Origin of the sequence: Enterococcus sp. AZ048, assembly GCF_051715125.1 — a bacterium.
Taxonomy (GTDB): Bacteria; Bacillota; Bacilli; order Lactobacillales; family Enterococcaceae; genus Enterococcus_A; species Enterococcus_A gilvus.
This window is the reverse complement of the sequence record NZ_JBIOTD010000001.1, coordinates 2,565,172-2,622,842: the sequence shown is the minus strand read 5'-3', so window position 1 is coordinate 2,622,842 and position 57,671 is coordinate 2,565,172. Positions and strand designations below refer to the sequence as shown.

At 44.0% G+C, this 57,671-nt stretch carries 59 protein-coding genes (2 of these 59 only partly in view); 50 read left to right on the top strand and 9 right to left on the bottom strand.

Translation table 11 applies throughout. The features are described from left to right. The 4 genes in view from IGI66_RS12865 to IGI66_RS12850 are tightly spaced (at most 28 nt apart) and all read left to right on the top strand, a layout consistent with a single transcriptional unit that may run on beyond the window. On the top strand, positions 1-110 hold the final stretch of the coding sequence (locus IGI66_RS12865; protein WP_010779517.1) for a mannose/fructose/sorbose PTS transporter subunit IIB. The gene continues 379 nt to the left of window position 1, outside the view; only the last 110 of its 489 coding nucleotides appear in the window; its start codon lies off the left edge, out of view; the stop codon is at positions 108-110. A 28-nt stretch (positions 111-138) separates the two neighbouring features. Then, entirely contained in the window at positions 139-951 is an 813-nt protein-coding gene (locus IGI66_RS12860) for a PTS mannose/fructose/sorbose transporter subunit IIC (RefSeq protein WP_086306367.1), read from the top strand. A gap of 27 nt (positions 952-978) precedes the next feature. Next, positions 979-1,827, top strand: coding sequence for a PTS system mannose/fructose/sorbose family transporter subunit IID (locus IGI66_RS12855; protein WP_438849296.1), 849 nt, complete (start codon positions 979-981; stop codon positions 1,825-1,827). Positions 1,828-1,854: 27 nt separating this feature from the next. Continuing rightward, entirely contained in the window at positions 1,855-3,081 is a 1,227-nt protein-coding gene (locus IGI66_RS12850; protein ID WP_010779520.1) for a zinc-binding dehydrogenase, read from the top strand. A 37-nt stretch (positions 3,082-3,118) separates the two neighbouring features. Here the strand turns inward: IGI66_RS12850 and IGI66_RS12845 are convergent, their stop codons facing one another. Beyond that, complete coding sequence (locus IGI66_RS12845; RefSeq protein ID WP_438849177.1) at positions 3,119-3,886, bottom strand: alpha/beta hydrolase; 768 nt, start codon at positions 3,884-3,886, stop codon at positions 3,119-3,121. Between the two features lie 100 nt (positions 3,887-3,986). Continuing rightward, positions 3,987-4,358 carry a hypothetical protein gene (locus IGI66_RS12840; RefSeq protein WP_438849176.1) on the bottom strand — a complete coding sequence of 124 codons (372 nt, stop codon included), beginning with the start codon at positions 4,356-4,358 and terminating at the stop codon, positions 3,987-3,989. 152 nt (positions 4,359-4,510) lie between these two features. Here IGI66_RS12840 and IGI66_RS12835 point away from each other — a divergent pair, with 152 nt between their 5' ends. From IGI66_RS12835 to IGI66_RS12775, 13 genes are all read left to right on the top strand, one after another. Further along, positions 4,511-5,572: a LacI family DNA-binding transcriptional regulator gene (locus IGI66_RS12835; RefSeq protein WP_254908417.1), complete on the top strand. Its 1,062-nt coding sequence runs from the start codon at positions 4,511-4,513 to the stop codon at positions 5,570-5,572. A 139-nt stretch (positions 5,573-5,711) separates the two neighbouring features. Further along, positions 5,712-7,013 (top strand): pyrimidine-nucleoside phosphorylase, encoded by a 1,302-nt coding sequence (locus IGI66_RS12830; RefSeq protein ID WP_438849175.1) that lies wholly within the window; start codon positions 5,712-5,714, stop codon positions 7,011-7,013. A gap of 65 nt (positions 7,014-7,078) precedes the next feature. Continuing rightward, positions 7,079-7,741 (top strand): deoxyribose-phosphate aldolase, encoded by a 663-nt coding sequence (gene deoC / locus IGI66_RS12825; RefSeq protein ID WP_438849174.1) that lies wholly within the window; start codon positions 7,079-7,081, stop codon positions 7,739-7,741. An 18-nt stretch (positions 7,742-7,759) separates the two neighbouring features. Beyond that, positions 7,760-8,152 carry a cytidine deaminase gene (locus IGI66_RS12820; RefSeq protein ID WP_010779526.1) on the top strand — a complete coding sequence of 131 codons (393 nt, stop codon included), beginning with the start codon at positions 7,760-7,762 and terminating at the stop codon, positions 8,150-8,152. A 60-nt stretch (positions 8,153-8,212) separates the two neighbouring features. Beyond that, positions 8,213-9,313, top strand: a complete 1,101-nt coding sequence (locus IGI66_RS12815) for a BMP family lipoprotein (RefSeq protein WP_086306373.1) — start codon at positions 8,213-8,215, stop codon at positions 9,311-9,313. Between the two features lie 199 nt (positions 9,314-9,512). Then, positions 9,513-11,048: an ABC transporter ATP-binding protein gene (locus tag IGI66_RS12810; RefSeq protein WP_390888199.1), complete on the top strand. Its 1,536-nt coding sequence runs from the start codon at positions 9,513-9,515 to the stop codon at positions 11,046-11,048. Continuing rightward, complete coding sequence (locus IGI66_RS12805; RefSeq protein ID WP_010779529.1) at positions 11,041-12,171, top strand: ABC transporter permease; 1,131 nt, start codon at positions 11,041-11,043, stop codon at positions 12,169-12,171. The genes IGI66_RS12810 and IGI66_RS12805 overlap by 8 nt, the downstream gene beginning before the upstream one ends. Continuing rightward, complete coding sequence (locus tag IGI66_RS12800; RefSeq protein WP_086306375.1) at positions 12,171-13,124, top strand: ABC transporter permease; 954 nt, start codon at positions 12,171-12,173, stop codon at positions 13,122-13,124. Before IGI66_RS12805 ends, IGI66_RS12800 begins: the two co-directional genes overlap by 1 nt. A gap of 359 nt (positions 13,125-13,483) precedes the next feature. Beyond that, on the top strand, positions 13,484-14,656 hold the full coding sequence (gene deoB / locus IGI66_RS12795; protein WP_288227146.1) for a phosphopentomutase: 1,173 nt from the start codon (positions 13,484-13,486) through the stop codon (positions 14,654-14,656). Between the two features lie 25 nt (positions 14,657-14,681). Next, positions 14,682-15,500, top strand: a complete 819-nt coding sequence (locus IGI66_RS12790) for a purine-nucleoside phosphorylase (protein WP_438849173.1) — start codon at positions 14,682-14,684, stop codon at positions 15,498-15,500. 44 nt (positions 15,501-15,544) lie between these two features. Then, complete coding sequence (deoD, locus tag IGI66_RS12785; RefSeq protein WP_086306377.1) at positions 15,545-16,252, top strand: purine-nucleoside phosphorylase; 708 nt, start codon at positions 15,545-15,547, stop codon at positions 16,250-16,252. 157 nt (positions 16,253-16,409) lie between these two features. Next, the gene (locus tag IGI66_RS12780; protein WP_438849172.1) at positions 16,410-17,144 is read left to right on the top strand and encodes an alpha/beta fold hydrolase; all 735 of its coding nucleotides are present in this window, start codon (positions 16,410-16,412) and stop codon (positions 17,142-17,144) included. A gap of 136 nt (positions 17,145-17,280) precedes the next feature. After that, complete coding sequence (locus IGI66_RS12775) at positions 17,281-18,468, top strand: iron-containing alcohol dehydrogenase (RefSeq protein WP_438849171.1); 1,188 nt, start codon at positions 17,281-17,283, stop codon at positions 18,466-18,468. A gap of 23 nt (positions 18,469-18,491) precedes the next feature. On the opposite strand, the gene IGI66_RS12770 is transcribed toward IGI66_RS12775, so the two are convergent. Beyond that, positions 18,492-19,511, bottom strand: a complete 1,020-nt coding sequence (locus IGI66_RS12770) for an acyltransferase family protein (RefSeq protein ID WP_010779536.1) — start codon at positions 19,509-19,511, stop codon at positions 18,492-18,494. Positions 19,512-19,593: 82 nt separating this feature from the next. On the opposite strand from IGI66_RS12770, the gene IGI66_RS12765 reads away from it, so the two are divergent. From IGI66_RS12765 to IGI66_RS12735, 7 genes are all read left to right on the top strand, one after another. Beyond that, complete coding sequence (locus tag IGI66_RS12765; protein ID WP_010779537.1) at positions 19,594-20,466, top strand: alpha/beta hydrolase fold domain-containing protein; 873 nt, start codon at positions 19,594-19,596, stop codon at positions 20,464-20,466. Between the two features lie 31 nt (positions 20,467-20,497). Beyond that, a complete protein-coding gene (locus IGI66_RS12760; protein WP_010779538.1) occupies positions 20,498-21,112 on the top strand; it encodes a TVP38/TMEM64 family protein in 615 nt (204 codons plus the stop codon). Positions 21,113-21,178: 66 nt separating this feature from the next. Continuing rightward, a complete protein-coding gene (locus IGI66_RS12755) occupies positions 21,179-22,132 on the top strand; it encodes a Gfo/Idh/MocA family protein (RefSeq protein WP_438849170.1) in 954 nt (317 codons plus the stop codon). Between the two features lie 372 nt (positions 22,133-22,504). Further along, positions 22,505-24,016, top strand: a complete 1,512-nt coding sequence (gene gltX / locus IGI66_RS12750; RefSeq protein WP_438849169.1) for a glutamate--tRNA ligase — start codon at positions 22,505-22,507, stop codon at positions 24,014-24,016. A 210-nt stretch (positions 24,017-24,226) separates the two neighbouring features. Then, positions 24,227-25,060: a helix-turn-helix domain-containing protein gene (locus IGI66_RS12745; protein WP_438849168.1), complete on the top strand. Its 834-nt coding sequence runs from the start codon at positions 24,227-24,229 to the stop codon at positions 25,058-25,060. A gap of 40 nt (positions 25,061-25,100) precedes the next feature. After that, positions 25,101-25,559, top strand: a complete 459-nt coding sequence (locus tag IGI66_RS12740; RefSeq protein WP_431380824.1) for a VOC family protein — start codon at positions 25,101-25,103, stop codon at positions 25,557-25,559. A 92-nt stretch (positions 25,560-25,651) separates the two neighbouring features. Then, complete coding sequence (locus IGI66_RS12735; RefSeq protein ID WP_438849167.1) at positions 25,652-25,909, top strand: hypothetical protein; 258 nt, start codon at positions 25,652-25,654, stop codon at positions 25,907-25,909. Between the two features lie 46 nt (positions 25,910-25,955). Here IGI66_RS12735 and IGI66_RS12730 read toward each other — a convergent pair whose 3' ends face one another. Both IGI66_RS12730 and IGI66_RS12725 read right to left on the bottom strand, forming a co-directional pair. Continuing rightward, on the bottom strand, positions 25,956-26,687 hold the full coding sequence (locus IGI66_RS12730; protein ID WP_010779544.1) for an MIP/aquaporin family protein: 732 nt from the start codon (positions 26,685-26,687) through the stop codon (positions 25,956-25,958). 211 nt (positions 26,688-26,898) lie between these two features. Next, positions 26,899-27,909 (bottom strand): alcohol dehydrogenase catalytic domain-containing protein, encoded by a 1,011-nt coding sequence (locus IGI66_RS12725; protein WP_010779545.1) that lies wholly within the window; start codon positions 27,907-27,909, stop codon positions 26,899-26,901. 325 nt (positions 27,910-28,234) lie between these two features. Between IGI66_RS12725 and IGI66_RS12720 the strand changes: the two genes are divergently transcribed. From IGI66_RS12720 to IGI66_RS12690, 7 genes are all read left to right on the top strand, one after another. After that, positions 28,235-28,876 (top strand): DUF1054 domain-containing protein, encoded by a 642-nt coding sequence (locus tag IGI66_RS12720; protein WP_438849166.1) that lies wholly within the window; start codon positions 28,235-28,237, stop codon positions 28,874-28,876. 289 nt (positions 28,877-29,165) lie between these two features. Beyond that, positions 29,166-30,635, top strand: a complete 1,470-nt coding sequence (locus IGI66_RS12715; protein WP_114525064.1) for a BglG family transcription antiterminator — start codon at positions 29,166-29,168, stop codon at positions 30,633-30,635. A gap of 1 nt (position 30,636) precedes the next feature. Then, the gene (locus tag IGI66_RS12710; RefSeq protein WP_010779548.1) at positions 30,637-31,131 is read left to right on the top strand and encodes a PTS sugar transporter subunit IIA; all 495 of its coding nucleotides are present in this window, start codon (positions 30,637-30,639) and stop codon (positions 31,129-31,131) included. Positions 31,132-31,152: 21 nt separating this feature from the next. Further along, positions 31,153-31,467, top strand: coding sequence for a PTS fructose transporter subunit IIB (locus IGI66_RS12705; RefSeq protein WP_010779549.1), 315 nt, complete (start codon positions 31,153-31,155; stop codon positions 31,465-31,467). 482 nt (positions 31,468-31,949) lie between these two features. Then, positions 31,950-33,035 (top strand): PTS fructose transporter subunit IIC, encoded by a 1,086-nt coding sequence (locus IGI66_RS12700; RefSeq protein WP_010779550.1) that lies wholly within the window; start codon positions 31,950-31,952, stop codon positions 33,033-33,035. 232 nt (positions 33,036-33,267) lie between these two features. Beyond that, positions 33,268-34,119 carry a class II fructose-bisphosphate aldolase gene (locus IGI66_RS12695; protein WP_438849165.1) on the top strand — a complete coding sequence of 284 codons (852 nt, stop codon included), beginning with the start codon at positions 33,268-33,270 and terminating at the stop codon, positions 34,117-34,119. Positions 34,120-34,142: 23 nt separating this feature from the next. Beyond that, entirely contained in the window at positions 34,143-35,042 is a 900-nt protein-coding gene (locus IGI66_RS12690) for a ketose-bisphosphate aldolase (RefSeq protein WP_086306388.1), read from the top strand. Positions 35,043-35,088: 46 nt separating this feature from the next. Here the strand turns inward: IGI66_RS12690 and IGI66_RS12685 are convergent, their stop codons facing one another. Beyond that, entirely contained in the window at positions 35,089-36,246 is a 1,158-nt protein-coding gene (locus IGI66_RS12685) for a macrolide family glycosyltransferase (protein WP_438849164.1), read from the bottom strand. A 104-nt stretch (positions 36,247-36,350) separates the two neighbouring features. Then, positions 36,351-36,893 (bottom strand): biotin transporter BioY, encoded by a 543-nt coding sequence (locus IGI66_RS12680; RefSeq protein ID WP_086306390.1) that lies wholly within the window; start codon positions 36,891-36,893, stop codon positions 36,351-36,353. A gap of 255 nt (positions 36,894-37,148) precedes the next feature. Here IGI66_RS12680 and IGI66_RS12675 point away from each other — a divergent pair, with 255 nt between their 5' ends. From IGI66_RS12675 to IGI66_RS12635, 9 genes are all read left to right on the top strand, one after another. After that, the gene (locus IGI66_RS12675) at positions 37,149-37,967 is read left to right on the top strand and encodes an efflux RND transporter periplasmic adaptor subunit (protein ID WP_010779555.1); all 819 of its coding nucleotides are present in this window, start codon (positions 37,149-37,151) and stop codon (positions 37,965-37,967) included. Then, on the top strand, positions 37,964-38,650 hold the full coding sequence (locus tag IGI66_RS12670; protein WP_114525059.1) for an ABC transporter ATP-binding protein: 687 nt from the start codon (positions 37,964-37,966) through the stop codon (positions 38,648-38,650). The genes IGI66_RS12675 and IGI66_RS12670 overlap by 4 nt, the downstream gene beginning before the upstream one ends. Then, entirely contained in the window at positions 38,640-39,854 is a 1,215-nt protein-coding gene (locus IGI66_RS12665; RefSeq protein WP_086306392.1) for an ABC transporter permease, read from the top strand. Before IGI66_RS12670 ends, IGI66_RS12665 begins: the two co-directional genes overlap by 11 nt. 546 nt (positions 39,855-40,400) lie before the next feature. Further along, entirely contained in the window at positions 40,401-41,573 is a 1,173-nt protein-coding gene (locus tag IGI66_RS12660) for a hypothetical protein (protein WP_438849163.1), read from the top strand. A 309-nt stretch (positions 41,574-41,882) separates the two neighbouring features. Then, positions 41,883-42,815: a sulfurtransferase gene (locus IGI66_RS12655; RefSeq protein WP_438849162.1), complete on the top strand. Its 933-nt coding sequence runs from the start codon at positions 41,883-41,885 to the stop codon at positions 42,813-42,815. After that, complete coding sequence (locus IGI66_RS12650; RefSeq protein WP_010779560.1) at positions 42,815-43,519, top strand: TVP38/TMEM64 family protein; 705 nt, start codon at positions 42,815-42,817, stop codon at positions 43,517-43,519. Before IGI66_RS12655 ends, IGI66_RS12650 begins: the two co-directional genes overlap by 1 nt. 148 nt (positions 43,520-43,667) lie before the next feature. Beyond that, positions 43,668-43,877 (top strand): helix-turn-helix transcriptional regulator, encoded by a 210-nt coding sequence (locus tag IGI66_RS12645; protein ID WP_086306394.1) that lies wholly within the window; start codon positions 43,668-43,670, stop codon positions 43,875-43,877. Positions 43,878-43,880: 3 nt separating this feature from the next. Beyond that, on the top strand, positions 43,881-44,264 hold the full coding sequence (locus tag IGI66_RS12640) for a hypothetical protein (RefSeq protein WP_431380833.1): 384 nt from the start codon (positions 43,881-43,883) through the stop codon (positions 44,262-44,264). Between the two features lie 420 nt (positions 44,265-44,684). After that, positions 44,685-45,314 carry a LemA family protein gene (locus IGI66_RS12635; protein ID WP_438849161.1) on the top strand — a complete coding sequence of 210 codons (630 nt, stop codon included), beginning with the start codon at positions 44,685-44,687 and terminating at the stop codon, positions 45,312-45,314. Positions 45,315-45,449: 135 nt separating this feature from the next. Here the strand turns inward: IGI66_RS12635 and rpsD are convergent, their stop codons facing one another. Next, complete coding sequence (rpsD, locus tag IGI66_RS12630; protein WP_010779564.1) at positions 45,450-46,061, bottom strand: 30S ribosomal protein S4; 612 nt, start codon at positions 46,059-46,061, stop codon at positions 45,450-45,452. Positions 46,062-46,542: 481 nt separating this feature from the next. Between rpsD and IGI66_RS12625 the strand changes: the two genes are divergently transcribed. The 10 genes from IGI66_RS12625 to IGI66_RS12580 all read left to right on the top strand — a co-directional run bounded on the left by IGI66_RS12625 (position 46,543) and on the right by IGI66_RS12580 (position 57,417). Further along, positions 46,543-47,322, top strand: coding sequence for a Cof-type HAD-IIB family hydrolase (locus tag IGI66_RS12625; protein WP_010779565.1), 780 nt, complete (start codon positions 46,543-46,545; stop codon positions 47,320-47,322). Positions 47,323-47,656: 334 nt separating this feature from the next. Then, entirely contained in the window at positions 47,657-48,772 is a 1,116-nt protein-coding gene (locus IGI66_RS12620; RefSeq protein ID WP_438849160.1) for a DUF4352 domain-containing protein, read from the top strand. Then, entirely contained in the window at positions 48,765-49,841 is a 1,077-nt protein-coding gene (locus IGI66_RS12615; RefSeq protein WP_438849159.1) for a hypothetical protein, read from the top strand. Before IGI66_RS12620 ends, IGI66_RS12615 begins: the two co-directional genes overlap by 8 nt. Before the next feature lie 238 nt (positions 49,842-50,079). Continuing rightward, positions 50,080-50,874 carry a TIGR00282 family metallophosphoesterase gene (locus tag IGI66_RS12610; RefSeq protein ID WP_010779568.1) on the top strand — a complete coding sequence of 265 codons (795 nt, stop codon included), beginning with the start codon at positions 50,080-50,082 and terminating at the stop codon, positions 50,872-50,874. 15 nt (positions 50,875-50,889) lie between these two features. Beyond that, complete coding sequence (locus IGI66_RS12605; RefSeq protein ID WP_010779569.1) at positions 50,890-51,276, top strand: YlbF family regulator; 387 nt, start codon at positions 50,890-50,892, stop codon at positions 51,274-51,276. Next, a complete protein-coding gene (mutS, locus tag IGI66_RS12600) occupies positions 51,276-53,831 on the top strand; it encodes a DNA mismatch repair protein MutS (protein ID WP_438849158.1) in 2,556 nt (851 codons plus the stop codon). Before IGI66_RS12605 ends, mutS begins: the two co-directional genes overlap by 1 nt. 13 nt (positions 53,832-53,844) lie before the next feature. Next, on the top strand, positions 53,845-55,845 hold the full coding sequence (gene mutL, locus IGI66_RS12595; protein WP_438849157.1) for a DNA mismatch repair endonuclease MutL: 2,001 nt from the start codon (positions 53,845-53,847) through the stop codon (positions 55,843-55,845). Positions 55,846-55,864: 19 nt separating this feature from the next. Next, the gene (locus IGI66_RS12590) at positions 55,865-56,422 is read left to right on the top strand and encodes a Maf family protein (RefSeq protein ID WP_288226721.1); all 558 of its coding nucleotides are present in this window, start codon (positions 55,865-55,867) and stop codon (positions 56,420-56,422) included. A 79-nt stretch (positions 56,423-56,501) separates the two neighbouring features. Further along, positions 56,502-56,930 (top strand): peptide-methionine (R)-S-oxide reductase MsrB, encoded by a 429-nt coding sequence (msrB, locus tag IGI66_RS12585; RefSeq protein WP_086306400.1) that lies wholly within the window; start codon positions 56,502-56,504, stop codon positions 56,928-56,930. 196 nt (positions 56,931-57,126) lie between these two features. Continuing rightward, entirely contained in the window at positions 57,127-57,417 is a 291-nt protein-coding gene (locus tag IGI66_RS12580; protein WP_010779574.1) for a hypothetical protein, read from the top strand. A 58-nt stretch (positions 57,418-57,475) separates the two neighbouring features. Here IGI66_RS12580 and IGI66_RS12575 read toward each other — a convergent pair whose 3' ends face one another. Next, positions 57,476-57,671 carry the end of an ATP-dependent sacrificial sulfur transferase LarE gene (locus tag IGI66_RS12575; RefSeq protein ID WP_438849156.1) on the bottom strand. 629 nt of this gene lie beyond the right edge of the window, so the window shows 196 of its 825 coding nt (coding positions 630-825); its start codon lies beyond the right edge, outside the window; the stop codon is at positions 57,476-57,478.

The following is a 57,671-nucleotide window of genomic DNA, read 5'->3' as shown; positions in this document are numbered from 1 at the left end:
CAGATGCGTTTCGCAAGCTGGAGGCATCAGGTGTGGAGCTGGATTTACGGGTCGTGGCGACCGATCCAAAAGGTAATTTTGAAGAAAAACTGAAGGAAGCCGGATTTTAACTAGCGATAGTAAGAGGAGGACACAAAAATGGAATTATCAGCGTTACAGATTGTACTTATTTTTCTTTTTTCATGTGTGTGTGGGATGGGCAGTGTATTAGATGAATTTCAAACCCATCGGCCATTGATCGCCTGTACAATGGTGGGGTTGATCTTAGGCGATGTGACTACAGGGATCATCTTAGGCGGAACCTTGGAATTGATCGCATTAGGCTGGATGAATATCGGCGCGGCGCAATCACCAGATTCGGCGTTGGCAAGTGTGATCTCTACGATCTTGGTTGTGGTGGGCCAGCAGGACATTCAATCGGGGATCGCGATCGCATTACCTGTTGCGGCAGCCGGGCAAGTGCTGACGGTCATCGCACGGACGATCACGGTAGCCTTCCAGCATGCAGCGGATCGTGAAGCGGAAAAAGCGAATTTTAATAAAATCATCTTCCTGCATTTTAGTGCCTTATTCATCCAAGCTTTGCGGGTAGCGATCCCAGCCACGATCGTAGCAGCATTCGTTAGTGCGGAGATGGTCACGAATATGTTGAACATGATTCCAGATGTGATTACAGGCGGATTAGCGGTAGCCGGCGGATTTATCGTAGTAGTCGGATATGCGATGGTACTGAATATGATGAGCGTGGCGTACTTGATGCCATTCTTCTATCTAGGCTTTGTGATGGGCGGTTACTTAGAATTCAGTTTATTGGCCTTCGGGATCATTGGTTTGATCACAGCGTTAGTCTATGTGCAGCTAAATCCCAACTTTAAGAAAAATGAGGGTCAAGGCAATCAGATGGCGGCGGTCGTTGCTGGCGAATTGGCCGATGATGAATTAGAAGATTAAGGGGGCAAGAAAATGGAAAACACGTCAATGGTAGAAACAAAGAAAGATATTTATGCACAGTCGCAGTTAACGAGGAAAGATTTGATGACCACCTTTGTTTTTTCAAACTTTCAGCAAGCCTCCTTCAACTTTGAACGAATTCACGCCTTGGCTTTTTGTGTGGATATGATCCCAACGATTCGTCGCATGTACAAGACAAAAGAAGAACAGTCGGAAGCTTTGAAACGACATTTAACCTTCTTCAATACGACTCCGGCAGTGTGCGGACCGGTCATCGGTGTGACGATGGCGATGGAGGAAGCGCGGGCAAGCGGAGCGGACATTGATGATGGAACGATCAATAGTTTGAAGGTTGGATTGATGGGACCGCTGGCAGGTGTAGGCGATCCGTTGGTTTGGGGAACATTGCGACCGATCACGGCGGCGTTGGGTGCATCCTTGGCATTGTCGGGAAATGCGATGGGACCGATTTTGTTCTTCGTGGCCTTCAATGCGATCCGTTTATCGATGAAATGGTTCGGTCTTACGTATGGCTTCAGCAAAGGAATGGATATCGTCAAAGACCTCTCCGGCAACTTGCTGCAAAAATTAACTGAGGGAGCGACGATTTTAGGATTGTTCATCATGGGTGTTTTAGTCACAAAATGGACAACGATCAACATTCCATTGGTGGTATCCAGAACACCTGGTTCAGATGGCGAAACAGTTATTACAACGGTTCAGAATGTCTTGGATGATTTGGTGCCGGGATTGCCTGCATTAGGTTTGACGTTATTGATGATGTATTTATTGAAGAAAAAAGTCAGTCCGATCGTCTTGATCTTCGTGTTGTTTGCGGTCGGTATTCTTGGTTATTGGTTAGGAATTTTAGCTTAAGCAGTCGTAATTTTAGGGGGAATAGCAGTGAAAACAAAAGCAGTGCGTTTATACGGTAAGAAAGATTTGCGCTTGGAGGAATTTGAATTACCTGAAATCAAAGAAAATGAAATTTTAGCATCTGTCATCACCGACAGTATTTGTATGTCAACATGGAAATTAGCGAACCAGGGTGCCGACCATAAAAAGGCGCCAAATAATCTTGCCGAAGAGCCAATTATTGTCGGTCATGAGTTTTGTGGCGAGCTGTTGGAAGTAGGCGGAAAATGGGCGCACAAATATAAAAAGGGTGAGCGCTATGTATTACAGGCAAATCTTCAATTACCGGATCGTCCAGATTGTCCCGGCTATTCGTATCCTTATACAGGCGGCGATGCCACCTATATCGTGATCTCAGAAGATGTGATGAATCAGGATTGTTTGATTCCATACAAGGGAGATACGTATTTTGAAGGATCGCTGATCGAGCCTTTGTCGTGTGTGATTGGTGCCTTCGAAGCGAATTATCATTTAAAAGAAGGCTCTTATGAACATAAGATGGGGATCAAAGAAGGCGGCAATCTATTGATCATGGGCGGAACGGGTCCAATGGGGTTGTTGGCGATTGATTACGCATTGCACGGGCCGCTCAATCCGAAGAAGTTGGTCATTACAGATCGCGATCCCGAAAAATTGGCACGGGCTTCGAAGCTTTATCCGAGTCAAAAGGGCATTGAGGTTTCTTATGTGAATGTCGGCGATGTTGACGATCAGGTCAGTCTTTTGAAGGAAACGGTCGGCGGCGGATTTGATGATATTTTTGTCATGGTTCCAGTCGGTCCAGTCGTTAGTGACGCGGCTGCAATGCTGAATCCTGATGGGTGTCTGAATTTCTTTGCAGGGCCGCAGGACAAAGAATTTTCAGCGAATGTAAACTTTTATGACGTTCATTATTCATTTACACACTTTGTTGGGACCTCTGGCGGCAATACAGAAGATATGCGCAAAGCGGTGAAGCTGATCGAAAACAAGCAGGTCCACGTGGCAAATGTGGTGACACATATTTTAGGCTTAGATGCGGTGGGTGAAACCACGCTGAACCAGCCAGCAATTGGCGGCGGGAAAAAACTTGTTTACACCCATAAGCAATCAGAGTTGAAAAAAGTGTCAGACATCGATGAGCAATCAGATCTAGGAAAAATCTTAGCAGAGACAGACGGTATATGGAGTCAAAAAGCCGAAAATTATGTCTTAGAAAACTATCCAGAAATATAAAAACGACCGCAGAGAAATTAGTCTCTGCGGCGTTTTTTTATAGATTGTCTTTCAAAAATTGAATCGTTGATGAATAAGCGATATCCGCGTAGCCCTCGCCGTGTACGGTGCCAGTGATAAGTTTTACTTCACTTGGGACCCCATTTTCAGCCAATTGACTTTGTAATTTATATACGCCAGTCAGGGGCACTAATTCATGCAGGGAGTTAGCGAGGAAGAGTGGGCCGCTTTTATCCGAAACACGAGACAACGGATCTGCTTGTTTTAAAAGCGCTTCACCTTGGTTCACGTAATTTAAAACGAACCATTTATAAAAAGCATCGTTGGCACCGTCTTGGTCGATTTTTCCGCTGGCTTGTTTATCAAAGTCAGGCTTTTGGTTCATTGCGGCAACAACTTCGGGGTGTTGCTGCACCCAATCATAAAGATCGATGATGCCAGACCAAGAAGCCGCTGGAATCCCTCTTTGTAACGCCAATTCGATCGATAAGTTCCCGCCGGCTGAAGAGCCGAGTGCAGTGATTTTTCCTTTTACTGGATAATCGCTGGCAGCTAGACAGTCATAGACAGCTAGTAAATCATCCATTGCAGCCGGAAAGATATGGTCTGGCGCTAAACGATAATTGGGTGCGACAACGAGAAATCCGTCTGAGACTAAGCGTTCCGCCAGCGCCGCTTCCTTTGATTTGTCCCCACGGAACCAGCCGCCTCCATGAATCAGAATAATCGCCGCTTCGATTGTTTCAGGCTCGTAAATGTCTAACGTTAATTGATTTTTATTATCATATACATAATCTTTGATCATAGTGTCTCGCTTCTTTTTTCTTTTTCTTTTTTTTCTCGCAGAATAATAAATTTGATTTTGAGGGATTGATTTGATTAAGTTTTTAAATCGACTGCGTGTCCTAGACTAAATCATTCTCTTCTGTCGGCTGGGGCTGTAATTTTGCTAACGCAGCTAACACCGTTAAGAAGTTATCGTGAGCTTCTTCGTAAGTCCCCATTTGATAGCCAAACTCTTGGTTAAAGCCTTCTAATCCGTCTTTCGCAAACGCATATTCATAGCGATAAACGGCATCATACGCTTTTGTAAACTGCTGCAGCAGCTCAGTTTGAGCATCTAATTGCAGTGCTAGCTGAATGACGCGAAAATCAGTATAGGCAAGCTCAAATTGAATCGCCCAAATACGAATGAAGTCATGCTGGTTTTTGATATGCAGAAAGTGATGCTCTGTCGTCCATTGTAGATTTTTGATTGCTCCTAAAACATCAAGCATTTTTCTCACCTGCCTTGAGAGTGGATCTATCCTTAATTTACGCTCTTTTTTTGAGACGGCAAGTAAGTCGTCTCGCAAATATGGTATACGCCAGATAGGCAGACTTTGCTCCTTCAGCTGGCGTTAATTTTGAAAAAGGCTTTCTTTCTAAAATTTCCTTTGCTACACTTAAAAAAAATACAGAGAGAAGGACTAGGATGAAGATCACCATCAAAGAAATTGCCGAATTAGCAGGCGTTTCAGTAACGACGGTGTCGCAGATCTTGAATAATAAGGGCAGTCGATTCAGTGAGCAGACACGAAAAAAAGTCCTTGCGATCGTCGAGGAATATCAATACAAACCGGATTTTTTTGCGGCCAATTTGATCAATCGTCATTCGAAAACGATTGGAATGATCGTGCCGGATGTGACAGACTTTTTCTTTTCAAAAGTGATCGAAGGGGTGGAAAGTTATCTAAATCCTTTAGGCTATATGATTATTTTATGTAATTCACGTCATGACAAAGAGCAAGAAAAACGGTACCTAAATGAGTTATCTCATCGTTCAGTAGACGGGATATTACTGGCTACGCCCAATCATCTGGAAGACGAGCATACACTGGGGAGCGATTTTTATCGCAAACACCCCATCGTGTTGATCGACCGGGGACTAAACGATCGCGACTGGGGGCAGCTTTTGGTGCAGGAGTATGCGGGAGCTCAGGACGTCCTAAGAATGTTGGTAGATAAAGGTCATCGGCATATTGGGATGCTGAAAGAGAGCGAAGGCTACTACCAATTAACAGAACGTGTCAAAGCGTACCGGCAAGTTGTTTATGAGTATCAACTTCCTTTTGAGGAGAGCTATATTTGTTCAGGTGAGCTGACTATTTCTGGCGGGTATCATGCTGCAAAAGAAGTGTTAAAGAACAAAGAGATTACAGCGATATTTTGCGGAAATGACGAGATGGCGATCGGCTGTTACCAAGCAGTGTACGAAGCGGGATTGAAGATTCCTGAAGATATTTCGGTCGTTGGATTCGACGGCTTGGAAGTAAGTCAGTATATGGTGCCGCCGCTGACGACTGTTTTCCAACCAAGTACAGAAATCGGCTTTTCTGCTGCTAAGTTTTTAGTCGATGCGATCAATTTCCCTTCTCAGCGAATTCCGAATAAAATCTTCCAAACTAAATTAATTATTCGTGAGAGTGTGAAAAGTGTAGGTCATAGTTGACAACGGGAGTAAGACCCGTTATAGTAACAATGGTAGCGCTGACAGAAAGCGCTTCTTCGATAAGTAAACTGTTTTACTAAAGTGGTTTACCTTTCGCGATTTTATTGTATAATATCTTTTGAAGCTTGGAGGAAAACCTATGAGAATGGTAGATTTGATAGAGAAAAAGCGAGACGGAAAACCCCTATCAAAAGAAGAAATCGATTTTATTATTGACGGTTACACGGGTGGCAGCATTCCAGATTATCAAATGAGTGCATTGTTGATGGCGATCTTTTATCAGGACATGACGGATGAAGAAATTTCTCACTTGACGTTGGCAATGGCGAATTCGGGTGACATCATTGATTTGTCTTCAATCGAAGGCATCAAAGTAGATAAGCATTCGACTGGCGGTGTCGGTGATACGACGACATTGGTTTTAGCACCACTTGTGGCAAGTGTCGGTGTTCCTGTAGCGAAAATGTCCGGACGAGGACTTGGTTTTACCGGCGGAACCTTAGATAAATTCGAATCGATCCCCGGCTTTAAAATTGAATTATCTGACCAAGAATTTATTGATATCGTAAATAAGAGCAAAGTTGCTGTAATTGGTCAGTCAGGCAATCTGGCTCCAGCAGACAAAAAGCTTTATGCGCTTCGAGATGTGACAGCGACGGTAGATTCGATCCCATTGATCGCAAGCTCGATCATGAGTAAAAAGATCGCGGCGGGTGCAGATGCGATCGTCCTAGATGTGACAACTGGCGATGGTGCCTTTATGAAGGACATTGATGATGCGAAGCGCTTGGCGAAAACGATGGTGCGGATCGGCAAGCTTGCGGGCCGACAAACGATGGCAGTCATTTCAGATATGTCTGAACCGTTAGGCGAAGCCATTGGAAACAGCCTGGAGATCGTGGAGGCAATCGATACCTTAAAAGGCAACGGTCCAGCAGATCTAACAGAAATGTGCTATGTCTTAGGCAGCCAAATGGTCGTACTTGCTAAAAAAGCAGAGACTCTTGATGACGCGAGAGCTTTATTAGAAGAAGCACTGCATTCAGGAAAAGCCTTAGAAAAATTCCGCGAGATGGTTAAAGATCAAGGTGGCGATCCATCTGTGATCGATCAAACGGAAAAAATCTTAACGGCGAAATACGACATCGAGTTACCGGCTAAAGCGAGCGGTTATGTAACCAAACTCGTAGCCAATGAGATCGGCATCGCAGCAATGCTGCTAGGTGCAGGGCGCAAAACAAAAGAAGATGATATCGATCATGCAGTAGGAATCAAGCTGCATAAAAAAATCGGAGACAAAATCGCTGAGGGGGACTCGTTACTAACGATTTATTCCAACTCAGAGGATATCGATCACGTAAAAGATTTAATTTATCAGAATATTTCTATCGGAGACACACCGGAAGAACCTATTTTGATTCATGATGTAATTACAGAATAAATATTTAAAACATTTTTATAACAATAAAGAATATATTATAATAAATGGAAACGGGGAATTAAACAATGGAAATCAATCGAATGATCGACCATACAATTTTGAAAGCCGACGCAACAAAAGATGATGTCATGAAAATCATCGAGGAGGCAAAAAAATATCGTTTCTATTCTGTCTGCATCAATCCTACATGGGTAGCGCTTGGCGCGAAGGAATTACAAGGTGAGCCTGTAGCTGTTTGTACAGTGATCGGATTCCCTCTAGGTGCAAATACGACAGAAGTAAAAGCATTTGAAGCAGCAAATGCTATTTCAAATGGTGCCGATGAAGTCGATATGGTCATCAATATCGGTGAGTTGAAAGCCGGTAATGTTGAGAAAGTTCAAAAGGACATTGAGGCAGTCGTTGCTGCGGCGAAGGACAAAGCGTTAGTCAAAGTCATCATTGAAACATCGTTATTGACGAATGAAGAGAAAGTGACGGCGTGTGAATTAGCGAAAGTAGCGGGAGCAGATTTTGTTAAAACGTCTACTGGATTTTCAACAGGCGGTGCGACAGTGGAAGATGTTCGCTTGATGCGCGAAACGGTAGGACCTGAAATGGGTGTCAAAGCTTCTGGCGGTATTCACAACGCGAAAGAAGCAGAAGCAATGATCGAAGCAGGAGCAACTCGTTTAGGTGCCAGCTCAGGTGTATCGATCATGAACGGACTTTCCGGTACGGGGTATTAAGATCGGAGGGTATAAACTATGAATAAAGAAGAATGGATCGACATTGCTGTCGAAGCACTCGACAAAGCGTATGTTCCGTATTCTCATTTTCCTGTAGGCGCGTGTCTCGTGACGAAGGAAGGCAAAACGTATCAAGGACTCAACATTGAAAATGCTTCTTACGGCTTATCAAATTGTGCAGAACGTACGGCCTTTTTCAAAGCTGTTTCAGAAGGCGAACGAGCATTCAGTCATTTAGTGATCGCGGGTCACACACCAGAACCAATCTCTCCATGCGGCGCTTGCCGCCAAGTCATGGCAGAGTTTTGCGACCCAGCGATGCCAGTAACCTTAGTCGGTGACAACGGTGTGATCAAAGAGACGACCGTTGAAGGGTTACTGCCATACAGCTTCACGGACAAAGATTTATAAACCATGTTCATTCAGTCGCAGGACTGTTGAAAAAAAACATATTTAGGGGGCTTTACAGAAATGAAAAAAGCAAAATTATTTGGCCTAGGTACCGTGGCAATGGCAGCATTGCTAGCATTAGGAGCTTGCGGCGGAGGCGGCGGTTCAACGGATTCTTCAGGTGGAGGATCTGCGAATGAAGATGCAAAACACAGTGTTGCAATCGTAACAGACATTGGTGGGGTGGACGACCGTTCATTTAACCAAAGTGCTTGGGAAGGCCTTAAAGCTTGGGGCAAGGACCACGACATCAAGCGAGGAAATGGCGGCTACAACTACATCCAATCAAACGATGCTTCTGAATATGAACAAAACATTTCACAAGCTGTTACGAACGGATTCAAGACAGTCTTCGGGATTGGTTACTTATTAGCTGATCCAATCACAGCGGCAGCAGACCAAAATGCAGATACAAACTTTGTTATCATCGATTCAGTTATAGATGGAAAGAAAAATGTCGCTTCAGCAACATTTAAAGACCAAGAAGCAGCTTACCTAGCAGGTGTTGCAGCAGCTGAAACTACGAAATCAAACAAATTAGGTTTCGTCGGTGGTGAAGAAGGTGCCGTAATCGACCGCTTCCAAGCTGGTTTTGAAAAAGGTGTCGCAGATACTGCTAAAAAATTAGACAAAGAAATTTCTGTAGACGTTCAATATGCTGCGTCATTTGGTGATCCAGCCAAAGGTAAAGCCCTAGCAGCGAATATGTACAACGGTGGAGTAGATATCATTTATCATGCTTCAGGCGGTACTGGTCAAGGGGTCTTCTCAGAAGCGAAAGCACGTAACGAAAAAGCGGACGAAGCAGACAAAGTTTGGGTTATCGGTGTCGATAGCGACCAACAAAAAGAGGGCGAATACAAATCTAAAGACGGTAAAGACAGCAACTTCTGTTTAACTTCAACACTTAAAGGTGTAGGTGCAGCGGTTCAAGATATCTCTACTCGTGCGTTAGAAGACAAATTCCCTGGCGGCGAACACTTAACTTATGGTTTGAAAGACGGCGGTGTTTCTCTAACTGACGGATTCCTTTCAGACGAAGCAAAAGAAGCTGTGAAAGAAGCGAAAGATAAAGTTTCTGACGGCGACATCAAAGTTCCAGAAACTCCTGAGAAAAAATAATTCAGGTGTGACCATAGTCTCCATCCACGTGAGGCTATGGTCCTCTTTTAAAAAAAGGACCTTTCTTTTTTTATCCAAGTTACAGCGGATGTTTGATTTGGATAAGGGAAGAACGCCCTTTAACGTTGCAATGTTTTGTCAGGTTTAGAAAGCGATAGGATGTGAAAAGAAAGTGACAGAAGAACAAAATGTCATTGAGATGCGCAATATCACCAAGCAGTTTGGCACATTTAAAGCAAATGACAACATCAATTTACAGGTTCGAAAAGGAGAGATCCATGCTCTTTTAGGTGAAAATGGTGCCGGTAAATCGACGCTGATGAATGTTTTGTCAGGGTTATTACAACCAACTTCTGGTGAGATTTTGATGGATGGTCAAAAGGTCGATATCTCAAGTCCAACTAGAGCCAATCAATTAGGGATCGGAATGGTCCATCAGCATTTCATGTTAGTTGATGCCTTTACCGTTACAGAAAACATTATTTTAGGCAGTGAGCCAAAGAAAAACGGCATGCTGGACCAAAAGAAAGCAAAAGCTGAGATCGTGCGCTTATCTGAAGAGTACGGCTTAAAGGTCGATCCAGATGCGTACATCCGTGATATCTCAGTAGGGATGCAGCAACGGGTAGAAATTTTGAAAACCTTGTATCGAGGCGCGAATGTTCTGATTTTCGATGAACCGACCGCTGTATTGACACCGCAAGAAATCGATGAATTGATTGCAATTATGGAAGGGCTGATCAAAGAAGGCAAATCCATCATTTTGATCACGCACAAGCTAGATGAAATTAAAAAGGTAGCGGATCGCTGTTCGGTTATCCGTCGTGGACAGTACATCGGGACTGTTGACGTGAAAGATGTGAGTTCGCAGCAGTTGGCAGATATGATGGTAGGACGTTCTGTTTCATTTAAAACAGATAAAGTACCTGCTGTGCCAGGTGAAGTCGTTCTAACGGTCAAAGACCTAGTCGTGAAGGAAAGCCGCGGACTGGAAGCTGTTAAGAGCTTGTCCCTGGATGTTCATCGCGGGGAAGTTGTAGGGATCGCCGGAATCGACGGCAACGGACAAACAGAATTGATCCAAGCGTTAACGGGGTTGCGCAAAGTCGAAAGCGGGACTGTGACGATCTGCGGAAAAGATGTGACAGGCAAAGCGCCTCGTCATATTACGGAAACAGGCGTCGGGCATGTACCGGAAGACCGTCATAAATATGGACTGATCTTACCTTTGCCGCTCTCTGAAAATATTGCCTTGCAATCGTATTACCATGCGCCGTTTAGTAAAAACGGAATTTTGAATTATGGGGAGATCGATCGTTATGCCAAACGATTGATTGAAGAATACGATGTACGGACGACGGGTGAAAAAGCGCCTGCGGCATCACTTTCAGGTGGGAACCAGCAAAAAGCGATCATCGCTCGTGAAGTTGATCGTGATCCAGATCTGCTGATCGTATCACAGCCGACTCGCGGACTTGACGTAGGTGCGATCGAATATATCCATAGGCGTTTAGTAGAGCAGCGTGACAAACAAAAAGGTGTGCTGTTGGTAAGTTTTGAATTAGATGAAATTTTGAATGTCTCTGACCGTATCGCGGTTATTCACGCTGGCGAGATCGTTGGGATCGTTGATCCGAAAGAAACTTCTGAAAATGAGTTGGGGCTATTGATGGCCGGCTATAGTTTGGAAGAAGCGCGAGCAGAATTAGCAAAGGCTGGTGAGACAAATGAATGATCGTTCAGAAAAAATTAGAAATATATTAGTACCGATTATCTCAGTTATTCTAGGATTTGTTCTTGGTGCTATTTTGATGTTAGTGTTCGGATTCAATCCGATCGAAGGATACAATGCCATGTTCAGCTCGGCATTCCAAAGTAAAATGTCCTTTGGAGAAATTTTAGTGGGTGCCGGACCGTTGATTTTTACGGCGTTAGGCTTCTCTGTAGCCAACTCAGCGGGTTTCTTCAATATCGGGCTTTCTGGTCAAGCGCTTTGCGGTTGGGTAGCAAGTATCTGGGTGGCACTAAGCATGCCGGATTCACCGAAGTTTATCGTTTTACCTATTGCAATTATTGTTGGTGCATTAGCAGGTGCTGGTGCCGCTGCGATCCCTGGGGTGCTGCGGGCATTCTTTGGAACCAGTGAAGTTATCGTTACGATCATGATGAACTACGTGATTCTTTATGTAGCCAATCATATTGTCAACCACGTGATGTCACCAGATATCATCTCGAACAAAGGGGTTACTAAAGCAGTGGGCTTGAATGCCTCTTTAAGAGAACCTTGGCTGACCAATTTGTTTGGCGGCTCACGGGTCAATCTTGGGATCGTCTTAGCGTTAGTATTCCTAGTAGTCGTATGGTTCTTAATGAAACGCACGACATTAGGGTTTGAGATTCGTTCCGTTGGGTTGAATCCTTTTGCCTCTGAATATGCAGGAATGAGCAGCAAACGGACGATCGTGATCTCGATGATCATCTCAGGTGCCTTAGCAGGGCTTGGTGGGGTCGTTTATGGATTAGGAACCTTCATGAATTACTTTGTTCAAGGTTCTTCGATCAGTATCGGGTTTGACGGGATGGCCGTCTCACTGTTAGGAAATGGCAGCTCGATCGGGATTTTATTATCCGCGTTATTGTTCAGTATCTTAAAACTTGGAGGACAAGGAATGCAGTTCTCAGGTATTCCTAGCGAATTAGCCAACAGTGTGATTCCATTGATCATCTTCTTCGTCGCAATCAACTACATCGTACGTGTCGGACTTGCGAAAGTAATGGGCGGCAAGAAAGAAGTTGAAACGGTCAAAGAAGTGGAAAGTGCTCCGAATGACGAATCTGAAAAAGGGGGCAAAGTCTAATGAATATGGATTTATTAGCATCGATTATTGCTCAGACACTTGTGTATTCTGCGCCATTGATCTTGACCGCACTTGGCGGGGTCTTTTCTGAACGAAGCGGGATCGTAAACGTTGGTTTGGAAGGAATCATGGTAGCTGGTGCCTTTAGTTCAGTTGTCTTTAACTTAGCTTTTGCGGATCAATTTGGCGGGATGACACCTTGGTTAGGTGTGCTGGTCGGTGGACTGGCTGGGATGGCCTTCTCACTGCTGCATGCAGTGGCGACAGTCAATTTCCGGGCGGATCATATCATCAGCGGAACCGTAATGAATTTACTGGCCCCTCCATTGGCGATCTTCTTGATCAAAGTTATTTATGGAAAAGGTCAAACAGATACCATCCAACAGCAATTTGGTTACTTTGACTTTCCAGTATTAAGCAAAATCCCGATCATCGGAGATTTGTTCTTCAGAAATACTAGTTTACCAGCGTACTTTGCGATTTTAGTCGCTGTGATCTCTTGGTTTGTCATCTTTAAAACACGTTTTGGTCTGCGTCTGCGCTCTGTTGGGGAAAACCCGCAAGCAGCAGATACATTGGGGATCAATGTTTACGCGTTACGTTATTCAGGTGTTTTACTTTCTGGATTCTTAGGCGGTATGGGCGGTGCTGTTTTCGCACAATCAATCGCTGGACGTTTCGCAGCAACAACGATCGCTGGACAAGGATTTATCTCATTGGCAGCGATGATCTTTGGTAAATGGAACCCGCTCGGTGCGATGGGAGCTGCGATCTTCTTCGGATTTGCGCAAAACCTAAGTATCGCCGGATCAAACTTACCGATCATCTCACAAATCCCGGATGTGTATCTACAATCAGCACCATACGTATTGACGATCATCGTACTGGTTATCTTCTTAGGAAAATCAGCCGCACCAAAAGCCGATGGCGTCAATTACATCAAATCAAAATAATTCTTTCGTTTTCAAAGGGTGGGGCTATGGGACAATGTTCTTAGCACGCCCTTTTTTGCGAGTTCCACTTCACGCTTCAGCGTGATTAGTGGAATCGTATGCGCGGTGAGAATAAAACTAACTTTTTCAGTTTTGGAAAAAGTTAATCCTTTAATACGAATTAGCTGCGAATCAAATGTTCAGCGGAATCTTAGGTAAACGGATTTTTTTCCGACAATGGCTTTCAGTTTACGGAATTCCAGGAACCCAATATACTGGGACTGAGCCGTAATTTTTAACAATAAAGTACTTTGGTTAAATTTATGAGTAAGATTTGTCTTACTTATTTAGCTATAAATCAATAGAAAGAGGGAATAGAAATGTTTAAGCGCATTCACTTAGTCGTAATGGATTCAGTCGGTATCGGAGAAGCACCAGATGCTGAAAAATTTGGAGACGTTGGTTCAGACACATTAGGTCACATTGCTGAAGAAGCGGGATTGAATATTCCACATTTGGAACAGCTTGGACTTGGGACGATCCGTCCATTAAAAGGTGTCAAAGATGTTCCAGAGCATGATGGCTATGCAACCAAATTGGAAGAAGTTTCAGTAGGAAAAGACACCATGACGGGGCATTGGGAAATTGCTGGTTTGAACATCCAAACACCTTTCCGTGTCTTTCCTGAAGGCTTCCCGCAAGAATTGCTGGATAAAATCTCTGAATTTTCTGGTCGCGGTATTATCATGGGTGCCAACAAGCCGTATAGCGGGACAGAAGTAATCAATGACTTCGGGGAAGAACAAATGAAGACGGGTGATTTGATTATCTACACGTCTGCGGATCCGGTATTGCAGATCGCGGCACACGAAGAAATCATCCCATTGGAAGAATTGTACAAAATTTGTCAGTATGTTCGTGATATTACCAAAGATGATCCTTACATGATCGGCCGTATTATTGCGCGTCCTTATCTAGGCGAACCAGGCAACTTCACTCGTACCAGCAACCGTCACGACTATGCCCTTGATCCGTTTGGCAAAACAGTGTTGGATTCCTTGAAGGACAACGGCAAAGACGTCATCGCGGTTGGTAAGATCAACGATATCTTTAACGGGCAAGGAATCACTGATGCGGTTCGTACTAAGAGCAACATGGACGGCGTCGACAAATTGTTAGACGTAATGAAGAATGATTTCACTGGCTTGAGCTTCACGAACCTAGTTGATTTCGATGCCTTGTTCGGTCATCGTCGGGATGTGGTGGGCTATGCCCATGCCATCGAAGAGTTTGATTTACGGATTCCAGAAATTTTAGAGGCGATGCAAGAGGATGACTTATTGATGATCACTGCCGATCACGGAAATGATCCAACCTTTAAAGGAACCGATCATACGCGTGAATATGTACCGTTCTTGGTTTATAGCAAGCAAATGGCGGAACAAGGGAAATTGCCGCAGGGCTATTATTCAGACATTGCTGCGACGATCGCGGAAAACTTTGATGTGCCGGCAACTGAAAATGGCGAAAGTTTCTTAAAATTATTGAAATAAAAAATTATCTATAAAGGAGCCTTTTATGACAGACTTACAAGACAAAATTCAACAGACTGCGAATTATATCCAGGACAAAGGAGTGGCCGATGTGGCTTTTGGCTTGATCTTAGGATCAGGACTTGGAGAATTAGCAGAAGAAATTGAAAACCCTGTAGTGATTCCTTACAATGAGATCCCGCATTTCCCTGTGTCAACCGTTGTTGGTCATGCTGGACAATTGGTCTACGGAAAATTGGCTGGTAAACAGGTGTTGGCGATGCAAGGTCGCTTCCATTATTATGAAGGAAATACGATGGAGACTGTTACGTATCCGGTACGTGTGATGGCGGCTTTGGGGATTCACTCAGTCGTTGTGACAAACGCAGCCGGTGGAGTGAACGAAGGCTTCCAACCTGGCAACTTGATGCTGATCACAGACCACATCAACTTCATGGGAACCAATCCGTTGATCGGACCAAACGATGACAACATGGGACCACGCTTCCCAGATATGAGTGCGGCCTACACGAAAGAATACCAAGAAAAAGCCCGCGAAGTTGCTGGTAAATTAGCAATTGATCTACAAGAAGGCGTCTATCTTGGGATGACAGGCCCAACGTATGAAACACCTGCGGAAATTCGGATGGCTCGCACGATCGGCGCAGATGCAGTGGGCATGTCGACGGTACCGGAAGTCATCGTAGCAGCCCATAGCGGCATGAAGGTCTTAGGCGTTTCATGCATCACGAACTTGGCTGCCGGCATGCAAGCCAACTTGAACCACGCAGAAGTTGTGGAAACCACGGAATGGGTGAAAGAAGACTTTAAGAAACTGATCAAAGAAACGTTAGCAGTTTTGTAGAAAAGGGATTAAAATAACTACTAAAATGAAATGGGAGGAATACAATGAGCGTTCATATCGAGGCGAAACAAGGTGAGATCGCAGACAAAATTTTACTGCCGGGAGATCCGTTGCGGGCAAAATTTATTGCGGAGAATTTTTTGGAAGATGCAAAATGCTACAACAACGTGCGAGGCATGTTAGGCTACACAGGAACCTATAAAGGGGAACGTGTCTCTGTTCAAGGTACGGGAATGGGGATGCCCTCTGCCGGAATCTACGCACAAGAATTGATCCAATCGTACGGGGTGAAAAAATTGATTCGTGTGGGAACCTGCGGCGCATTGTCTAAAGACGTTCACGTGCGTGACTTGATCATTGCGCAAGGGGCTGTCACTAGCTCTTCAATGGTAGAAAAGCATTTCCCAGGCTTCCATTTTGCGCCGATTTGCGATTTTGATTTGATGATGAAGGCTTACGAAGTGGCGAAGGAAAAAGGCTTTACGACGCATGTTGGTAACGTATTGTCAGAAGACACCTTCTACAAAGATGATTTGGCGCCAACGTTCAACTTAGCAGAATACGGCGTGATGGGTGTCGAAATGGAAGCAGCGATCTTGTATTACTTGGGCGCGAAATTCCATGTGCAAACATTAGGGATCATGACCGTCAGCGACCACATGGTGACAGGCGAGGAAACCACGTCTGAAGAACGCCAAAATACATTTAAAGACATGATGTATGTAGGTCTGGAAACACTGATCGCAAAATAAACAAGTAAGTGCCGTCCTTCAATTGCGAGGGACGGCTTTTTTTCTCTCCTGATTTGCGGAGTTTTCGTGATAGAAAGGGAATGAAGCGTGTATGTCGTAAAAAATCATGGATTGTTGGGTATAATAGAAACAAATAGTTAACTACTGGAGGTCAAAAATGAAAGTTGTTGTACGTAAGCGGACGGTAGGAAACATTCCCTTGCTTGAGGTCGTTGCGGAAGATAAAATTTATGAACCGTTGCCGCTGATCATTTATTACCACGGGTGGCAAACGGCTAAGGAACTGGTGCTGACACAAGGCCGCAAATTGGCCGCGCAGCAGTTTCGCGTATTGCTGCCGGATGCAGCGAACCATGGAGAACGGAAGACGAAAAATTCGGAGATTCCTTCTCTCACTTTTTGGGACAGTATCCAAACGAACTTATATGAATTTGGGTATCTCGTTGATTACTTTGAAAATCTTGGACTGGTGATGGGAAAAATCGGTGTCGGCGGGATCTCGATGGGTGGGATCACCACGTGTATGCTCTTGACTCAGCATCCTGAAATCAACGTGGCGGCTTGCGTGATGGGTTCTCCTGCACCGATCAAGTATCGTGAACGAATCGCTATGCACGCGGGTGAGCTCGGGTTCTATTTACCGAAGGATTATCGTCAGCTAACCTCTTGGCTGGAAGGGTATGATCTGTCTTTAGCGCCGGATAAGGTCGCGGGTCGCCCGGTATTCTTTTGGCATGGCACGGAGGACGAAAAAGTTCCCTATGAGCATACGGCTGATTTTATTGAAGCCAACCCTCAGGACAACCTCACCTTTATCAGCGCAGAGGAACGCCACTTTGTCCAGATTGCTACGATGGATCAGATCGCCGCGTTTTTCGCGGAAAATTTATAGAGAGTACGCGTCGATGAGTGGGTAACGCCTATCAATAAAAAATCGAAGACGAAACGGCAAAATTGAGGGAAGATAGTTTCATTCTGAAAAATTTTGGTTTATGCTAATTGGATAGAAATGAACAGGGGGAATGATCATGGAAAATTTTGATTTTCACGTTACAACAGATATTCGTTTTGGGAAAGATCGTCTGGCAGAATTGCCAGAGGTGCTGAACCACTATGGCAAGCGCGTGCTGCTCGTTTATGGCGGCGGCAGTATCAAGAAAATCGGGTTGTACGATAAGGTGATGGACCAATTAAAGGCAAATGGCAACGAAGTCTTTGAACTTTCAGGTGTCGAACCGAATCCGCGGATCGAAACCGTTCGTCGCGGGGCAGAGATCTGTCGCAAGGAAACTGTCGATGTCATCTTGGCAGTTGGCGGCGGCTCAACGATCGATTGTGCGAAGGTCGTCGCAGCGGCGACGAAATTTGACGGAGATGCTTGGGATCTGGTCTTGCAGCGTCGGAAATATCAAGGCGGTGCGTTGCCGTTAGTGACGATCTTGACGCTTGCTGCAACAGGTAGTGAAATGAACAGCGGTGCGGTGATCTCTAATCTGGAGACCCATCAAAAATTAGGGACGGGAAGCAAAGCGATGCTGCCGAAGGTCTCTTTCTTAGATCCGCAAAATACCTTCAGTGTGAACACGTATCAAACAGCGGCAGGCTCTGCGGATATCATGAGCCACTTGATCGAAAATTATTTCAAGCGGACAGAAGGAACCGATGTGCAGGATTCTGTATCCGAAGGCTTGATGCGTTCTGTGATCAAAAACTGTCCGATCGCTTTGAAGTATCCCGAGGATTATGATGCCCGTGCGAACTTGATGTGGGCAAGTACCTTAGCATTGAACGGCTTGACTGGAAATGGCAAACCGGGTGCGTGGTCGTGTCATCCGATGGAACATGAATTGAGTGCGTTCTATGACATTACTCATGGTGTGGGCCTTGCGATCTTGACACCACGCTGGATGGAATATGCGTTGAATGATGAAAAGGTAGATAAATTTGCGAACTTTGCGTGGAATGTTTGGAACGTGGAAGAAAAAGTACCGATGCTGGCTGCACGAATCGGTATCCAAAAATTATACGATTACTTCAAGGCTTGCGGTATTCCAATGACGCTGCCGGAAGTGGGGATCGATGATGAAAAATTCGACGAGATGGCGAAACAAGCGGTTGCCCACAGTATGATCAAAACCGATGCGTTCGTTCCATTAGATGAAGCCGCGGTAAAAGAAATCTATACCGCTTGCTTAACAGAAAGCAGCTTTGAATAGAATGGGAATAGAAAAACGGCGACTCAGGACGAGTCGCCGTTTTTATCTGGTTTATTGGGCATGATAAAATGCAAAATACGTGCGATCGTTTGTTGCAGTGTCGTCGTTACTTTTGGTCGAGAGAGGACATAGAGGATCAAGAGTGTCCCGGCGACTAATAAGATCAGGTGCAGCAGCGGGTCTTTCACGTATTGTGTGAATTCCACAAGGGGTGCCACCAGATAGACATGCAGTAAATAAATCGTTAATGTTTTTTGTCCCCACGACGTGAAGAAATGGGGCCGTGGTGCGGCAAGGCTCAAAAAGACGAACACAAACGCAAAGCCGACTAAGTAGAGCAGCACGTTATTCAAAATATTTTGGTAAAGCGGCAGCTTAAATAGTAAGAAGGAGCGGTCGCGCCATAATATTTCAGGAGGCAGATCAGTCTGTACCCAGAAGAAGGCGATCCCTAGTCCAGCTAAAATGATGCCGATGCTGATATACTTACGCCAACGGATACGGTGTGCCCTTTCCAATAAGGAGCGATCCATGAAATAACCTGCCAAGAAGTAGGGCAGAAAGCCAAGGGTTCGTGCCATCGCCATATACGTGCCGAATTCACTTAAAAAGCCAGAGAAAATACCAACAATAAAACTTAAAATTAAGATTCGTCGAACTTTTACGAGGTCTGGTAGCAATAGGCGCCAGATGAACATACAATATAAGTACCATAGAGTCCAACCAGGGCTCAAGATCATGAATTCGTTGATTTTACCAAGGGCCAGCATGATCAGCGACAGGACCATATTCAATAGAAGATAAGGGACGAGAAATGTCTCGACGGCTGTCGAACGCCCTTTGGCTAAATTTTTAGAGAAATAACCAGAAATAAAAATAAAAACAGGCATATGGAACAGGTAGATGAAGACGTAAATAAATTCACCAACCTTGTTATCTAAACGAAAATATTCTAACGCGTGTCCCAAGACCACGAGTAAAATCAATATGCCGCGAATATTATCATAAAGGTATTCGCGATTCGGCTTTGTGATTGTGGACACCTCCTCCAGATTCCGTTATGCTAAAGAAACAAACAATGACGGTCTACCCGTCTATTGTAGCACGAAAAGGAGGAGACCGGCGATGCGCTACTCAGCGAAATTCGTAAAAAATGTGTTTAAAGTGATCAACATGAAAAAGTTAGTAGGGATCAATATGGTGGCGCCACCGAAGCGGCGCGGCTTGATCAGTCGTCAATTGTCCCAAACGGATATTCCGCAAAAAGACTCGACGATCGATGGGCATCAATTGATCACGTTGTTTCCTAGCCACCCGACAAAACGGCACGTCTTTTATCTGCATGGAGGCGGGTATGCGTTGGAAGCCTCACCTTTCCATAAAGAGATCCAAGAGCGTTTTGTGAAACGCTATAATTTAAAAGTAAGTTATTTTGATTACCCGTTGGCGCCTGAAAACACCGCAGAAAAAACGGTGCCGCTGACGGAAAAGGCCTTTAAAAAATTAACGTATTTATATCCAGACGATTCTTTCTTCCTATTTGGTGATTCTGCCGGGGGCGGATTGGCGATGAGTTTGGCGCAGCATTTGCGCAATATCGATTTGCCGAAGCGTCCGAAAAAAATGGCCTTGGCTTCTCCGTGGCTGGATGCGTCACTTAGTGATCCTCGCTCAGATGAATTGCAGGAAAAAGATGTGTTGCTGGAAAAAGATTTATTGGCAGAAGCCGGTGAGAATTATGCGGGCGAATTGCCGCTGACTGATCCAATGGTATCACCGATTTTTGGGAATTTTGATGATTTAGGCGAATTGCTCGTCGTCGCCGGTACGGATGAGATTCTGTATCCAGATGTTTTGCGTTTGCAAGATCGAATCAAGCGTAGTGAAGGCACAACGATGCGGCTGGAAGTCGTGGAGGGCATGATGCATGATTTTGTCGTTTATCCATTAAAGGAATCGCTCCCGTACGTGGACCAAATCGGAGAATTTTACCAATAGCGATCAGAAAATGATAAGAAGGAGGGGAAGGATGACTCAACATTCACGTCCCCGCGCGCCTTGGCAGCAGAAAGTGATTCAATTCTTGCCTGTTGTCGGGTTAGCAGCGTTTATTATTCTTTTGATTTATATCAGACGCTCCGGCATGTTCAGCTCGATCGCTGATTTGCAGCAGTTTATTAAAAACTTTGGGAGTTTTGCGATCACAGCATTTATTGTTGTGCAGGCGATCCAGCCGATCATTCCCTTCATTCCAGGAGGGGTCGCGACGATCGTCGGAATGCTGATGTTCGGGAATATCCCTGGGATCTTTTACAGTTACATTGGGCTGGTTATCGGAGAAGTGGGGCTGTTTTTACTCGCTCGGCGTTTCGGCCCGAAGTTTGCTCGGTTGGTGTTGTCTGAAAAAAATTACGCTAAATTTGAGGCAACATTGCAGGATCACACACAGGATATCAAACGGTTGCTGATCGTTTGTTTTATCTTCCCATTTCTGCCCGATGATTTGATTTGTCTAGTTGCAGGGATGACAGAATTGCCCTTTAGAGACTATTTGCGGATCGTCTTGCTCTTTAAATTATGGTCAGTGGCTTCTTATGGCTATGTTTGTCTCTTTGTTTTAGACAAAACCTTTGCAAAATTTTAGAATAGGAACAAGAGAAGAACTGGTTTGTTTAAATCAGTTTTTTCATTTTGATAGGAGGAAGAGAAAATGATTCGTTATGGTATTTTGAGTACCGCTCAAGTGGTTCCTCGGTTTGTGGCAGGCGTAAAGGAAAGCGAAGACGGCATCGTCACCGCGATCGCTTCACGAGGCATTGAAAAGGCGCAAAAAATGGCACAGGAATTGGCGATTCCACATGCGTTTGGGAGCTATGAAGAATTGTGTCAAAGTTCAGAGGTCGATATCGTGTACGTGGCCGTCTATAACAAAGGGCATTATGAAGCGGCAAAGCTGGCGTTGCTAAACAATAAACATGTGCTGCTGGAAAAACCCTTTACGATGACACTGGCGCAAGCAGAGGAATTGTTTGCAATGGCGGAAGAGCGCGGGCTGTTTTTGATGGAAGCACAAAAAGCGTTGTTCTTGCCGATCACGGATCAAGTCCAGCAGGCGATCGAAGAGGACAAAATCGGCGCGGTCCGGTGGCTGGATTCTGTCACAGCGTACCCGAACATCGATCACATCTCGTGGTTCCGTGATTTAAGCGCGGGCGGCGGGGTATTTCGCGGTGCGGGCACCTATCCATTAGAATATATGCAGCATCTGCTGTTGACGACACCTGAGGACTATAAGGGCACGCTGACATTTCCTGAGGGGCAATCCGATGCGCAGGCGCAAGTCACGCTGCGTTTTCCAAATGGGGTCATCGGGACGATCTTTTTAACGGTTGATCTGGACTTGCCGAAACGAATGATTATTTACGGAGAAAAAGGGAGAATCATTATCCCTGATTTTTGGAAGACGGACACGGCTGAGATCCAGTATGGCACGGGACTGACAGAAACACTTCATAGTGAACAAGCGAGTGAATTTGTCTTTGAAGTGAATCATGTCAATGAATGCTTGCAGCAAGGACGGTTGGAAAGTCCGATCGTCACCAAGGCATTGACGTTGAAAACAGTGGCGATCACAGAATCAATTTATAAGAACGACGAAAAATGATTGTCAAAGGCTAAGCGAGTGTGCTATAGTGTGTCTCATGCGACGAGTCGAGCGGATCTGAAATTTTGATCCTTCGATACCAGAGGCACATGACACACGTCACCTGTCGGATTTCAGGCGTGTCGGAAAGAAGCTTAGTGGACGAAGAACCTTTCTATCAATTTATTGGTACTGGGAAAACCCCTCTTAGAATTTATTCTGAGAGGGGTTTTTGTAATGCTCAGTTTTTTTATCAGCGATCTGTGCAGGGCTATTACAGGTCAGGTCGCAATCATTTGATTCCTCAGAAATCTTCACTTATAATAGCATCTGTTATTAAAGTCCTTGGATGAACGAGTAGTTACTTGGACTTTTAAACTGGAGGGAATGTCATTGAAAAAAGAAAAAGTAGAAGTTACCGGCGATGTACGCGTTCGATACGCACCAAGTCCGACAGGTTTCCTGCATTTAGGAAATGCGCAGTCTGCGTTATTCAACTACCTGTTTGCCAAGCATTATAACGGAACCTGGGTCTTACGAATCGAAGATACTGACTTGAAGCGAAATGTGAAACACGGAGAAGACAGTCAGATGGAAAACCTTCATTGGTTGGGCATCGATTGGGATGAAGGTCCTGACAAGCCCAATACTGAATTCGCTCCGTATCATCAAACGGAACGAGTCGATATATACCGCAAATATGTTCAACAATTGCTAGATGTAGGTCTGGCCTATAAGGATTACGCGACTGAAGAGGAATTGAAAGAATTGCATGATCAGCAAGTGGCCGCTAAAATCGCGCCGCATTATGATGGCCGCTGGTATGGTGCAACAAAAGAACAAATCCAACAAGCGGAAGCAGAAGGACGCAGCTACACGATCCGTCTTCATTTGCCAAGCGATCACATTTACGAGTGGAAAGACATGATCAAAGGCCCAGTCGCATTTAATTCGGACAATATAGGCGGGGATTTCATTATCGAAAAGAGCAATGGCATGGCGACCTATAATTTCGCGGTAGTGATTGACGACTACTTAATGAAAATCAGCCATGTGCTGCGCGGCGACGACCACATCGCAAACACACCTAAACAATTAGCGGTATACGAAGCACTTGGGCTGGAACCTCCTGTTTTCGGTCATATCACGTTGATCTACAGTTTGGACACGAAGAAAAAATTGAGTAAGCGAGACAAGGACACACTGCAATTTATCAGTCAGTATCGGAAATACGGGTATTTGAGTGAAGCAGTGCTAAACTTTATCGCTTTTCTAGGCTGGTCGCCAGTGGGAGAAAAAGAATTGTTTACCCGTGAGGAATTGATCGAAGCCTATGATGTCAATCGGATGTCCGCTTCGCCAGCTTACTTTGATCAAAAGAAACTCGATTGGACAAATGGCGAATACATCAAAAAGCTCTCTGTCGATGAATTAACGGAACGAATCGTTTCGTTAGTCGAGGATGCTGAAACAGAAGTTGCAGAACAATTAAAGGCACTCGGTATCGAAAAGGATCTCGACTTTATTAAAAAAATAGTCGACATTTATCATACAGAAGCGAAAACCTTGATGACCTTCATGGAGAAAATTCTGTTTATCAAAACGGTGGAGCAAGTGACCTTTACGTATGCCGATTTGGCGGATTTTGACAAGGAAGGCATCAAGCAAATACTGACCGTTCTGTCGACAGAGCTAGAAAAAGAATCGGGTGCAATTGATTATTCAGCGATCGTAGCGACTATTCAAAAAGAAACCCAACAAAAAGGCCGGAACTTGTATATGCCATTGAACGTTATCTTCACCGATAGCAAATCCGCGCCGCAAATCACGGATATTCTGTCGGTGATGCCAAAAGAAACGGTTCAACAGTTAATCGATAATGCCATGACCTACCTGAATGACTAATGATGAGAACTACAGCCCAGAATCGAGGCTGTAGTTTTTTTGTATGAATTTGGCGACGGCTTTTCAATCAGAATACGGGAAGTAGGAACATCAAAACCATATAAACGAGCGACATTTTCATATTGAAACTAGATGAAGCAGGTGTGTAAAGGGACTAGACAAGTAAAAAAGAAGCTTGCTATGATGAAGGTAACGAATAGGGGTGAGGCAATGATCGATCGTGGAGCTATTTTAACGTATCAAAAGCAGCAACGAGTCATTTTTGGAAATGAAGATTGTCTGTATATTGAGCCTCACCCCGCCTTGCAGCCGTATGTCTCGAATTACACGCTGACATTTCCAACGAAAACCGCTATTTCTGATCACTATACAGTGATTCCACATGGGTGTGCGACCATGATTTTTGGAATAAAGGGACAAGAACTCGATAGCCAATTGTTTGGGCCGGCAACGCAAGCAGTTAGAGTTGGCGATCAAGCAGCAGGCTTTGATCAGATACTCATCGTGGAATTTCAGCCGGCGGGGCTGCATGCCTTTTTGGGCTTCCATCAGCATGAATTAACGGATCAGCTTTTTCCTTTGGAATTGTTGCATGCGAAAATACAACAGGGAATGCGGAGGTTGTTAGAAAAGGCGGAGAGTATGCAAGAGCTAGTAATGGGTGTTGACCAACTCTTCCTGAAGGCTATTTCAAAGCCTTCCCCATCAGAGGTGACTGGGTTGACCAGATCGATCGTTCACCACAGGGGGAATATTTCATTGAAGCAATTATCTAAAGAGGCTTTTTATAGTGAACGTCATTTGACACGCCTGTTCAACGAATACCTAGGAATGAGTACGAAAACGTTCTCCCGTTTAGTCCGCATCAATCACGCACTTCGTTTGTTGAATGATCCTTCCAATGGAATTACGAAAATCCATGAGGCGACCGGCTACTATGATGTTTCTCACTTTAACCGCGAGTTTAAGCAGATCACTGGTAATACGCCGCAAGGGTATCGACAAAAGATGTCCGATTTTTACAGTGAAATCGCTAAATTCTAAAGGTATAGTGGAGGAAATGAAGAAGGGGGCGGCGAGTACTATGAACTATGGCGGAATAATGATCGCGGTAAAGGACATGAACATAGCGAGGCAGTTTTACGAAGAAGTGATGGAACAAAAAGTCATGATGAATCTTGATAATATCCATGTGGTTTACGAGAGCGGCCTTTCCATGCAGGCGGATTATGCGGGCTTACTGGATGTTCCGATCGAAATGAAGGAGCAGGCCAATAATTTTCAACTTTATTTTGAAGTGGAGGATTTGGCTATCTGGGAGGAGAAGCTTTCAAAAGTGGAAGGCATCGAGTTCCTTCATCACAGCAAGGAATATCCGTGGGGGCAGCGGGTGATGCGTTTTTATGATCCTGACAAATTTATCGTGGAAGTCTCTGAAAGCATGACAAGTGTAGCGAAGCGTTACTTGGCGCAAGGGCTGTCAATCGAAGAAACGGCTGAAAAAACGATGTTTCCGGTGGCGTTTGTAAAGGAACTAATTTAATAGAAACAACGGATAGGGGTCTGGATCAGACCTCTATTTGCGATGCTTCCGCAATGCGCGTAGAATAAATGTCATAAGAGGAGGTCGTTCCAATGCATGAACATGAGATTGTCCCGCCTATCCAACCCGCGGATGTTGTTGACGATGGGAACACAATGAAGCAAGTTGCTCAAGCTTTTCTAAGAGAAGATCAGCAAGAAAACATCGAGATCAAAAAAGGGAAGAATGATCAAGAGGTCTTCGTTGTGATCGCTGATCCGGCACCTGTGACATTTGAACTGGAAAACGATCTAGCAATGAAAGAAAAACGAAAAATCAAAGGTGCCTTTGTTGAAACACGCGAGGACTGATGATTAAAATAAAAAAAATGCCGCAAATTCTGCGACATTTTTTTTATTACATGAATAAACCTTTATATAACGCGATGGCTGCGATGGACGCAACGATCGGTGCTAAAACGGGTACCCAAGAGTAGCCCCATTGTGAATCGCCTTTGTGTTTCAATGGTAAGATGGCGTGCATGATACGTGGTCCTAAATCACGAGCAGGGTTCAAACCAGGTCCAGTTGGTCCACCAAAAGAGGCAACCAATGTCCATACTAAGAAACCTAATGCCAAGTGAGCGGTTCCCAGATTATTCTGGAAGAAAGGCGCTTTGGTAATTCCAAGTGCACCGAAGAATAAAATGAATGACCCGAAGAACTCGTTTACGAAACCATTGAATTTTGATCCGACACTATTGATCGTTGAGAAGGTTCCTAATACATGTAGTTTATCTTCTGTCTGATCGTAATAAGGTTTGTAGCTGGCTACTACGACTAGTTGTCCGACCATTGCGCCAAGAATTTGAACGACGATGTAAGGAAGAACTTCGGCCCAAGGGAACATGCCGCTAACAGCTAAACCAATCGTAAACGCTGGGTTGATGTGATTACCGCTGATCCCGCCGAAAATCATCGCAGGAATCATAACCCCACACCCGTAACCTACTGCAATCAACATCCAGTCACTTCCGTAACCTTTCGTACCTCTCAAATCTACATTGGCAACTGCACCGTTTCCAAGCATTACTAATAAAGCAGTCCCCAAGAACTCAGCTGCTAACCGAGTAGTCAGTGAATAATCCATAAAAACCTCCTAAAATTTCTGAAATGAAAATGTAAATGAAAATTCCATTTTATATCTTAATCCCATTCTATGTAATTAGCAAATGTTAAACCCATAAAAACAAGAAATTCCTGTGATAATTGACAACATTTGTTATCAAAGGGGCAGATAGGGCGTTTTTATCAAAAAAGTTTTTTGCAAACAAAAAAATCTTGCTCCATTGAACAAGATTTCATTCGTTGACCAATACTAAATGTCGAAAGTTTGGATTGTTCTCAATCAATTTATGGGCACCATAAAAATTCTTGTCTGAGAAACCATTTAATTGTGCCGTCAAAATGGATTTTAATTGATTCTTTCCCCACAGATAGACTAAAAGCTCCATGATCTTCCGTGAATAATCGATGCCTTCTGCGGTTTCAAAGGAAGACTCCAAAAACTCATCGCAATAAAAATGCAGGAAATCAGGATCGACGTCCTTCCGTTTTTTCTTAACAAAATGCAACAGTAAAACGGTGGCAGTCTCTTTAAACTCTGCCAAATGATCAAAACTTTTTTCTTTTTCTGTATCTAGATTGATGACATAATCCACCGGTGTCATTTCCGCCTGGTCCAGCTCCTTTTCTAAATGAGTGGACTGGGAAAACACGACATCCGCACCCATATTCTTGATCCAAATCTCAGAGTTGTTCTTGTTGATCGTGGCGGCAACCTTCAATCCAGCCCATTTTGCTAGCTGAATGATCGTCGCGCCCAACCCGTCAGACGTATTCAAAATCAACAAATTTCCTTGATTTTTTCCAGGCTGCGGCTTTAGCTTCAACTGCTTGAACAACACCTCGAAGGCCAAGAAGAAGCTATAGGAAAATGCAGCAGCTTCATCGGTAGGAAAGGTGTCCGGCAGCTTCACGACCGAATGGACATCTGCGATCTGAAAGTTGCTATAGCTGCCATATTTTCCGACTTTATTTATATATAAAACGCGGTCCCCGACATTCAACCGGGGATTGTTACTGCCGAATCGAGTGATGATCCCCACCCCTCCGCAACCAAGAATATACGGCTTTTTGGCACCTTTGATGTTTTGACGTATCTGAGTATCCAAGGTACTGATCGAGATGGCGGAAATTTTTATCATGACATCATTTTCCCGCAATTTTGGGAGCATGATTTTATATTGTTCAAATTTTTTATCTTCTTTTAAACGAAATTTTTTCTCGAACCCAATTGCATCTGAAATCATTCGTTTTACCCTCCTCAGAAATGACTTTCTGAAACCTTGATAAATAAAATGGCTACTTATAATATACTTGATTTAACAAAGAGAGGGAAATAATTTCTTTAAAATAGCAAAATAACTAAAGCGGTTTATTAAATTTTAGTCCGTTTTTTGTCAAATGAGGAAGCAAAAGAACCTTTACTGAAAGAATGTACCTTTTTTTCAATAGAAAAGTGCAAATGAAAGGTATAACCAGATCAAGAGATGGTAAAATCAGGATAGTGTCTTATTAGCTGTGAATCATTCGCCTTTTTGGGAAAAGGCAGCAGTTGAAGCAAGGAGGAGTAACATGTTCACCGAAAATAGTTTTGCTGTATTTGATGTCGATGGGCTGGAGGAACGGATGGCAGCGATCCGTCAAGAAATCCAACCGGTTTTTCAACAATTAGATGAAGTTTTTCAACAAGCGTTAGAGCCGCTGCTTGGAGAAGAATTGTTTATCCACATTGCACAGCATCGTCGCCGTACCGCGAATCCGCCTGAAAATACGTGGTCTGCGTTGAGTCGCCAAAAGCGCGGCTACAAGATGGAGCCGCATTTTCAGTTGGGGATTTGGCCGGAGTATGTCTTTATGTGGCTATCGTGCATCGATCAGCCAAAAAATGAGCAAGCCATCGCGGACACGCTGCTAGATCATTTGGATCGTTTCGCTCAGTTGTCCCCAGACTTCGTTCTGTCTGGCGATCACACGAAAGAAAAAGTGGAAGAGTTATCACCAGAAAACACAGAAAGGCTGTTGAAAAGATTCCGTGATGTAAAAAAAGGGGAATTTCAAGTGGGGCGGATCATCAAAAGAGAAGATCCTTTGTGGAAAAATCCGGAGGCGGCCCAAAAATTTATGGTAGAGACTTATGAACAGTTGGTACCCATCTATCAATTCGCTAGTGCAGCGAGTTGTGCACAGGTGGAAAAAGAACCCTCTCTTCCCTAAAAAGGAAAACAATCGCTTCGTAAAAAAATAAATGATGAAGAGAAACAGCGATTTTTTCGCTGTTTTTTTTACCTTAATCGCACAGTAAGATAGAGAAAGGAGAATTGGTCATTACGAAGCAGTTTTTAAACAGGACAAAAAGAAACAGGGGTTTTGAAAGGGGGTTATTTTCACAACTTATTTATGTCAGTTATTGAAAGCGTTTTATAAAAATGTCCATCTTAGTGGACACAAGAAAAAATGTACGCAAGAGAAAAAGAGCTATATTAATGACAAGGAGGTTGACAACATGCAGCTAAGCAAACGTGAAACGCAATTGATCGAACTGTTTATCAAACATGGGATGACACTCACCGCTCAAGAGTTAGCTGGATTTGCCAATGTTTCCACCAAAACGATTTACCGAACAATCAAAAAAATCAATGAAGCTTCTGATGTTGGAGAGCTGATCTCCGCCGAGGTCGGCAAGGGGTTTCGCTTAGATTATGACAATTATTTAAAAGAAAGTGTACAAAAACGAGGCGTAGATACCGTTCGCGGACCGCTGGAACGAAGGAACACGATTCTGTTGACCTTGTTATTCAAATCACCGAAGAAAGTGTTGATCCAAGACCTGTTTGATGAATATTATGTCAGCACCACTGTGATAAACAATGATTTGGTACGGATGACAGAATTTCTAATGGATCACCAGCTGGCACTGATTCGTAAAGGACAGCGGCTGTCGATCGAAGGGACGGAGAAACAGATCCGTAAGGCAGTCAACCATTTGATCAGTGCGAATCGTGTGTGGGAGGAGGACTTTTCCACACAGCAGGAAAAGATCAGCTCCTACGACATCAACTTTATCACGTCCCTATTGGAATATATTGAACGGAAATTACAGAATGGGATCGCGTATCCCTATAACAGCAATATCTTTTCCCACATTTATATTTTGATCAAGCGGGTACGGGAAGGGGAGATTCATGCGGATACGTGTGGGGAACTTCTTGATCCTGACGAAGAGGAATTGATCACACGCTACGATTCGTTGTATCAGCTTTCACGGATGGTGATCACGAAGCTGAATCATTACTTGAATCTTGTTTTGCCAGAAAGTGAGACGTTTTACCTTTTCCAATACTTGATCTCCTCTCGAATGGAGAAGGAGCCGATCAAATTAAACCGAAAATCCAAAGAGGCGCTGACGATCACTGAATTCTTCGCGACAGAGATGAGCTGCTTGATGGGGATGAAGGTGGATCAGCAGCCGAATCGGCAGGATCTGTATGAACACATTGATCCCTTATTGTACCGATTAAAAAATGAGATCATTGTCAAAAATGATTTGCTGGGAGATATCAAGCTGGAATACCCCGAGATCTTCCAACAGGTCGAGCAAGTGAGTCGATCCGCGGAGGAAAAGTACCAGTTAAATGAGATTTCGGAAGATGAAATTGGTTTTTTAACCTTGTATTTTGTGAAATATAAAGAAATGATCCATTCAAAAAAACGAGTATTGATCATGTGCAGCAGCGGCGTAGGAACGTCCGAATTGCTGAAGGTGAAGGTCCGCAAGGCGTTCCCCGAATTAGAGATCGTGGACGTATTGTCGGCACGAAAATTTTCCAAAGCCCCAGAAAAATATCAAAATATTGATTTGATTTTAACGACGGTCAATTTAACGATCGAGCGGATGATTCCGACGATATTAGTAAATTCCGTATTTACCAAACAAGATGAAAAACGAGTGAAAGAGATGTTAGGAGAGATGTGAGATGACAGCAGAGAAAATGATGGATGATTTCAGTATCGGAGATGTTATTACCGAAGAATTGATTCAGTTAGAAATGAAAGCGAAAACAAAAAAGGAGGCGATTCAAGAGCTGACCCGTTTACTGATGGCAAATGGGGACATCGAAGACGAAGAAGATTTCATGGCCGACGTGTTCGAACGTGAGGCGGAGGGCATGACGGGGATCGGCAATAGTATTGCGATTCCTCATGGAAAATCCGACAGTGTCATCAAAACCTCATTGGTGGTCGGCAAAGCTGCGACCCCGATCGAATGGGAGTCATTGGATGAAGAACCTGTTCGTGTGATCATCTTGTTTGCGGTCAAAAACACGGACGCCAATACGATGCACATCAAGCTGCTGCAAAAAGTGGCGATGCTGTTGGCAGACGAGGATTTCATCGAGAACATGGTCAATGCGCAAACCAAGGCAGAAATGCTGGAGTTGTTATCAAAAGACCCAATGGAAGAAGACTAAAAAGAAACGGAGGAACAACGAATGAAAATAGTAGGAATCGCCGCATGTACGTCAGGGATCGCCCACACGTACATCGCCAAACAAAAATTGGAAAAAGCAGCTAAAGCACTTGGGCACACGGTTCATATTGAAACACAAGGAACGATCGGGACCGAAGACGAATTAACGATGGAGGAAATCAACGCAGCGGACGTCGTTATCATCGCAGCAGATATCAAGGTCGGCGGAAAAGACCGCTTCGAAGGAAAGCCCATCGTAGAAATCCCTACCAGCATGGTGATCAAAGCACCAAAAGGACTGATCAACAAGATCGAAGAAGAAATCGTAAAAGCGTAAGGAAACGAATAAGGATGTCAGTTCCACTTTTCGCAGTTCGTTTCGTTGAGAAAATCAAAACTAAGCAATAGTGAAATCTTATGTAAAAATCTAGTGGAAGAATATACGGCATGAAAATCAGACTAATTTTTCTGGAAGAAAAATAAATACATTAATTTGAAAAAGGATGTCAGTTCCACTCTTCGCAGTTCGTTTCGTGGAGAAAATCAAAAACTAAGTAATAGCGAACGCTCGTGTAAAGAGCCTAGTGGAAGAATATACGGCATGAAAATCAGACTTATTTTTCTGGAAGAAAAATAAATACATTAATTTGAAAAAGGATGTCAGTTCCACTTTTCGCAGTTCGTTTCGTTGAAAAATCAAAACTAAGCGATAGTGAAATCTTATGTAAAAATCTAGTGGAATGATATACGGCATGAAAATCAGACTTATTTTTCTGTAAGAAAAATAAATACATTAATTTGAATAAGGAGATGAATTAAATGTTTAAGCAGCTTCAATTGAAAAAACATGCACTGACGGCAATCTCGTACATGTTGCCAGTTGTTGTTACGGCAGGGTTGTTGATCGCAATCGGGAATCTGACAGGTGGAGGTGTCATTGAAAATTACAAGGCGGCCTATTCCGTTCCAGATGCACTGGTCTCACTGGGTGTGCTGGGCATGGGGTTATTGGCACCAGTGATCGCAGCAGCGATTGCCTATTCAATTGCTGACCGTCCGGGTATCGGACCTGGGTTATTTATGGGGCTGATCGCAAATGCTATCGGCGCCGGGTTCTTAGGCGGGATGTTGGGTGGTTACTTGGTTGGTTTCTTCGTTCTGTTTCTAGTGAAAAATTTGAAGGTTCCAAAATGGGCGCAAGGCTTGATGCCGATGATGATCGTACCGCTCTTATCTACGTTGATCATAGGATTATTGATGTTTTTTGTCATCGGTGTGCCGATCGTTTGGGCAACAGAAGCGTTGACGGACTTCTTAAACGGACTGCAAGGCTCTGGTAATTTCTTGTTCGGTTCGATTGTTGGCGGAATGGCGGCCTTCGACTTTGGCGGCCCGGTCAATAAAGTGGCTTCTCTGTTTGCTGATGGGCTGTTGTTGGAAGGCGTACAAGGGCCAGAAGCGGTGAAAGTGTTGGCATCAATGGTACCGCCATTTGGTGTCACGATCTCTTGGGTATTATCAAAAATTCTCCGCAAACGTAAATATTCCGTTGAAGAGGAAGACAATATCAAAATCGCCTTTCCAATGGGGCTTTGTATGATCACAGAAGGCGTGATCCCGATTGCGGCAGTTGATCCATTACGGGTGATCTTCTCTTGTACAGTCGGTGCAGCGATCGGTGGCGGACTGAGTATGTCATGGGGCGTGGGTTCCCCAGTACCATCTGGCGGCGTCTTTATTATTCCGGCGATGACGGACCCGTTGAAATTTACGTTGGCTTTACTGATCGGTTCGGCGATCACGGGCATCCTGTTGTTTGCCTTGAAGAAAGCACCTGTTGAAAATGATATCAAGGATGATGAAGAAGAGGAAGAAGTCGATTTTTCTTCGATCAAGATTTCGTAGGAAGGCTGTCAGTTCCACTTTTCCCAGTTGCCAGTTCTACTTCTTGCTTTAGCAAGAGTTAGTAGAATGGTATGCGTACGAGAATCAATTTGAATTTTTACGTTAGAAAAATTCAATCTTAACTTGCGAGTTAGCTTAATAACGATAAGTAAGGAATGATATACGGCTTGAAAATCGAACTAATTTTTCAGAGAAAAATTAATTCTTTAGTATGAAAAAGGAGATTTGTCACATGTATGTTTCGATGAGAGAAATGATGGAAAAAGCCAATCGTGAGAAATATGCCGTGATGGCGATCAATTGCTTCAATCTGGAAACGGCTAAGGCGGTGATTGAGGCGGCTGAAGAAATTCGATCGCCGATCATTGTCGATCTGCTGCAGGATCATTTGAAGGAACACCTTGATATTCGTTATTTGACCCAGCCGATTATCCGAATGGCAAACAATGCCAAAGTCGAAGTGGCGATCAATCTGGATCACGGTCAGGATGTCGCCTTCGTGAAGCAGTGTCTGCATGAAGGGTTTTCCAGTGTCATGATGGATGCGTCGATGTATCCATTAGAAGAAAATATTCGTATCACAAAAGCGATGGTTGCGCTGGCGCAAGTATACAATGCCAGTGTGGAAGCCGAAGTTGGCGACATGGGTGCCGTAGCAGGGGATCATTTTACCAATGATGAGATGTACACCGATCCGGATGACGCGATTCGTTTTATCAAGGAGACAGGAGTGGATTGCTTGGCACTGTCTTATGGCTCGAGCCATGGCAATTATCCAGAAGGGTATATCCCGAATTTTCGGTTTGATATCGTAGAAAAAATCAAAGCAGCGACGAACCTGCCGTTGGTATTACACGGCGGTTCGGGTGCTGGAGAGAAAAACATCCTTCGTTCGATCGAATTAGGGATCAATAAAATCAATGTCGGGTCCGACTTCATGAAGGCGCAAAAAGCCGAAGTCCAAAAGCAATTAGCAGAAAATCCCGAGGTGGATTATCCCACGCTGATTCATCAAACGATGGCAGCAGGAAAAGAAGTAGTCAAACGGTACATCGAACTTTCGGGTTCTAAAAATAAATCATAAGATGAGAATGGAGATCAGGTCAAATGTTAATCAATATGAAGCAAATGCTAGAAATCGCAAAGGAAAATAAATTCGCAGTAGGAGCTTTCAACGTCGCAGACAGTAATTTTTTGCGAGTAGTGATCGAAGCTGCCGAAGAAAATGATGCACCCGCGATCATTGCGGTCCATCCAACAGAGCTGGATTTTACAAAGGATGAATTTTTCCAATATGCGGTTTCTCGGGCAAAAAATAGTTCTGTGCCTTTTGTTATCCACATGGATCACGGGGACAACTTAGCCAGCATCATGCGCGCTGTCCATTGTGGATTCAGCTCTGTCATGATCGATGGGTCCTTGCTGCCATTTGAAGAAAATATCGCGGTTACGAAAGAAGTCGTGGAGGTTTGTCATAAGATCGGGGTCTCCGTCGAAGGAGAATTAGGAACGATCGGCAATACTGGAACGTCTGTTGAAGGCGGGGTTTCAGAAGTCATCTATACGAAACCAGAAGATGCCGAAGAATTCATCGAGAAAACAGGGATCGATACATTGGCCGTGGCGATCGGAACAGCACATGGCATCTATCCAAAAAACATCAAACCTGAATTGAAGATGGATGTGCTAGAGGAGATCAAAGCAAGAGTGGATATTCCGTTGGTCTTACACGGGGGATCAGCGAATCCGGATGAGGAAATCGCCAAAGCCGTTCAAATTGGGATTCAAAAAGTCAATATCTCTTCCGATTACAAATATGCCTTCTATAAAAAATGTCGCGAGATCCTATCCACGACAGAATTATGGGACCCAAATGCAATTTATCCAGAATGTATCGACGCAGCCAAAGCAGTTGTCAAACAAAAAATGGAGCTGTTCAACTCCATTGGACAAGCAGCCGTTTTTCGTAAAGAAAATGTTCAGCCTTGGAGACAAGAACAAAATTAGACCGAAGCAACCCGCAGTCTTTCTTGATGAAGGACTGCGGGTTGTTTTAGTTTAGATAGTCCTCAATCGCATCGACCGCTTTTTTATAACCGCCGGCATCAAGGAAAGATTCTTTGATCTTTTTCAGATTGTTTAAATAGCCAGGTTCTGTTTGAACTTTTTCAACGGCGGCTTTTAATTCTGCGCTATCCACCTGTTGATACTCCAATCGGATGCCTGCATTTAGTTCTGCTATGCGGTCTGCGAGTGCTGGTTGGTCTGCCCCCATAGGCAGAGACACGAAAGGCACTTCGTTTAAAATTAAATCATTCATGCTGTTCAAGCCGTTGTGAGTGATGGCGACGTCGGCATATTTCAACACTTCATTTTGCGGGATATAATCTTGTACGATGAAGTTGTCTGGGATCGTCAACGTTTCTAAACCTACTTGATGCGCCGCCATAACAACAAGATACTGCGAGTCGCCAAAGGCCGTGAACACTTTTTGATAAAGGTCTTTGGCATAGTCTCCAAAAATAGTACCAAAGGAAACATACAACACATTTTTAGCCGAGCGGACGCGTTCGATCGGAAAGTCTTTTGTGTCTTCTAATCGTTGGTAACTATCTGCACCGACGAATACATACTGTTCATTAAAGAAAGAGCGTTCGCTTTCGGGCAAGAAATAATCGGAGGTGAAGACGATGTTCAAAGGTTCAACATTAAAAATCAAATCGAAAAATCGAGGGGGCATCGTAATGGAAAGTGTCTGCTCGATTTTTTTGGCTTCTGCTAGGTACGCGTCGTTCATGGATTTGAATTTTCCGGCTAAAGGGGTATTGTCAAGTGTCGCAAATTGTTTCATTCCCATATAAACGGCGAGCATCGAGACGGCTGGCAGCATCAGATATTCGGCAATTTGTTTGCTGAAGGGCATTGCGATGGAATGGATAACAGCATCAAAGGAATCGTCTTGGATTTGTTCCAGAATATCTTGAACAATAGCTAATCCATGATCCAACAAGACATCAAAGCCATTCTTAAAAATATTTAAATCATACGTATATGGGCGGTAATCAGCACCGGCTGCTTCAATTTTTTCGCGGAATTCTTCACTTGAGAAGTAGACAACGTCGATGCCTCGATCACTGAGTTCTTTTACTAAACCTAAGGAGGGATTTACGTGTCCATGTGTTGTCACATTCAAAAATAATACTTTTGTCATTGTTTTCGCTTCTTTCACAACTTTATTAAGGGTACCTTACGAAACGATATAATACGGTACCCTGATTAAAAAGTCAAAAAAAAAAGTTTCCGAAAAACGGAAACTTAACGGTACATCAAATGGGTAAATGAGAGGCGCTTGCCCAACAAGACACCTAAATAGCCAGCCGCAAGTGCTTTGATCACTCCGGGTAAGATAAAAGGGATCATTCCTGCTGAAAATGCAGCGTTCCAAGGTAAGCTGCCGCTGAATTTCAGCCACAATGAACCGAAAATCAACGTGATGAAGGCACCGACGATATTGGCAAAAATGGACCAGAAATAATTAAATCGCGTCTTTTCAATGATCAGCCCTGTAACGTAGGCTTGAAAAAGAAATCCGATCAAAAAACCGCCGGTCGGTCCGAAGTAACTGGCGATCCCGGCTGCACCGCCAGCCAGCACAGGCAATCCGATCATGCCCATCAACAGATAGATGGCTACGGAGATCGTTCCCGTTTTTTTTCCTAGGATGGTCACGACAAATCCGACAGCAAATGTTTGCAGGGTTAGCGGAATTGGTCCAAGAGGGATGGTAAATTGGGCTAAAATACTGATGACTGCGGCAAATAGGCCGGCTAAAACAAGTTCTCGACTGCTTAATTTCAATAGACTCACTCTTTTCGTTAACTTATATTTTTATTTTGGTTAACGAAAGTATACGTTAGGATTAACGATATGTAAAGAGAAATTTTTGAAAGGGGTACGAAGAAGAGCTGATCCATAAAAAAACAAATGTTCTTCGGTCCAAAGTAGGAGTTAGACTTTATACTTTCGTAGGAAGTCGTTCCCCGCTCTTTCCTCTAAAATTTAAGCTGTAAAAGCGATTACGATAATTTTGGAACGAAAGGGATGTTTTAAAAAATGAAAAAAATAATCATTGGAATTGGTGTGTTAGTTGTTGCGGGGGCGGGCTTTTTTCTTTATCAAAATACCCAAGCAAATGCAAAGGATGAGCACTCGGTCGAGTTGTACCAAGTCCGTAAACAAACCCCATTGCATTTAAAGGGGCAAGTTCAGTCGACGAAGAAGCAGACCGTACTAGTGAACACAGAAAAAGGACCTGTTCAGACGATCCACGTAAATGAAGGCGATCATGTGACGAAAAATACAGTCTTGGTCACGTATCGTTGGGGAGAAGTGATTCGTGCAGCGGATGATTCTGTCGTGACTTCCTTGAATGAGGATGCGAAAAATGATCCGCAACAGGCTTTGATGGTCTTAAAGAGTGAAGCGTCTGCGATCAAAGGAACGGTAACGGAATATGACCGATCGAAGGTTGCGTTGAATGAGCCCATCGAGATCAAATACGCGAACAACGAAAAAACAGTTAAGGGAAAAATCACCTCTTTGGCAGAAATGAACAATGAGCCCAGTAAAGAAGAGAAGACGAGTTTAGTGACCTATAATTTTACCGCAGTTCCTGACGAATCTATTCCGGTAGGCTATTCTGTAGAATTATTGATCCCTCGTAATGAGATCCACCTGCCGCTGAAAAGCGTTGTAGAAAAAGAGGGAGAACATTACGTGTATACGGTCGCGAAAGGCAAAGCCCAAAAACATCCAGTAACTGTTGAAAAAGGGAATGGATACTCTATTTTGCGTGAAGGCCTCAATGAAAATGACAAAATCATCAAAGACACGAAAGGTATCAAGGATGGGATGGATGTGACGGTGGAATGATTGTAATGGAAAAGATCAATAAATTCTATACCGCCGATCAGGAGCGTATCCATGTGCTGAAGGATATCAGTCTGACTATTGAGGAGCACGAATTTGTCGCGGTGATGGGGCCTTCTGGTTCGGGGAAATCTACGCTGATCAATACGATCAGTTTTTTAGATGGCGATTTTGAAGGGACCTATCGCTTCGAAGGGCAAGATGCGTACCGCTTTAATGACGAAAAGCTGTCTGGGCTGCGAAATCAATCGGTGGGCTTTGTGTTTCAATCGTTTCAACTGATCGACAACAATACGGTGATGGAGAATGTCGCGTTGCCGCTGCTTTATGGTGGAATGAAGCAAAAACAAACCAAGTCTTTAGTAATGGAGGCGTTGCGAAAGGTCGGTATCGCAGATAAATACAATAAATTGCCAAAGCAGCTTTCGGGCGGGCAGCAGCAGCGAGTGGCGATTGCACGAGCGATCGTTGGCAATCCGAAATTTATCGTGGCGGATGAGCCGACGGGCGCATTAGATAGTCATACCTCTGAAGAAATCATGCACTTATTTAAACGTTTGAACGAAGAAGAGAAAGTCACGATCTTGATGGTCACACATGATCCAGAGGCGGCGGCCTATTGCCAACGGATCATTACAGTGAAAGACGGAGAAGTCTTGGAAGAAGGTGTTGTGCATGCGGTTTAGTGAAGTATGGAAGACCTCCTTTAAAGCGATCGGTAAAAACAAACGGCGGAGCTTTTTGACCATGATCGGGTTGATCATTGGGGTCTCTGCGGTCATCACAGTCTTTTCCATCGGTCGTGCTTTTGAAAATTATGCGTCGGAATTTATTGGGTTGGATCAATTTGACGGCAGTGTCGGGTACACGTTCTCAGCAAAAGATGAAACGTTCCATGAGAACGGCTTGAGCGGATTTACAGAAGAGGACATCAGTCAAATCGAGAGTATTCCAGGTGTCCAATCGGTGAGCTATTATGATAATTCACGAAATGGCATCAAGTATGCCGATCAAACCTTTGATGATGTCGGAAATGATGGACGCTGGAATTGCTTCAAGCTGATAAAAAACAAGGGTTCGAAAGTACTCTATGGGCGAGGCATCCAGGCGAGTGATTATTACAATGAAAATCCAGTTGTAGTAATTGACCAAACCGCCGCAAAAGCGATCCAAAAGGAAGAACCGGCATCATTGGTCGGACAAAGCGTCAAAATAGGCGGGCATTTGTTTGAAGTTGTCGGGATCATGGAAGATCGGAACGGCGGAACGATCGTCTCAACACAGGAAGACTATGTCGTGGCAGAATTACCGGAAAATGTCTTCGAAAGTTATTTTAATTCTGAAGATCACAGCATGATCCAGGTGAAAATGAACCAATCAGCGAATATAAAAGATGTTTCAAAGGAAGCAGAAAACACCTTAAAGAAATATGGGACATGGAAAGAACTAGGAAATTATAAGACGGAAGATCTAGCGGGACAGGTGGATCAACTCCGTATGCTTTTGACCAGCATCACACTATTGATCTCGGTGATCGGCGGAATCTCGCTCTTCATTTCAGGAATCGGGGTCATGAACATGATCTACATTTCTGTTTCGGAACGAACGAAGGAAATCGGTGTGCGCCGTGCAATGGGTGGTACGAAAGGCAACATCATGATGCAGTTCTTACTAGAAGGGATCTCACTGACTCTTGTGGGCGGGACGATCGGGTATTTGATTGCGATGCTGTTAGGCTTTGCCATCAGTCTATTCACGCCATTGTCCGTTCGGCCGGATCTCTTCACGGTGACATTGGCCTTTGGCTTGTCAGTCGTAATCGGGATCGTTTTCAGTTGGCTGCCGGCAAAAAGTGCAGCGAAAAAAGACATTGTGTCATTATTGCGATAGGAAAATAAGGATAATCCGAGGGTATTCACTTTTGAATACTTTCGGATTTTTTTGTTATTTTATAGAAAGAACCTAATTAGTCGTTATCCGTGAGTTTTAACAGTGCCGTGGTTTTCTTTTTTAGGATGTCTAAGGTTCCAAGGAGGACAGAATAGGATTTTGAAGAATGTTCAAGTGAAGCAGTGATCTACTAAAAAATAAAAAAATATCTAAAAAAGGAAGCAATTTTCACAACTTGAAAATGACCAAAATCCTGCTATGACAACGTTTCTGATTTCTTGAAAAGAAAGTATTCAAATCTATTAAAAACGTGTCAGATAAAGGGTAGAAAAACTATAGATTTTTTTCTAATTTAGAGATATTTTTAATTTATAGCGTATATCAGCAAAAAAATGTAAGCGTATTTTTTCGAAATCCAAATAATAGCAAGAGGGAAAAAGCAGCGTCATTTTTTTGCGTATCTTGCTAATGAAAAAGTGCTTGGAAAAAAATAGTGAATGAAATGATAGACAGATGGACAATACTAAGAATGAGGAGTGGAAGGGTATGGGAACGCAACGATTGGGTCAAAGACAGCTATTTAATATGTTAAGAGGAAATCTGGAGAAGCGGGTGCTGAAATTTTACAGTGAGACGAAAGAGGTATCGACGATCATTGAGTATATGGTCGCGATCTTAGTGCGTCATGCCCTCGCTTTAGAAGACTTTTCATTGATGTGCCAGGAGCTGATCCGAGAGTTGTTCTTTACTGCGAAGCCTTGTGCGGAAATGCGTGCGTTCAGTGCTTTTTTTGAACATTATTTTGACAAAGAGGAGTGGCATACCGTGGTCGCTCGTTTGTATCGGGATGAAAAGGATTATCTTGATACGACGAAGGACGCGCGTTTACATAGACAGTATTTACAAGAAAAAGACCCGACGAGGACAGATGAATTGGCGGATCATCAGTTTGTTCTTCGCTCGATCTTCAAAGGTGAAAATGGCCGGAAGCATACGTGGACGTTGAAGAATGCACATCCGACGAGAACGCATGAAGAAGTTGCTGGAGCCCTTAAAATTTTAACGAGATTGTCGATTTTTGAGACGGCTAGCACACGGAAATTTGCTGAGTTTGTGGATGTTTTTCGCGATGCCTATATACAAGATATGCATTATGCAGAGGAAGTCGAAGCGCAACTTCCTGAAAATGAAGCTGATTCATCGGATCTACAGCAGGAGAAGGACGCAAACCAGGCTGCTGAATCCCCAAGTAAAATAGCTTCGAGTCAAAAAGCAATACTTGCGGGCCAAACGACCTCAAAACCGAACTCTGAAAAAACGAAATCTCCAGTTTCGGCTAATAATGAGACGAAACTGCGAAGTGAAGTTGTTATCCCAACAGATTTTGATCTCAAAAAAGTGATGCCCGCTGAAATCAGACAGTTACTAAGCGGACATCTGCCAAAGGAAGAATTTTCTACTGAACAACTTTCAATGGAAAATCATGCGGAAAAAGTCTTGGATTCGGGAGCAATAGCCGAGGAGCGAATAACGAAAGCAGCCTCTGTGCCTGTTGCCGCTCAATCGACGGTTGACGAAGTGGCAGAGGTAGCGTCAGTGGCTGAACAGTCAGAAAATACAGAACACTCTTCTGAAAAAAATCAAATAGATAAGTGGAAAAAAGAGCGGAAATTTGGACTGAGAGTGGCTAAAATTTTAAAGAAAAGGAGAGGAAAATAACACTTTTATCTGTGAAGATGGCGGATGTGTATTGTAAAAGGATAAAGCGTTTTATATACTTTCACTAAGGGGATTACCAGGAGGAAGGGGGAGGATCGAGAACGTTCAGCGATGTTTTGATGTGCAGTAAGGAAGCTTAGCGTTTCTAGGAGTGTGAATGAAGGATTCTCTTTTTCAAAGATCTGTTCGTATTAAAAATGTGAATAATTTCACTTGGATAGGTCGTTTAAGGAAATATAGGGGTATATTTCTCTTTTGGTTCTAAAAGGAGCCTTGGATTAAAAAAACGACAAATGAATGGAGAAGAAAATGAAAAAAACAATGATTGGATTGTTGGCTTTGGCTGCTTTAGGGTTAACGGCGTGCGGAGGCGGCGGAAACGAGGACAAGAGTGAGTCTGCCAACTCTGAAAAAAAGGAAACAGGCGCTTTTACCGGCGAATATGTCGTCGATGCGGCCTATGTAAAAAAGAACATGGATGAGATCATTTTGGTGGATGCCCGTGGCGAAGAAGAAGCCAATAAAGGAACCATCAAGGGAGCGACGGTGATCGGTTGGCATGACTTAGCCTCCGTTGAAGACGGGGCTTCTGGAGATGAAAAATGGGGGCTGATCCTTGAGCCGCAAGAACTCGGGAAGCGGCTGGGAGAAAAAGGGATCGCAAAGGAGAAGGAAATCGTACTCTTTGCTGGCGCACAAAAAGGCTGGGGAGAAGACGGCCGGATCGCCTGGGAATTATTGGCAGCCGGATATAAAAAGGTAAAAATGATCGATGGTGGATTTGAGGCATTAAAAAAAGCAGATCTTAAAACAACGATCGAACCCAAAAAATTGAGTCCTGTAAACGTCAAGATCGACGCGATCACTCAGGACCATGTCATTCGAACCGATGAATTGAAAAAGAATTACGCAGACTACAAAATCGTGGATGTTCGGGAAGACAAAGAGTACAAGGGAGAAGTTCTGTACGGCGAAGCGAAAGGCGGCCATTTGCCGGATGCGACGCACCTTCGTTTTACCCAATTATTCACTGAAAAAGGGACATTGAAGAGTAAAAAAGAGTTGACCAGCCTTTTCGAGAAGGCGGGTTTATCAAAAGACGACGAAATCGTCACTTATTGTACGGCGGGGATTCGCTCTGCCTACATGGAGCTTGTGATGGAGATGTGCGGTTTCAAGCAGGTGAAGAACTATGATGGCTCTTACTACCGTTGGGCCAAAGTTGAGGATGTTGAAAAATAATGGATAAGAAAAATAAGTGGAAAATGGCACGGCTCTTGTTGCTTCTTTTCGTTCTGATGGCGGTACTTGCTTTTTATTTTGTACCAGGTGTACGATCGAAAATCACACAAGTCTTGATGCTGTTTCGTTCCATGAGTGTGGAAAGTATTGTGGGGTATTTGCGTTCCTTTGGTGTCTGGGCAGTCGTCATTTCCTTTTTGCTGATGATGTTCCAATCGATCATTGCGCCTTTGCCGGCTTTTTTGATCACTTTTGCGAATGCAGCGGTCTTTGGGTGGTGGCAGGGCGCCATTCTCTCTTGGACAAGTGCGATGGCGGGGGCACTCGTTTGTTTTTATATCGCACGAATCGCAGGGCGGGACATTGTTGAACGCTTGAACAAAAACTTTTCATTGGAGACGCTGGACAATTACTTTGATCGTTACGGGAAACATACGATATTGATTTGCCGGTTGCTGCCCTTTATTTCGTTTGATTTTATTAGTTATGCCGCAGGGCTGACAGCGATAAAACCCGTTCCTTTTTTGATTGCGACGGGGATCGGACAATTACCAGCGACGATCGTCTATTCCTATGTAGGAAGTAATTTGACAGGCAGTACAAAAACCATTTTGTTTGGCTTGTTAAGTATGTTCGCTTTATTTATCGCGGTTTATGTATTCAAACAACTGTACCAAAGCAGACAAGCGAAATCGACAAAATAAAAATAGTCAAAGGGGAGCGGCTCAAGGGCGCTCTCTTTTTTTGTATTCTTGTGATGATAGAAAAAAGCTGTAAAAGGAATTAGTGCTTTCTTTCTGATTGGGAATGCCTTATTATTAAGTAAAGATATCTTTACTAGGAGCTGGGTACGTGGCTGTAATCAACCATATTAAGGAAATAAGGGAAGAAAAGAAAATCCCGCAAAAAGAAATGGCGCAGGCCTTGAATGTCTCACGCCAAACCATGACCGCGATCGAAAAAGGAAAATACAATCCTAGTTTGGAGCTGTCGTTAAAAATCGCGGCTTATTTTGATACGCCGTTTGAGGAGCTATTTTATTTGGAAGACAAGGGGGAGTAAGAAATGAGCTTTTTTTATGCGGTTGGAGTGAATGGGTATTTGGCGACAGTGCTGCTGATTTTTGCATTATTAAGTATGTACGCACTTCTGTCATCCATCGTGTTCATAGCAAAAGAAATGATCAAAGAGAACGACGAGCTAGTGAGAAAAATCGTTTTCGATTCTATGGCGATGGGCTTTGTATTGATTTTGATGTTGCATCTCGTTCAAATGATCGTACGGGTCATCTATTTTAATCACACAGGGCAGGATATCAATCTCGTCGTGACTCCTGGGTTATCTATCCACGCATTAGGCGAGTACAAGATGCATTTGGAATCATTCGGTGTTGATTTAGGGATTTTCGCTATCTGTTTATTTATAAATAAGTTGCGTTACCGTTTGTAGGAAGGGATTCAGAGGTTTCTTAAGAGTGGAAGTGTCCAAGCGGGATTTGAGTCGGGTTCCGGCGGTTCAGGGACGATCCTCTTCGGCAGCGTCTGGCGGTTCCCCCATTTATTTGAAGACGATACAGAACTTGAAAACTTGAAGCAGGACGTCGCACAAATGTATACGATCACGTCTGTTGGTCAAGGAAAGGCTATGCTGCGTTTGAAGCAATTGGAATATTGATTGTTTGTGGTTGTTGGGAGGAAAAGGGATTCTTTTATCCTTAAGATTTGTTAATAAATACTCTTGAAACTTAGGTTGCTTTTTAATACCATTAAAAGTATATTAAAAATTTTGAATGAGTTACTTTGTCTTTGAGGATATGCGTTCGTACTAGTTACTTTTAAAAGTAATCATTTGAAATAAAAGGAGAAAAGAATGAAGCAAGGAATCGTGTTGGTAGCTTTAGTAAAATTATTTGGGTTGTGTATTGTCGGTTGGTTGTTGTGGTTATTCATTTTTTCTGCGTGTACGCCTATGGATCAAGAAACAATTCCAGATATATTAACGTTTCTAAGTATGGTGTTGGGTGTGTTAACAGGAATGATCGTTTCCATAGGGATAAGTTACAATAACGCTGTTCGAAAAGGAAACCAACTAAAGGCAAGTGCCAGCAACATACTGATTGCTGAGGAACGCGGCAATTCGTTGTTAGAAAAAGCGAATAGGGTAGTATTTAAATATTTAGCACATGAGAAAGAAGTATATACTGAACAAGGCGGCACACACGTCAAGCCAGTTAATGATGCGCATCAATTTCAATATTTGATTGAATCCTATCCAGTATTGCGATCCAACGGAAATATCGTCGAATTACTTGATCAAATTAAAGAGTGTGAAACTGCGATCGCGAATAATAAAATGCACTACAATTCTGATGTAGAGAGCTACAATACGTTGGTCCATTCAATACCCTTGTCTTTATTTAAACGATTTTTCACCTTTAGTGAAGCAGAGTACTATCAGAAAAAACCTATTGAAATGACAGACGATAGGTTAGGAATATAAATGAGTGGATCTTATGCGTTAGCCAGACTAATGCATAAGATTTTTTTATTGAAATAAGGAAGAGTGGTAATTTGATTTTTTAGAGCAAACAAAAAACACCCAAGAGTCGAGACTCTTGAGCGTCTGTAAGAAGTCTTACATTAATTTGTTGTAGAATTCAACGACTAATGATTCGTCGATTTCTGGGTTGATTTCATCACGTTCTGGTAAACGAGACAATGAACCTTCTAATTTTTCAGCGTCAAAGCTTACGAAAGCTGGACGACCGACAGCTGATTCAACTGCTTCTTTCACAGTAACCATGTTTTTAGATTTTTCACGGATACCGATTACTTGGCCAACTTCTACTTCGTATGAAGCGATGTCAACACGTTTGCCATCGACAGTTACGTGACCATGGTTTACTAATTGACGTGCTTGACGACGAGTTGAAGCCAAACCTAAACGGTAAACCACGTTATCTAAACGACGTTCTAGTAAGATCATGAAGTTAACACCGTGTTTACCTTCTTTGATTTTGCTAGCGCGTACGAATAAGTTACGGAATTGACGTTCGTTTAATCCGTAGATGAAACGTAATTTTTGTTTTTCTGACATTTGCAAGCCGTATTCAGATTTCTTTCCACGGCTGTTTGGTCCGTGTTGACCTGGAGCGTATGGACGACGTGCTAATTCTTTGCCTGTTCCTGATAATGAGATACCAAGACGACGAGATTGTTTCCATGATGGTCCTGTATAACGTGACATTAAAAATTCCTCCAATAAATTGTTTTGGAGTAAAATAATCCGTTGAAAAATTCATATCCGTGTAGTTCGTTCTTCAATCTTCGCCTTCGCAGCCGCGGTTACGCAATTGAACCAATACTGGCAACGAACTGGGGACGGGCTATTATTCTTCTGCTGCATTATTTTACACAAAGGTCAGTATAACGGATAATAGGAAGCGAAGTCAAGTTCAGGAGTTGCATTTTCGAAAAAAATGTGTTAATTGTGGACTACTGACGAAAAACGATTACTTTTTTTCAAAGTCAGTGAAAATTATGAATGGGAAGTACGTGAGAACTTTTTGCAAATTCTCTGAAACTTCTCTACAATATAAGGGCAGGCAGTCGCACGACAGACTGTTGCGAAGGTTAGATAAAAGTGTTGGGAATAGGGCAGTTGCGTGTTTTCAACGGAAGTTCGTCCTTAACAGGACAACAAATACATATAAATGGAGAGATAAATCTTGGAAAGAAAATTAATCGCACTAGACATTGATGGTACCTTGTTGAGCAGCCAAAGAGAACCTTTGGACAGCACGGTAGGGGCACTGAAGGCATTGCGCGAGGCGGGGCATTTAGTGACTATCGCGACGGGACGTTCGCGTTTGCTGGCTGGCGGTGTGATTCATCAATTGGGCTGTACGAACTACATTATTTGCAATGGTTCTGCTGGATTTTTAGACCATGAGCAAGTGTACAAGCATACGCTGGACCGCGAAGCATTGGCTCGGATGATCGATTTTGCGAGTGAGCGCAAGGTGGACATCGCGTTGTTCGGACTAGATTCATTTGCACGTGTGACAAGATTTGACGAACCTAAAGTACTGGATGCGATGGAATCTTTCGGTCAAAAAGCGCCCGAGTACGAAGCAGATTATTTCTCTCAACATGAAGTGTATCAAGGCTGTGCATTTTATGATCAATCACTGGACGCGGAATTTGAAGCAGCGTTTCCAGAATTTCGGTTAGTACGCTGGCACGAAAACAGTGTCGATATCATTCCGAACCCCGGCTCAAAGGCGCAAACGATTTTAGCATTGGCTAAAAAAGTAGGGATCAAACCTGAAAACATCGTGACCTTTGGCGACGGCAACAACGATATCGAGATGCTGGACTTAGCGGGAACAGGTGTCGCGATGGGGAATGCCGCATCTCATGTGAAGGAAGCAGCCAACCTTGTGACAGATACAAATGACCGCGACGGGATCTATAAAGCGTTGCGCCAATTAGAATTGGTTCATTAAGAATCGCAAGTAAGGATCGGGAAAAGTTCCCGGTCCTTTTTTTGTCTTCTGCTTCTGACTGGGATTGGTCTACCGCCAACGAATAGGAGAAGGATGCGGCGATCTTTATTTGTCGGTAAATTATGAAAAGAAAAAGGAAAAATTAAATAGATATATATAGTATGAATTCTGTTTTGAACATTTTCTTTTATTATTTGCATTTGTTTTTTTAAAATTTATTTACAACCTGTTAATTTCTTTAACCGTGTTGACTGTGGCGATATTTTTCGATTATCATATAAGTGATAAATGTTTTTTTATTGATACAAAAACAGAAAAAGGAGGAGGAAAAACAATGAAAAAGTTTAGGGGTATCCGCGGGCTGGTTGTGCTGGGCAGTATGCTTGTATTGATGACTGCGTGTTCAGGCGGCGAGGCGAAAAAGGAAGAAAAAAAAGAAGCGAAAGCACAGACATCGAAAGTGGAATTGCGTGTTGAAAATGGAAGCTACATCGTTCCTGATGGGAAAAAGGTTGATGATACGAATGGTTTCCTAGCATTGGACATCAAAATTAAAAATAAATCGAAGGATGAGCTGGCGGTTTCTTCTAGTGATTTTGCTCTTTATGACGAGGAGGGAAAGAAGGTCTCTTCAGAACGCATCTATGATTCCAATAACAACTTCAAAGTAATGGGGAGCGAAAGCTTGTCAGAGGACAAGAGTTTCACGGAACCACTCGTTTTTGAAGTGAAAAAGGATGCGAAATACGACCTGCATTACAAACCTTCGTCTTTTTCAGAGGATGGAAAAGATAAAGGAGTGGAATTGAGCCTTAATACAAAAGACTATCAGGATGAATCTAAAGCAGTTCAAGCATTGACGGATCAATATGTGACCAAGGTTTTCTATGGTTCGGACGAGGTGTCGGAAGAAAACAAGAAAGCTGCGGGCAAGCTAGAATTAGCTAATGATATCGAGCAGGAGCGGAAGACGTTTAGAGAAGAAGGGATCAATGCGTTGAAGGATGTGTTTTCTAATTATGAGCCGTCAACGGCAGAGTTAGAAAAAGTCATTGATCAGATTCAAAAAACAAACACTGAAAAGGGCAAGGTGACCTATAATTTCAAAGAATTTTTCCCTGAATCCGCGGTGATCTATGTACGTCCCGAGATGGTTTTACTCGATGATGTCGATACAAAGGCGATCGTAGAGAAATTTGTGGAAGAAAATAAAGGCAAATATACGGATTACACGAGTGTACGACGCGATGCGGAGAAGTTCCTGCTGCAGGAATTGCCAGCGAAAATCAATGAGACACCGGTCAATACAGATGAGAACATGAATGGCGAAGGCTATCAAGTCAAGCTGGAGAAAAAAGACGGCAAGTGGGAGATCCACTCTGCCAATGAGAGTCGCAACTATTATTTCAAATCAATGAAGAAGACCTTCAGGGGCGGACTCAATGACTAGAAAAACGAGAGTACTGGTTATGGTCGCAGTACTCGTTCTAGGAGTGGCTGGATTTATCGGCTATTCTAGCTATAAAAATAATGAGGCGAACACGGTAGATCACCTCGCGACTGCATTGATCGAACAGGATCAGGCAGCAGTGAAGCGCTACATGCCTCGTTATTCCAATAAGAAAAAGATTTCAGCTCGTGCATTGGCAATGTATCAAAAGCAGATGAAGCAAATGAAAAAGAAGCAAGTAGTGGCACTTTTACAGAAAGAAGAAAATTTTACGATCAAAGAGGGAGCTTCTATCTTTAAGCCGGCACAAATTTATCCGAACCCGCGTTTTTTTACGATAGAGCTGCCTAAAGGAACGGAGCTGCGGGCCAAACTGCAAGCCAGTGACTTCTCAGGGGCGTATGAAGAGAAGTGGAACAAGTATACGTTTGGACCGCTGATACCGGGAAGTTATTCATTGACCTATGACATCGCTCACCCGAAGTTTGGGTCAAAGAGCATGAAGGATACAGTGAATCTTCAAGCAGCGGATCAGCGATTCACAGTAAAGGAAACGAGTCTGTATGAAGGAAATGAGGCGTTTCAAAAACATTTGCTGGCATCGGCAGTCAATCATTTCAACTCCTTTAATGACGCAGTCCGCAGTGGGCTGAACGTGTCTAAGCTGGCGGCTTCGAAGAACTACAAGGAAGAACTGCAAAAGGGCTTCAACCAGTTGAAGCCCTACATGGAAAGCTTTGATCAAGAATTCCAAACGATCAAAATCGATTGTGACTCGATCTCGGTAAATACTGCGCAAACCAAAGTGCAGTTAGATTTGTACGTAGACATCAAGCGGTCTATGAAGTTGATCAAAGAGATAGGGATCGATGAAGCCTTGATCTCTGACAAGCAAAATGCCATTACTTCTTTCGTTTACGATGAAGACCAGAAAAAGTGGCTGATCGATGATATGGATTTTGAGACGTATCAGCAAGACCCTGAAACCTGGAAACATGTTCAGAGCTATCGAGAGGAACAAGCGAAAAAGGCTCATTGGGATAAAAACAGCAATGGAGAAGTCGTATAAACAGTAGGATGTACCTGATAAATCAGGCGCATCTTTTTTCATAACTAGAACGATTACGAACTTCTCCGCCAATGATGCTGCGAAAAAAAGGGTCAGATCGTGCGGGTCAAAAGAAGAAGCGTCTGATTCCTTCGGGCAGGTTTCTTCGACGAAGCAAACGATTGTCGAGGAATCTTTTATTTTTAAGCAAAAACAACTATAATAAGACAAGATGCTTAACTAGAGAAGGGGAAAAAAAGTGCGCTTATTATTCATTGGGGATGTTGTAGGGTCGTTAGGTCGACAAATGCTGAGTGATTATTTACCACGATTAAAGAAGAAATACCATCCACAGTTGACGATCGTCAACGGTGAGAACGCGGCAGCCGGTCGCGGGATCACGGAAAAAATCTACAAAAAGTTTTTACAAGACGGTGTTGATGTTGTTACGATGGGGAATCATACGTGGGACAACAAAGCGATTTTTGATTTTATTCCAGAAGCGAAAAAAATGATTCGGCCAGCGAATTTTCCAGCAGGAGCACCTGGCAGAGGGCACTTGTATGTCAAAGTGAACGATTTGGAGTTGGCGATCGTCAATTTGCAAGGTCGCGCATTTATGACAGATATCGATGACCCTTTCCGGATCGGTGACCAGCTGATCGCGGAAGCGCAAAAACGTACGCCCTATATCTTTGTAGATTTCCATGGGGAAACAACGAGTGAAAAACAGGCGATGGGCTGGTTTTTAGATGGCCGCGTGTCGGCTGTCGTAGGGACCCATACGCATGTTCAAACCAATGACGCACGAATTTTACCAAAGGGGACCGCGTATCTGACGGATGTTGGGATGACTGGACCTTATGACGGTATTTTAGGAATGAGAAAAGAGCCCATCATCGAGAAATTCATGACGGCTTTGCCTCGCCGATTTGAGGTAGTGGAAGAAGGGCGCGGATTATTATCCGCCTGTGTGATCGATATCGATAAAAACGGTCACGGACAAAAAATCGAAACGATCGTGATCAATGACGATCGTCCATTTAGAGAATAGAAGCAGAGGGATCGTATGAATCTAGCAAATGAAGCCGCCGTCGAAGCGGCTTTATCTCATTTAACTGCCTTATTAGGTGAAAACGAAGTGATCGTCCATTACCAAGAGCTCCAAAAACGAGTAGCGGAAAACGACACACTTCAAGAATTAGAAGAAGGCATCAAGGCCGCGCAAAAAGACGCGGTCCAGTTCGCTCATTATGGCAAACCAGAAGCAGAACGCGAGGCGTTGAAGGAAGCAGATCGTCTGACCAAAGCCTTCGACGAACACCCATTAGTAGTTGCTTACCGTGAGCAGCTCTATGAAGCCAATGACCTGTTGCAGCATTTGACGACGATGATCCAAAAAGAGGTCAATGCCGCATTGGAAGAGGAAGAATCCACAAAAGGAGGAGAGATCTAATGCCTCAAAAAACGAAAAATACGCCAATGATGGAACAATACTTGGCGATCAAAGAACAATATAAAGATGCTTTTTTATTCTATCGTCTCGGAGACTTTTACGAACTCTTCAATGAGGACGCGATCAAAGTCTCGCAGCTCCTAGAATTGACCCTGACAAGCCGCAACCGGAATGCGGAGGACCCGATCCCCATGTGCGGCGTGCCGCATCATTCCGCACAGGGCTATATCGATACTCTAGTGGAACAAGGCTACAAGGTTGCTATTTGTGAGCAAATGGAGGACCCCAAACAAGCCAAAGGAATGGTGAAACGGGAAGTTGTCCAATTGATCACACCGGGGACGTTGATGGAAGGCAAAGGGATCGAAGCCAAGGCCAACAACTTCTTGACGGCTGTTACGCAAGTAAAAGACAAATTCGGTTTTGCGTACGTCGATCTTTCCACCGGAGAACTAAAAACGGCCCTGCTTCATGACGAGGAAGCCGTAATGAACGAGGCGACCGCTTTGCAAACGAAAGAGATCGTTCTTGGCAGTGAGATTCCAGAAGGCCTGCAGAAAAATCTGGCGGAACGTCTGGGCTTGGTTTTCTCTACGCAAGAAACGATCGAGGACAATGCAGAATTCAGTTTTCTGACCGCAGAGATCACAGATGATTTGGAGAAAGAAGCAACGGGCAAATTGTTGACCTACTTGTCTGTTACTCAAAAACGCAGCTTAGGACATATCCAAAAAGCGGAGGAATACCAGCCGGAGCATTTCTTGAAGCTGGATTACTTCTCTAAGACCAACTTGGAATTGACCCGTTCGATTCGGACCGGGAAAAAACAGGGCACGCTTTTGTGGCTGTTAGATGAAACAAAAACCGCGATGGGCGGCCGTCTCCTGAAACAATGGATCGATCGTCCGCTGATCCAAAAACGTCAGATCAATGCCCGTCAAGCGATGGTTTCTTCGTTATTAAATGCGTATTTTGAACGGATGGATCTGAATGAGACGTTAACGAAAGTCTATGATCTGGAGCGACTTGCTGGACGTGTGGCGTTTGGCAACGTCAACGGACGGGATTTGATCCAATTGAAGACTTCCTTGATGCAGGTCCCTCAGATCCGTCAATTATTGACCGGGATCAACCAAGGCGAGTGGAATGATTTATTGGTTGATATGGAACCGATGGACGATTTGGTGGCGTTGATCGAAAAAGCCATCAATGAGGAAGCCCCGTTGCAGATCACGGAAGGCAATGTCATCAAAGACGGCTACAATGATCAACTGGATCACTACCGGGAAGCCATGAAAAACGGCAAGACTTGGCTGGCCGAATTAGAAGCCCGGGAACGTGAAGCGACAGGGATCAAAACCTTGAAGGTCGGCTACAACCGCGTGTTTGGCTACTATATCGAAATCACGAAGTCGAACCTTGCCAACTTAGAAGAAGGCAAGTACGAGCGGAAGCAAACCTTAGCCAACGCCGAACGCTTCATCACACCGGAATTGAAAAAATTAGAGACGTTGATTTTAGAGGCGGAAGAAAAATCCGTGGCGCTAGAATACAATCTCTTCTTAGAAGTCCGAAACGAAGTGAAAAAAGCCATCACGCGTCTGCAAAAGCTGGCAAAAAGCTTGAGTGCGACAGATGTGCTGCAAAGCTTTGCGACAGTCAGCGAACGGTATCAATACGTGCAGCCAGCGATGGAAGTTGGGACCCACAATTTACAAATCGAAGAAGGCCGTCATCCCGTTGTGGAGAAGGTCCTTGGGCACCAAGAATATATCCCAAACAGTGTCCACATGAGCCCAGATGAGATGCTGCTGCTGATCACTGGACCGAATATGTCTGGTAAAAGTACGTATATGCGTCAGTTGGCATTGACGGTGATCATGGCGCAAATGGGCTGTTTTGTTCCAGCAGAAAGTGCGGAGCTGCCGATTTTCGATCAGATCTTTACTCGGATCGGAGCCAGCGATGACTTGATCGCCGGACAATCGACCTTCATGGTGGAAATGATGGAGGCCAATCAGGCCTTGCGTCACGCGACACCAAACAGCTTGATCCTATTTGATGAGCTTGGTCGAGGGACGGCGACATATGATGGCATGGCCTTAGCGCAAGCCATCATCGAGTACATCCATAAAAATGTGAAGGCCAAAACGCTCTTCTCGACCCATTACCATGAGTTGACCGTTTTAGAAGAATCTTTGCCGCAACTAAAAAATGTCCACGTAGGTGCTGTTGAACAAAATGGCGAGGTCGTCTTCTTGCATAAATTGATGGATGGTCCTGCCGATAAGAGCTATGGGATTCATGTAGCGAAGATCGCCGGAATGCCCACCGAATTATTGTCACGAGCAGCGACGATCCTCTCTGCGTTAGAAGCAGACGCGCCGATACAAAAGCAGCCTGAAGTGATCGAAGAAAATGAGCAGTTGTCGTTATTCAATGAAGTATCCACTGCCGAATTGGGTGTGGTGGACAGCCTCAAGAAAGCCAATTTGCTTGAAATGAACCCGATGGAAGCATTAAACTTCCTATACGAGTTGCAAAAACGGATTTAGGAGGAGGCCTTTGATGGGCAAGATCCAAGAATTATCTGAACGTTTAGCCAATCAGATCGCTGCCGGAGAAGTCGTGGAACGTCCGGCCTCGGTCGTGAAAGAATTGGTAGAAAATGCGATCGATGCGGGGGCGACCCAGATCGATATTTTGATCGAAGAAGCGGGATTGAAAAAAATTCAAATCGTCGACAATGGCGAAGGCATCAGCGGAGACGACGTGGAGAATGCCTTTAAACGCCATGCCACCAGCAAGATCCACAATCGCGATGACTTGTTCCGCATTCGGACATTGGGGTTTCGCGGCGAAGCGTTGCCGTCGATCGCCTCTGTTTCTGAGATGACCTTGGAGACAGCGACCGCCGATGAAGCGCAAGGTTCGTACCTTTTCTTGAAGGGCGGCAAGATTGAAGAGCATCGCCCGACCGCGTTGCGGACAGGGACAAAAATCACTGTGGAGAACTTGTTTTTCAATACGCCTGCACGGCTGAAATATGTCAAATCCCTCCAAACGGAGCTGTCCAACATTGGTGATATCGTCAACCGGATGGCGCTGAGTCATCCTCAGATCGCGTTTCGTTTGGTTCACGATGGACACAAAATGCTGAGCACCAGCGGAAGCGGTGATCTGAAGCAGACGCTTGCCGGAATCTATGGTGTTGCGACTGCGAAGAAAATGCTGAAGGTCGAAGCCAAAGACTTAGACTTTACCTTGAACGGATACATTTCACTTCCTGAAGTAACGCGGGCAAGCCGGAATTATTTGTCCCTCATCATCAACGGCCGGTATATCAAAAACTACGCCTTGAATAAGGCGATCATCCAAGGCTATCAATCGAAATTGATGGTGGGGCGTTTTCCGATCGCTGTGTTGGAAATCACCATGGACCCCTTGCTGATCGATGTCAATGTCCATCCGACGAAACAAGAAATTCGTCTCTCTAAAGAAAAAGAATTGATGGCGCTCATCAGTCAAGGGATCGCGGAAACTCTTCGTCAGATCAACCTGATCCCAGATGTTGGCGAAAACCCAAGCTTCAAGAAGAAGGTCGAAAAGCTCCAAACAGAGCAATTGGATTTGCCGTTAGAGGAACAGACCAAGAAAAGAAGCGATTTGAATTACGATCCCAAGACGGGGATTTTCTATGTAGAACCGAAAGCGCCGGAAATCGTTGAGACGCCGATTCCCTTAAACGAAGAGATCGTCGAGAAAACGATGACGGTCCCGCTGGAAACAGAAGCGGAGAAGCTGTCGATCGTAGAAGAAACAATCGAACCACTAGAGGAGGCTTCCGCACCAATTGAGGAGAGTGTCGATCAAGAAGCTGCGAATACCGACCATCCTGAGTTCGACCTAAGCACCCAGTCTGGGGAAAAGGTGATCGAGCAGGCCATCACCAAACTGGAACATGAACAGCCAAAGGAACGCTTTCCGATGCTGGAATATTTCGGTCAAATGCATGGCACATATTTATTTGCTCAAAGTAAGGACGGGCTGTACATCATCGACCAGCACGCGGCCCAAGAACGAATCAAGTACGAATACTTCCGGGAAAAAATCGGTGATGTTTCAGACGATCTGCAAGAATTGCTGGTGCCCTTTGTGTTGGATTACCCAAACAATGACGCCATCAAGCTGAAAGAGAAGACAGAGCTGTTGCAGGAAGTCGGGATTTATTTGGAAGAATTCGGTCCGAACAGCTTCATCGTTCGTGCCCACCCGACCTGGTATCCAGCAGGGCAAGAAGAAAGCATTATCCGCGAGATGATCGACATGCTGCTGATCACTGGTTCAGTCAGCGTCAAGAAATTCCGTGAAGCGACGGCGATCATGATGAGCTGTAAACGATCCATCAAAGCCAACCATCATTTGAATGAGGCGCAGGCACGTGTCTTGTTGTCTGATTTGGCACAATGCGAGAATCCCTTTAATTGCCCTCATGGCCGTCCCGTTCTGATTCATTTCAGTAACAGCGACATGGAGCATATGTTCAAACGAATCCAAGACCCACACTAGAAAATAGGAGTACGAATACATGACCGTTATCTTAGCCTCACAGTCTCCACGGAGAAAAGAGTTATTAGGCTGGCTGCTGCCAGCATTTGATATACAACCAGCGGACATTGATGAAGACGTCAAGGATCGTTATACACCAACGGATTACGTGATGGAGATGGCACGCCAGAAAGCCGCGGTAGTTGCAGAGAAGCAGCCAGAAGCATTGGTGATCGCCAGTGACACTGTCGTCGTGCTAGGTGAACAAATCCTAGGAAAACCCAAGAGTCGTGAAGAAGCCTTTGGTATGCTGAAACGTATGAGCGGCGGCAGTCACTTGGTGTATACATCGGTAGTGATCCGTCAAAAAGAACAAACAGCAGAAAAATTGACCTCTGCAAAAGTGACCTTTTATTCATTGACGGATGAAGAGATCAATCGCTACCTGGACAGCGACGATTACAAAGACAAAGCCGGCGCCTATGGTATCCAAAATGGCGCAGGTGTCTTCGTTGAACAAATCGAAGGCGACTATTACAGCATCGTTGGATTTCCAGTAGGGGCGGTAAATCAAATGCTGAAGGCCTTTGATGATTGATTCCTCAAAAACATGAGCAAATCCTTCGTGTCTTTCTTTTTTCCGGCGTATGATAGGCAGTAACAAAGGGGGCAGAATGATGGAACAAGAAGAATTGAAAAAGAAACTCTCACCAATGGAATATGCAGTGACTCAGGAAAATGCGACAGAACGTCCATTCTCTGGAACGTACGACGATTTCTACAAAAAGGGCATCTACGTCGATGTCGTTAGCGGTGAACCGTTGTTTTCTTCAAGTGACAAATACGATGCCGGTTGTGGCTGGCCAGCCTTTAGTCGTCCGATTGAAAAGCGTGGAGTTGCTGAGAAAGCCGATTTTTCTCACGGGATGCATCGGGTAGAAGTACGCAGCAAAGAAGCCGATTCTCATCTTGGTCATGTGTTCAATGATGGCCCGCAGGATCAAGGCGGTCTGCGCTATTGCATCAACTCCGCAGCGTTACGTTTTATCCCTGTCGATGAGATGGAAGCAGCAGGCTACAGCGAGTACAAAGAATTAGTAAAATAAGGTGTGCCGATTTTTCGGCGCATCTTTTTATTTTGTCTCTTGAACCGCCAGAAAAAAGCGTCCATAGATACTACACCTAAATGTTACTATCTTTCTTTAATAAGATAATGGCTATCGTCCATTTTGAAAATCCTTATAATCAATAGAGTAAGCAGTACGATTAGTAAACAGATTTTGATTAAAGGGAGAGTTTCGTATGAACAATTGGACAACGACAATGATTGAACGCTTGGATTCAGCGTATCAAGTGCGCTTTGAAAAGGAGGCCGTACTGGTCTTTCTAAATGACGCGTATCAAAATGCGTTGATGTTGAGAAAAGAATCTTTAGGAGAAACCAATACAGCGATGGAGGAGTTTTTAGCAGCATTCAATCACACACGGGATTTATTTATCAGTCAGGTAGTCGACCGTTATCCCTCTAGCTATACAGAAGTTGCTCAGCAAATCGCTGAACTAAAACAATTGAACCTGCACTTAACGATGTAAATCCCCCAAAATAAAAAAACAGTGCGTCAGAAGCTGCTTCTGATGCGCTGTTTTTGCGTTAAGAGATTGTTTTTCTATGGATCGTGCGTTTTTTTGATTCCCGTTCGTAATGAAACCCTTCAAGGTCGATCGACACATGACTGAAGCCTAGCTGTTTGATGTGGGCAATGATTGTTTCTTTCTTTTCAACTAAGGGCAGCAAGTGCTGTTCAGGGACTTCGATCCGTGCTTCCTCGTTCTCACTGTGCAGGCGA

Excerpts from the sequence above, each read along its gene's own strand:
- IGI66_RS12860 (WP_086306367.1), top strand. The coding sequence starts at position 139 with ATGGAATTATCAGCGTTACAGATTGTACTTATTTTTCTTTTTTCATGT.
- IGI66_RS12855 (WP_438849296.1), top strand. The coding sequence starts at position 979 with ATGGTAGAAACAAAGAAAGATATTTATGCACAGTCGCAGTTAACGAGG.
- IGI66_RS12845 (WP_438849177.1), bottom strand. The coding sequence starts at position 3,886 with ATGATCAAAGATTATGTATATGATAATAAAAATCAATTAACGTTAGAC.
- IGI66_RS12840 (WP_438849176.1), bottom strand. The coding sequence starts at position 4,358 with ATGCTTGATGTTTTAGGAGCAATCAAAAATCTACAATGGACGACAGAG.
- IGI66_RS12830 (WP_438849175.1), top strand. The coding sequence starts at position 5,712 with ATGAGAATGGTAGATTTGATAGAGAAAAAGCGAGACGGAAAACCCCTA.
- deoC (WP_438849174.1), top strand. The coding sequence starts at position 7,079 with ATGGAAATCAATCGAATGATCGACCATACAATTTTGAAAGCCGACGCA.
- IGI66_RS12820 (WP_010779526.1), top strand. The coding sequence starts at position 7,760 with ATGAATAAAGAAGAATGGATCGACATTGCTGTCGAAGCACTCGACAAA.
- IGI66_RS12815 (WP_086306373.1), top strand. The coding sequence starts at position 8,213 with ATGAAAAAAGCAAAATTATTTGGCCTAGGTACCGTGGCAATGGCAGCA.
- IGI66_RS12810 (WP_390888199.1), top strand. The coding sequence starts at position 9,513 with ATGCGCAATATCACCAAGCAGTTTGGCACATTTAAAGCAAATGACAAC.
- IGI66_RS12805 (WP_010779529.1), top strand. The coding sequence starts at position 11,041 with ATGAATGATCGTTCAGAAAAAATTAGAAATATATTAGTACCGATTATC.
- IGI66_RS12800 (WP_086306375.1), top strand. The coding sequence starts at position 12,171 with ATGAATATGGATTTATTAGCATCGATTATTGCTCAGACACTTGTGTAT.
- deoB (WP_288227146.1), top strand. The coding sequence starts at position 13,484 with ATGTTTAAGCGCATTCACTTAGTCGTAATGGATTCAGTCGGTATCGGA.
- IGI66_RS12790 (WP_438849173.1), top strand. The coding sequence starts at position 14,682 with ATGACAGACTTACAAGACAAAATTCAACAGACTGCGAATTATATCCAG.
- deoD (WP_086306377.1), top strand. The coding sequence starts at position 15,545 with ATGAGCGTTCATATCGAGGCGAAACAAGGTGAGATCGCAGACAAAATT.
- IGI66_RS12780 (WP_438849172.1), top strand. The coding sequence starts at position 16,410 with ATGAAAGTTGTTGTACGTAAGCGGACGGTAGGAAACATTCCCTTGCTT.
- IGI66_RS12775 (WP_438849171.1), top strand. The coding sequence starts at position 17,281 with ATGGAAAATTTTGATTTTCACGTTACAACAGATATTCGTTTTGGGAAA.
- IGI66_RS12765 (WP_010779537.1), top strand. The coding sequence starts at position 19,594 with ATGCGCTACTCAGCGAAATTCGTAAAAAATGTGTTTAAAGTGATCAAC.
- IGI66_RS12760 (WP_010779538.1), top strand. The coding sequence starts at position 20,498 with ATGACTCAACATTCACGTCCCCGCGCGCCTTGGCAGCAGAAAGTGATT.
- IGI66_RS12755 (WP_438849170.1), top strand. The coding sequence starts at position 21,179 with ATGATTCGTTATGGTATTTTGAGTACCGCTCAAGTGGTTCCTCGGTTT.
- IGI66_RS12745 (WP_438849168.1), top strand. The coding sequence starts at position 24,227 with ATGATCGATCGTGGAGCTATTTTAACGTATCAAAAGCAGCAACGAGTC.
- IGI66_RS12740 (WP_431380824.1), top strand. The coding sequence starts at position 25,101 with ATGAACTATGGCGGAATAATGATCGCGGTAAAGGACATGAACATAGCG.
- IGI66_RS12735 (WP_438849167.1), top strand. The coding sequence starts at position 25,652 with ATGCATGAACATGAGATTGTCCCGCCTATCCAACCCGCGGATGTTGTT.
- IGI66_RS12730 (WP_010779544.1), bottom strand. The coding sequence starts at position 26,687 with ATGGATTATTCACTGACTACTCGGTTAGCAGCTGAGTTCTTGGGGACT.
- IGI66_RS12725 (WP_010779545.1), bottom strand. The coding sequence starts at position 27,909 with ATGATTTCAGATGCAATTGGGTTCGAGAAAAAATTTCGTTTAAAAGAA.
- IGI66_RS12720 (WP_438849166.1), top strand. The coding sequence starts at position 28,235 with ATGTTCACCGAAAATAGTTTTGCTGTATTTGATGTCGATGGGCTGGAG.
- IGI66_RS12715 (WP_114525064.1), top strand. The coding sequence starts at position 29,166 with ATGCAGCTAAGCAAACGTGAAACGCAATTGATCGAACTGTTTATCAAA.
- IGI66_RS12710 (WP_010779548.1), top strand. The coding sequence starts at position 30,637 with ATGACAGCAGAGAAAATGATGGATGATTTCAGTATCGGAGATGTTATT.
- IGI66_RS12705 (WP_010779549.1), top strand. The coding sequence starts at position 31,153 with ATGAAAATAGTAGGAATCGCCGCATGTACGTCAGGGATCGCCCACACG.
- IGI66_RS12700 (WP_010779550.1), top strand. The coding sequence starts at position 31,950 with ATGTTTAAGCAGCTTCAATTGAAAAAACATGCACTGACGGCAATCTCG.
- IGI66_RS12695 (WP_438849165.1), top strand. The coding sequence starts at position 33,268 with ATGTATGTTTCGATGAGAGAAATGATGGAAAAAGCCAATCGTGAGAAA.
- IGI66_RS12690 (WP_086306388.1), top strand. The coding sequence starts at position 34,143 with ATGTTAATCAATATGAAGCAAATGCTAGAAATCGCAAAGGAAAATAAA.
- IGI66_RS12685 (WP_438849164.1), bottom strand. The coding sequence starts at position 36,246 with ATGACAAAAGTATTATTTTTGAATGTGACAACACATGGACACGTAAAT.
- IGI66_RS12675 (WP_010779555.1), top strand. The coding sequence starts at position 37,149 with ATGAAAAAAATAATCATTGGAATTGGTGTGTTAGTTGTTGCGGGGGCG.
- IGI66_RS12670 (WP_114525059.1), top strand. The coding sequence starts at position 37,964 with ATGATTGTAATGGAAAAGATCAATAAATTCTATACCGCCGATCAGGAG.
- IGI66_RS12665 (WP_086306392.1), top strand. The coding sequence starts at position 38,640 with ATGCGGTTTAGTGAAGTATGGAAGACCTCCTTTAAAGCGATCGGTAAA.
- IGI66_RS12660 (WP_438849163.1), top strand. The coding sequence starts at position 40,401 with ATGGGAACGCAACGATTGGGTCAAAGACAGCTATTTAATATGTTAAGA.
- IGI66_RS12655 (WP_438849162.1), top strand. The coding sequence starts at position 41,883 with ATGAAAAAAACAATGATTGGATTGTTGGCTTTGGCTGCTTTAGGGTTA.
- IGI66_RS12650 (WP_010779560.1), top strand. The coding sequence starts at position 42,815 with ATGGATAAGAAAAATAAGTGGAAAATGGCACGGCTCTTGTTGCTTCTT.
- IGI66_RS12640 (WP_431380833.1), top strand. The coding sequence starts at position 43,881 with ATGAGCTTTTTTTATGCGGTTGGAGTGAATGGGTATTTGGCGACAGTG.
- IGI66_RS12635 (WP_438849161.1), top strand. The coding sequence starts at position 44,685 with ATGAAGCAAGGAATCGTGTTGGTAGCTTTAGTAAAATTATTTGGGTTG.
- rpsD (WP_010779564.1), bottom strand. The coding sequence starts at position 46,061 with ATGTCACGTTATACAGGACCATCATGGAAACAATCTCGTCGTCTTGGT.
- IGI66_RS12620 (WP_438849160.1), top strand. The coding sequence starts at position 47,657 with ATGAAAAAGTTTAGGGGTATCCGCGGGCTGGTTGTGCTGGGCAGTATG.
- IGI66_RS12615 (WP_438849159.1), top strand. The coding sequence starts at position 48,765 with ATGACTAGAAAAACGAGAGTACTGGTTATGGTCGCAGTACTCGTTCTA.
- IGI66_RS12605 (WP_010779569.1), top strand. The coding sequence starts at position 50,890 with ATGAATCTAGCAAATGAAGCCGCCGTCGAAGCGGCTTTATCTCATTTA.
- mutS (WP_438849158.1), top strand. The coding sequence starts at position 51,276 with ATGCCTCAAAAAACGAAAAATACGCCAATGATGGAACAATACTTGGCG.
- mutL (WP_438849157.1), top strand. The coding sequence starts at position 53,845 with ATGGGCAAGATCCAAGAATTATCTGAACGTTTAGCCAATCAGATCGCT.
- IGI66_RS12590 (WP_288226721.1), top strand. The coding sequence starts at position 55,865 with ATGACCGTTATCTTAGCCTCACAGTCTCCACGGAGAAAAGAGTTATTA.
- msrB (WP_086306400.1), top strand. The coding sequence starts at position 56,502 with ATGGAACAAGAAGAATTGAAAAAGAAACTCTCACCAATGGAATATGCA.
- IGI66_RS12580 (WP_010779574.1), top strand. The coding sequence starts at position 57,127 with ATGAACAATTGGACAACGACAATGATTGAACGCTTGGATTCAGCGTAT.